Annotated in this window: 54 protein-coding genes, 2 tRNA genes and 1 pseudogene (1 of these 57 running past the window's edge); 9 read left to right on the top strand and 48 right to left on the bottom strand. The window is 36.3% G+C overall.

The genetic code is table 11. From position 1 onward, the window contains the following. From ftsE to BCR22_RS14425, 8 genes are all read right to left on the bottom strand, one after another. Positions 1 to 136, bottom strand: partial view of a cell division ATP-binding protein FtsE gene (gene ftsE, locus BCR22_RS14460; protein WP_069655586.1) — the 5' end (the start) only. The gene continues 551 nt to the left of window position 1, outside the view; the window shows 136 of its 687 coding nt (coding positions 1-136); its start codon is at positions 134 to 136; its stop codon lies beyond the left edge, outside the window. A 107-nt stretch (positions 137 to 243) separates the two neighbouring features. Beyond that, a protein-coding gene (gene prfB, locus BCR22_RS14455; RefSeq protein WP_111247351.1) for a peptide chain release factor 2 occupies positions 244 to 1,345 on the bottom strand; the annotation gives its coding sequence in 2 pieces (ribosomal slippage) (positions 244 to 1,272 and positions 1,274 to 1,345; 1,101 coding nt in all). 80 nt (positions 1,346 to 1,425) lie between these two features. Then, the gene (gene secA / locus BCR22_RS14450) at positions 1,426 to 3,957 is read right to left on the bottom strand and encodes a preprotein translocase subunit SecA (RefSeq protein WP_069655584.1); all 2,532 of its coding nucleotides are present in this window, start codon (positions 3,955 to 3,957) and stop codon (positions 1,426 to 1,428) included. Between the two features lie 260 nt (positions 3,958 to 4,217). Further along, positions 4,218 to 4,769, bottom strand: a complete 552-nt coding sequence (hpf, locus tag BCR22_RS14445; protein ID WP_010760772.1) for a ribosome hibernation-promoting factor, HPF/YfiA family — start codon at positions 4,767 to 4,769, stop codon at positions 4,218 to 4,220. A gap of 137 nt (positions 4,770 to 4,906) precedes the next feature. After that, positions 4,907 to 5,224 carry a ComF family protein gene (locus tag BCR22_RS15810; protein ID WP_240485898.1) on the bottom strand — a complete coding sequence of 106 codons (318 nt, stop codon included), beginning with the start codon at positions 5,222 to 5,224 and terminating at the stop codon, positions 4,907 to 4,909. A 358-nt stretch (positions 5,225 to 5,582) separates the two neighbouring features. Then, positions 5,583 to 6,911, bottom strand: a complete 1,329-nt coding sequence (locus tag BCR22_RS14435; RefSeq protein WP_069655582.1) for an ATP-dependent helicase ComFA — start codon at positions 6,909 to 6,911, stop codon at positions 5,583 to 5,585. A 243-nt stretch (positions 6,912 to 7,154) separates the two neighbouring features. Continuing rightward, the gene (locus BCR22_RS14430; RefSeq protein ID WP_069655581.1) at positions 7,155 to 7,478 is read right to left on the bottom strand and encodes a PTS sugar transporter subunit IIB; all 324 of its coding nucleotides are present in this window, start codon (positions 7,476 to 7,478) and stop codon (positions 7,155 to 7,157) included. Positions 7,479 to 7,599: 121 nt separating this feature from the next. Continuing rightward, a complete protein-coding gene (locus BCR22_RS14425) occupies positions 7,600 to 7,887 on the bottom strand; it encodes a DUF7662 domain-containing protein (RefSeq protein WP_069655580.1) in 288 nt (95 codons plus the stop codon). 196 nt (positions 7,888 to 8,083) lie between these two features. Between BCR22_RS14425 and BCR22_RS14420 the strand changes: the two genes are divergently transcribed. The 4 genes from BCR22_RS14420 (at position 8,084) to BCR22_RS14405 (ending at position 10,640) form a co-directional block, all read left to right on the top strand. Then, complete coding sequence (locus BCR22_RS14420; protein ID WP_069655579.1) at positions 8,084 to 8,743, top strand: YigZ family protein; 660 nt, start codon at positions 8,084 to 8,086, stop codon at positions 8,741 to 8,743. Next, a complete protein-coding gene (locus tag BCR22_RS14415) occupies positions 8,733 to 8,969 on the top strand; it encodes a DUF2829 domain-containing protein (protein ID WP_069655578.1) in 237 nt (78 codons plus the stop codon). Before BCR22_RS14420 ends, BCR22_RS14415 begins: the two co-directional genes overlap by 11 nt. A gap of 206 nt (positions 8,970 to 9,175) precedes the next feature. Further along, positions 9,176 to 9,940: a 3-oxoacyl-ACP reductase gene (locus tag BCR22_RS14410; protein ID WP_069655577.1), complete on the top strand. Its 765-nt coding sequence runs from the start codon at positions 9,176 to 9,178 to the stop codon at positions 9,938 to 9,940. 193 nt (positions 9,941 to 10,133) lie between these two features. Beyond that, positions 10,134 to 10,640 carry a QueT transporter family protein gene (locus BCR22_RS14405; RefSeq protein WP_069655576.1) on the top strand — a complete coding sequence of 169 codons (507 nt, stop codon included), beginning with the start codon at positions 10,134 to 10,136 and terminating at the stop codon, positions 10,638 to 10,640. A 68-nt stretch (positions 10,641 to 10,708) separates the two neighbouring features. On the opposite strand, the gene BCR22_RS14400 is transcribed toward BCR22_RS14405, so the two are convergent. Both BCR22_RS14400 and BCR22_RS14395 read right to left on the bottom strand, forming a co-directional pair. After that, a complete protein-coding gene (locus BCR22_RS14400; protein ID WP_069655575.1) occupies positions 10,709 to 11,416 on the bottom strand; it encodes a GntR family transcriptional regulator in 708 nt (235 codons plus the stop codon). 353 nt (positions 11,417 to 11,769) lie between these two features. Continuing rightward, on the bottom strand, positions 11,770 to 16,017 hold the full coding sequence (locus BCR22_RS14395) for a 2-hydroxyacyl-CoA dehydratase (protein WP_069655574.1): 4,248 nt from the start codon (positions 16,015 to 16,017) through the stop codon (positions 11,770 to 11,772). Positions 16,018 to 16,208: 191 nt separating this feature from the next. Here BCR22_RS14395 and BCR22_RS14390 point away from each other — a divergent pair, with 191 nt between their 5' ends. After that, positions 16,209 to 16,817, top strand: coding sequence for a TetR/AcrR family transcriptional regulator (locus BCR22_RS14390; protein WP_069655573.1), 609 nt, complete (start codon positions 16,209 to 16,211; stop codon positions 16,815 to 16,817). 76 nt (positions 16,818 to 16,893) lie between these two features. Here BCR22_RS14390 and BCR22_RS14385 read toward each other — a convergent pair whose 3' ends face one another. The 17 genes from BCR22_RS14385 to yidD all read right to left on the bottom strand — a co-directional run bounded on the left by BCR22_RS14385 (position 16,894) and on the right by yidD (position 30,762). Then, positions 16,894 to 17,079 (bottom strand): hypothetical protein, encoded by a 186-nt coding sequence (locus BCR22_RS14385; protein WP_069655572.1) that lies wholly within the window; start codon positions 17,077 to 17,079, stop codon positions 16,894 to 16,896. Between the two features lie 124 nt (positions 17,080 to 17,203). Then, positions 17,204 to 17,275 (bottom strand) — tRNA-Gln (locus tag BCR22_RS14380). Positions 17,276 to 17,285: 10 nt separating this feature from the next. Then, a tRNA-Tyr gene (locus BCR22_RS14375) sits at positions 17,286 to 17,366 on the bottom strand. 90 nt (positions 17,367 to 17,456) lie between these two features. After that, on the bottom strand, positions 17,457 to 17,690 hold the full coding sequence (locus tag BCR22_RS14370) for a DUF2969 domain-containing protein (protein WP_010760759.1): 234 nt from the start codon (positions 17,688 to 17,690) through the stop codon (positions 17,457 to 17,459). 144 nt (positions 17,691 to 17,834) lie between these two features. Beyond that, entirely contained in the window at positions 17,835 to 18,689 is an 855-nt protein-coding gene (locus tag BCR22_RS14365) for a hypothetical protein (RefSeq protein WP_069655571.1), read from the bottom strand. An 18-nt stretch (positions 18,690 to 18,707) separates the two neighbouring features. After that, complete coding sequence (locus tag BCR22_RS14360; protein WP_069655570.1) at positions 18,708 to 19,433, bottom strand: class D sortase; 726 nt, start codon at positions 19,431 to 19,433, stop codon at positions 18,708 to 18,710. A gap of 1 nt (position 19,434) precedes the next feature. Continuing rightward, the gene (locus BCR22_RS14355; RefSeq protein ID WP_069655569.1) at positions 19,435 to 20,013 is read right to left on the bottom strand and encodes a hypothetical protein; all 579 of its coding nucleotides are present in this window, start codon (positions 20,011 to 20,013) and stop codon (positions 19,435 to 19,437) included. 243 nt (positions 20,014 to 20,256) lie between these two features. Further along, on the bottom strand, positions 20,257 to 20,910 hold the full coding sequence (locus BCR22_RS14350; RefSeq protein ID WP_069655568.1) for a CBS domain-containing protein: 654 nt from the start codon (positions 20,908 to 20,910) through the stop codon (positions 20,257 to 20,259). Positions 20,911 to 20,914: 4 nt separating this feature from the next. Next, positions 20,915 to 21,616, bottom strand: coding sequence for an ABC transporter ATP-binding protein (locus tag BCR22_RS14345; protein WP_069655567.1), 702 nt, complete (start codon positions 21,614 to 21,616; stop codon positions 20,915 to 20,917). Further along, complete coding sequence (locus BCR22_RS14340) at positions 21,616 to 22,392, bottom strand: ABC transporter ATP-binding protein (protein WP_069655566.1); 777 nt, start codon at positions 22,390 to 22,392, stop codon at positions 21,616 to 21,618. Before BCR22_RS14340 ends, BCR22_RS14345 begins: the two co-directional genes overlap by 1 nt. Further along, positions 22,373 to 23,341: a branched-chain amino acid ABC transporter permease gene (locus BCR22_RS14335; RefSeq protein ID WP_069655565.1), complete on the bottom strand. Its 969-nt coding sequence runs from the start codon at positions 23,339 to 23,341 to the stop codon at positions 22,373 to 22,375. Before BCR22_RS14335 ends, BCR22_RS14340 begins: the two co-directional genes overlap by 20 nt. Before the next feature lie 9 nt (positions 23,342 to 23,350). Continuing rightward, on the bottom strand, positions 23,351 to 24,229 hold the full coding sequence (locus BCR22_RS14330) for a branched-chain amino acid ABC transporter permease (RefSeq protein ID WP_069655564.1): 879 nt from the start codon (positions 24,227 to 24,229) through the stop codon (positions 23,351 to 23,353). A gap of 116 nt (positions 24,230 to 24,345) precedes the next feature. Beyond that, a complete protein-coding gene (locus BCR22_RS14325; protein ID WP_069655563.1) occupies positions 24,346 to 25,512 on the bottom strand; it encodes an ABC transporter substrate-binding protein in 1,167 nt (388 codons plus the stop codon). 557 nt (positions 25,513 to 26,069) lie between these two features. Next, positions 26,070 to 28,904 carry a BspA family leucine-rich repeat surface protein gene (locus BCR22_RS14320; RefSeq protein ID WP_069655562.1) on the bottom strand — a complete coding sequence of 945 codons (2,835 nt, stop codon included), beginning with the start codon at positions 28,902 to 28,904 and terminating at the stop codon, positions 26,070 to 26,072. A 15-nt stretch (positions 28,905 to 28,919) separates the two neighbouring features. Further along, complete coding sequence (locus tag BCR22_RS14315; RefSeq protein WP_069655561.1) at positions 28,920 to 29,369, bottom strand: DUF1307 domain-containing protein; 450 nt, start codon at positions 29,367 to 29,369, stop codon at positions 28,920 to 28,922. Positions 29,370 to 29,555: 186 nt separating this feature from the next. Continuing rightward, positions 29,556 to 30,452, bottom strand: coding sequence for an ROK family protein (locus BCR22_RS14310; RefSeq protein ID WP_069655560.1), 897 nt, complete (start codon positions 30,450 to 30,452; stop codon positions 29,556 to 29,558). Positions 30,453 to 30,471: 19 nt separating this feature from the next. Further along, the gene (gene yidD, locus BCR22_RS14305; protein ID WP_069655559.1) at positions 30,472 to 30,762 is read right to left on the bottom strand and encodes a membrane protein insertion efficiency factor YidD; all 291 of its coding nucleotides are present in this window, start codon (positions 30,760 to 30,762) and stop codon (positions 30,472 to 30,474) included. 270 nt (positions 30,763 to 31,032) lie between these two features. Between yidD and BCR22_RS15535 the strand changes: the two genes are divergently transcribed. Next, positions 31,033 to 31,182 carry an SPJ_0845 family protein gene (locus BCR22_RS15535; protein WP_167351544.1) on the top strand — a complete coding sequence of 50 codons (150 nt, stop codon included), beginning with the start codon at positions 31,033 to 31,035 and terminating at the stop codon, positions 31,180 to 31,182. A 46-nt stretch (positions 31,183 to 31,228) separates the two neighbouring features. Here BCR22_RS15535 and yihA read toward each other — a convergent pair whose 3' ends face one another. Continuing rightward, complete coding sequence (gene yihA, locus BCR22_RS14300) at positions 31,229 to 31,810, bottom strand: ribosome biogenesis GTP-binding protein YihA/YsxC (protein WP_069655558.1); 582 nt, start codon at positions 31,808 to 31,810, stop codon at positions 31,229 to 31,231. Between the two features lie 153 nt (positions 31,811 to 31,963). Next, positions 31,964 to 33,217, bottom strand: coding sequence for an ATP-dependent Clp protease ATP-binding subunit ClpX (clpX, locus tag BCR22_RS14295; RefSeq protein ID WP_069655557.1), 1,254 nt, complete (start codon positions 33,215 to 33,217; stop codon positions 31,964 to 31,966). A gap of 191 nt (positions 33,218 to 33,408) precedes the next feature. On the opposite strand from clpX, the gene BCR22_RS14290 reads away from it, so the two are divergent. Then, positions 33,409 to 34,437, top strand: coding sequence for a lactonase family protein (locus tag BCR22_RS14290; protein ID WP_069655556.1), 1,029 nt, complete (start codon positions 33,409 to 33,411; stop codon positions 34,435 to 34,437). A gap of 412 nt (positions 34,438 to 34,849) precedes the next feature. On the opposite strand, the gene BCR22_RS14285 is transcribed toward BCR22_RS14290, so the two are convergent. Beyond that, positions 34,850 to 41,539, bottom strand: a complete 6,690-nt coding sequence (locus BCR22_RS14285) for an isopeptide-forming domain-containing fimbrial protein (RefSeq protein ID WP_069655555.1) — start codon at positions 41,537 to 41,539, stop codon at positions 34,850 to 34,852. A gap of 1,075 nt (positions 41,540 to 42,614) precedes the next feature. On the opposite strand from BCR22_RS14285, the gene BCR22_RS14280 reads away from it, so the two are divergent. Further along, positions 42,615 to 43,070 carry a hypothetical protein gene (locus BCR22_RS14280; RefSeq protein WP_240485897.1) on the top strand — a complete coding sequence of 152 codons (456 nt, stop codon included), beginning with the start codon at positions 42,615 to 42,617 and terminating at the stop codon, positions 43,068 to 43,070. 48 nt (positions 43,071 to 43,118) lie between these two features. On the opposite strand, the gene BCR22_RS14275 is transcribed toward BCR22_RS14280, so the two are convergent. The 6 genes from BCR22_RS14275 to BCR22_RS15895 all read right to left on the bottom strand — a co-directional run bounded on the left by BCR22_RS14275 (position 43,119) and on the right by BCR22_RS15895 (position 49,537). After that, positions 43,119 to 46,025 carry a DEAD/DEAH box helicase gene (locus tag BCR22_RS14275; RefSeq protein WP_069655553.1) on the bottom strand — a complete coding sequence of 969 codons (2,907 nt, stop codon included), beginning with the start codon at positions 46,023 to 46,025 and terminating at the stop codon, positions 43,119 to 43,121. A gap of 2 nt (positions 46,026 to 46,027) precedes the next feature. Next, positions 46,028 to 46,420: a (deoxy)nucleoside triphosphate pyrophosphohydrolase gene (locus tag BCR22_RS14270; protein ID WP_069655552.1), complete on the bottom strand. Its 393-nt coding sequence runs from the start codon at positions 46,418 to 46,420 to the stop codon at positions 46,028 to 46,030. A gap of 167 nt (positions 46,421 to 46,587) precedes the next feature. Continuing rightward, positions 46,588 to 46,986 (bottom strand): hypothetical protein, encoded by a 399-nt coding sequence (locus tag BCR22_RS14265; RefSeq protein ID WP_069655551.1) that lies wholly within the window; start codon positions 46,984 to 46,986, stop codon positions 46,588 to 46,590. A gap of 1 nt (position 46,987) precedes the next feature. Further along, positions 46,988 to 47,872, bottom strand: coding sequence for a ParA family protein (locus BCR22_RS14260; protein WP_069655550.1), 885 nt, complete (start codon positions 47,870 to 47,872; stop codon positions 46,988 to 46,990). Between the two features lie 1,196 nt (positions 47,873 to 49,068). Beyond that, positions 49,069 to 49,236 carry a hypothetical protein gene (locus BCR22_RS15530; RefSeq protein WP_167351543.1) on the bottom strand — a complete coding sequence of 56 codons (168 nt, stop codon included), beginning with the start codon at positions 49,234 to 49,236 and terminating at the stop codon, positions 49,069 to 49,071. 169 nt (positions 49,237 to 49,405) lie between these two features. Next, positions 49,406 to 49,537, bottom strand: a complete 132-nt coding sequence (locus tag BCR22_RS15895) for a hypothetical protein (protein ID WP_276205068.1) — start codon at positions 49,535 to 49,537, stop codon at positions 49,406 to 49,408. Positions 49,538 to 50,250: 713 nt separating this feature from the next. On the opposite strand from BCR22_RS15895, the gene BCR22_RS14255 reads away from it, so the two are divergent. Beyond that, a complete protein-coding gene (locus tag BCR22_RS14255; RefSeq protein ID WP_083241848.1) occupies positions 50,251 to 50,829 on the top strand; it encodes a hypothetical protein in 579 nt (192 codons plus the stop codon). Positions 50,830 to 51,691: 862 nt separating this feature from the next. Here BCR22_RS14255 and BCR22_RS14245 read toward each other — a convergent pair. From BCR22_RS14245 to BCR22_RS14190, 12 genes and pseudogenes are all read right to left on the bottom strand, one after another. Continuing rightward, on the bottom strand, positions 51,692 to 51,967 hold the full coding sequence (locus BCR22_RS14245) for a hypothetical protein (protein WP_069655548.1): 276 nt from the start codon (positions 51,965 to 51,967) through the stop codon (positions 51,692 to 51,694). A 13-nt stretch (positions 51,968 to 51,980) separates the two neighbouring features. Further along, the gene (locus tag BCR22_RS14240) at positions 51,981 to 52,286 is read right to left on the bottom strand and encodes a hypothetical protein (RefSeq protein WP_069655547.1); all 306 of its coding nucleotides are present in this window, start codon (positions 52,284 to 52,286) and stop codon (positions 51,981 to 51,983) included. 15 nt (positions 52,287 to 52,301) lie between these two features. Then, positions 52,302 to 53,588 carry an Mbeg1-like protein gene (locus tag BCR22_RS14235; protein ID WP_069655546.1) on the bottom strand — a complete coding sequence of 429 codons (1,287 nt, stop codon included), beginning with the start codon at positions 53,586 to 53,588 and terminating at the stop codon, positions 52,302 to 52,304. Then, positions 53,581 to 54,033 (bottom strand): DUF1310 family protein, encoded by a 453-nt coding sequence (locus BCR22_RS14230; RefSeq protein ID WP_069655545.1) that lies wholly within the window; start codon positions 54,031 to 54,033, stop codon positions 53,581 to 53,583. The genes BCR22_RS14235 and BCR22_RS14230 overlap by 8 nt, the downstream gene beginning before the upstream one ends. A gap of 23 nt (positions 54,034 to 54,056) precedes the next feature. Beyond that, entirely contained in the window at positions 54,057 to 54,440 is a 384-nt protein-coding gene (locus BCR22_RS14225) for a hypothetical protein (RefSeq protein ID WP_069655544.1), read from the bottom strand. A 10-nt stretch (positions 54,441 to 54,450) separates the two neighbouring features. Further along, positions 54,451 to 54,882 carry a DUF1310 family protein gene (locus tag BCR22_RS14220; protein ID WP_083241847.1) on the bottom strand — a complete coding sequence of 144 codons (432 nt, stop codon included), beginning with the start codon at positions 54,880 to 54,882 and terminating at the stop codon, positions 54,451 to 54,453. Between the two features lie 393 nt (positions 54,883 to 55,275). Continuing rightward, positions 55,276 to 55,593 (bottom strand): DUF1310 family protein, encoded by a 318-nt coding sequence (locus tag BCR22_RS14215; protein ID WP_240485896.1) that lies wholly within the window; start codon positions 55,591 to 55,593, stop codon positions 55,276 to 55,278. 159 nt (positions 55,594 to 55,752) lie between these two features. After that, on the bottom strand, positions 55,753 to 56,133 hold the full coding sequence (locus BCR22_RS14210) for a hypothetical protein (RefSeq protein ID WP_069655542.1): 381 nt from the start codon (positions 56,131 to 56,133) through the stop codon (positions 55,753 to 55,755). 1 nt (position 56,134) lies between these two features. After that, positions 56,135 to 56,575 (bottom strand): DUF1310 family protein, encoded by a 441-nt coding sequence (locus tag BCR22_RS14205; protein ID WP_069655541.1) that lies wholly within the window; start codon positions 56,573 to 56,575, stop codon positions 56,135 to 56,137. Positions 56,576 to 56,609: 34 nt separating this feature from the next. After that, positions 56,610 to 56,990 (bottom strand): hypothetical protein, encoded by a 381-nt coding sequence (locus BCR22_RS14200; protein ID WP_069655540.1) that lies wholly within the window; start codon positions 56,988 to 56,990, stop codon positions 56,610 to 56,612. Continuing rightward, the gene (locus tag BCR22_RS14195) at positions 56,983 to 57,435 is read right to left on the bottom strand and encodes a DUF1310 family protein (RefSeq protein WP_069655539.1); all 453 of its coding nucleotides are present in this window, start codon (positions 57,433 to 57,435) and stop codon (positions 56,983 to 56,985) included. Before BCR22_RS14195 ends, BCR22_RS14200 begins: the two co-directional genes overlap by 8 nt. A gap of 33 nt (positions 57,436 to 57,468) precedes the next feature. Then, positions 57,469 to 57,671: pseudogene (locus BCR22_RS14190) on the bottom strand (hypothetical protein); the annotation flags it as partial.

The raw sequence follows: 57,671 nt of genomic DNA, 5'->3' as shown, positions 1-57,671 counted from the left end.
TGATGAACGTTGATTTTCCGGCTCCAGAAGGGCCAACAACATAAACGAATTCACCTTGTTTTATTTCTACTGAAATATTTCGAATAGCAGTTGTACCATTCGAGTATTTCTTCATTACATCTTTCATTTCAATCATGGCGTATTCTCTCCATCTCTGTTTTCTAGACTATCAACCATTATAACATGACTTTGTTTCAAGGCTCTTTCAACAGTTTACAATTTTATTTCATTTCTGTAAATTGATCAATTTAATTTTTGTTTCAAGTAAGCATCAATGAATCCATCTAAGTCTCCATCCATTACTGCCTGTACATTTCCTGTTTCATAATTGGTACGATGATCTTTGACCATTGAATAAGGATGAAAAACATAGGAACGAATTTGCGAGCCCCATCCAATCTCCAATTGTTCACCGCGTAATGATGCTGCTTCTTGGGCTTTTTTATCCATTTCTAGTTGATAAAGTTTTGCTTTAAGCATCCCCATTGCTTGCTCACGGTTTTTAAGTTGAGAACGTTGAGCTTGGCTTGCAACAACGGTTCCAGTCGGAATATGCGTAATTCGTACCGCTGATTCGGTCTTATTGATATGCTGCCCACCAGCTCCACTCGCACGATACGTATCGACTTTTAAATCATCGGTATTGATGTCAATCTCAACATTTTCATCCAATTCAGGCATAATGTCAACCGAACAAAAAGACGTATGACGACGTTTTGCCGAATCAAATGGAGAAATACGGACTAAACGATGCACACCTTTTTCGGATTTCAGATAACCATATGCATTATATCCTTTAATAAGAAGAGTCACACTTTTAATACCTGCTTCATCTCCAGATTGGTAATCCAATGTTTCAACTTGAAACCCATGGCTTTCAGCCCAACGAGTATACATCCGAAGTAACATGCTACCCCAATCTTGTGATTCAGTTCCTCCAGCTCCTGGGTGAAGTTCCATGATAACATTATTTTTATCATATGGCTCGTTTAACAATAAAGAAAGTTCATAAATGCTTAATTTTTCCTTTAGGGTCAATAAACGTTCTTCCAGTTCCACCTGCGTATCAGCATCGTACTCTTCTTGCTGCATCTCACTCATGATTTCTAATTCTTCCAGCTCATCTGCAAATTGATGAAATTGTTGATATTTTTCTTTGTAAGAATTGGTTTCATTAATCAACTGTTGCGCGGTTTCTGAATTATCCCAAAATCCAGGTTCTGCCATTCTGTTTTCGGCTTCTGCGATATCTTCTTCTAACTGATCTAAGTCAAAGAGACCCCCTGAAGCTAGTAATTGATTGATTCATTTCATCTAAAATAGTTCGGATTTCAGCATTTTCCATGATATTTTCTTCCTTTCACTTTCAATACGCTAGTTTACAAATAAATGAAGGCGAGGCGAACGCCTCACCTTCATCGCTTGTTATTGATCTTTGCCGTGGCAATTTTTGTATTTCTTGCCACTCCCACATGGGCAAGGATCGTTACGGCCTATTTTTTCGTCAACATGAATAGGTTGCTTCTTAGCACTTGTGTTACTTTGAGGCTCATCTTCTTCTGTTGGATGAACAGCTTCACCTTGTGCAACTTGTTCACGTTGCACATTTTGACGGATTTCAGATTTCATAAATAGACGCGTTACTTCGTATTCAATGGCTCCAATCATTTCTTCAAACATATTGTAGCCTTCTGTTTGATATTCAACTAATGGATTATTTTGTCCATACGCACGTAAGCCCACAGACTGACGTAATTGATCCATCGCATCGATGTGATCTGTCCATTTTGTATCTACAACACGTAATATGACAACTTTTTGGAATTCTAGAATTTGTTCTGGCCCATTTAATTGTTCTACTTTGACATCATAGACTTCTTGAGCACGTTTCACTAAGTAATCTTTGATATCTTCTGGTGACTTCCCTTCTAAATCTGCTTTAGAAATAGAATCTTCATGAACCAATGTAGAAGAAGCAAAATCAACAATTCCATCAAGATTCCAATTTTCTTTTTCTAATTGTGTATGGCTGTCTACCACACGTGTGATCGTACGTTTCACCATATTTAGTAATGTATCAGTCAATTCTTTATCTTCCATTATAACTTCTTGGCGTTGTGCATAAATCACTTCACGTTGCTCACGCATTACATCATCATATTGCAAGACATTCTTACGTGTATCATAGTTATTCCCTTCAACACGTTTTTGCGCTGACTCTACTTGCTTGCTTAACATTCTACTTTGGATCACTGCATCTGATTCTTCAATATTCATACGATCCAAGAACGCTTTGATTCTTTCTGAACCAAAACGTTTCATCAAATCATCTTCAAGTGATAGATAGAATTGAGAAACCCCTGGATCCCCTTGACGACCTGCACGCCCACGCAATTGATTATCGATACGGCGTGATTCATGACGTTCTGTACCAATCACAGCTAAACCGCCGAGTTCAATAACGCCTAGACCAAGCTTGATATCAGTACCACGACCAGCCATGTTGGTCGCAATCGTTACCGCTCCTTTTTGACCAGCATTCATGATGATTTCAGCTTCTTTAAAGTGATTTTTCGCATTTAACACTTCATGCGGCACTTTTTCTTGATTTAATAACTCTGATAATAATTCAGACGTTTCAACAGCTACAGTACCAACTAAAACGGGTTGACCATTATGGTAACGTTCTTTGATGTCTTGAACTACTGCTTTAAATTTACTTTGTAGTGTTGGGTATAATAAATCCGCACGGTCATCACGAACGATTGGACGGTTTGTTGGAATTTGGAAAACCTGAATGTTATAAATTTCACGGAATTCTTCTTCTTCTGTTTTAGCAGTACCCGTCATCCCAGCTAATTTTTTGTACATACGGAAATAGTTTTGGAATGTAATTGTTGCCATTGTTTTTGTTTCATCTTCGATTTCTACGCCTTCTTTAGCTTCAATCGCTTGGTGTAACCCATCTGAATAACGACGACCATCCATGATACGACCAGTAAATTGGTCAACAATCAAGACTTTCCCTTCTTGAACCACATAATCGATATCACGTAACATGATAAAGTTCGCACGTAGGGCTTGATCCATATGATGTGTCAAGGCTGTATTTTCAATATCATAAAGATTTTCTAAACCAAAGTTTTCTTCTGCTTTTTCAATACCTGCTTCGGTTAAACTAATTGTTTTAGATTGAACATCGATTTTGTAGTCTTCGTCTTCTTTTAGACGTTTAACAAAATTATCCGTACGTGTATAAAGTGCTGTTGATTTTTCTGCTTGTCCAGAAATAATCAGCGGCGTACGAGCTTCATCGATCAAGATTGAATCGACCTCATCTACGATTGCATAATTCAATGGACGTTGTACCATTTGATTACGATAAACAACCATGTTATCACGTAAGTAATCAAACCCTAATTCATTATTAGTACTGTAGGTAATGTCGCAGTTGTAAGCATCACGTTTTTCTTCTGATGTTTTTGAGTTGATATTCAGTCCAACTGTTAAGCCTAAGAAATTATACAATTCGCCCATCTCGTCAGAGTCACGGGTTGCTAAATATTCATTGACTGTTACTACATGAACCCCTTCGCCAGTCAATGCATTTAAGTAAACTGGCATTGTAGCAGTCAACGTCTTCCCTTCACCCGTTCTCATTTCTGGGATGTTCCCATCATGTAAGACAATACCACCCATTAATTGAACGCGGTACGGATATAATCCTAAGACGCGTTTTGCTGCTTCACGAACTACCGCAAAAGCTTCTGGTAATAATTGATCTAGTGTTTCACCTTTTTGGTAACGAGATTTGAACTCATCTGTCTTTGACTTTAATTCTTCATCGCTCAATGCTGCAATAGCTGAAGCATGAGATTCCACTTGACCAGCAATTCCGTCCAAGCGTTTTAGTTCTTTTTTATCATTTTCAATCATCTTTTTTAAAAAATTAGCCATGTTTTTAAGTGTTCCTTTCAATAAGCTCTATTTATTTTTTGCACTAAATGCACAATCATCCTTTCTATTTTATCACTAGTTGCTAAGAAAGGAAATAACTTCTCTTAATATTAATAATATATTATATCACTTTTTATGTACTTATTCTAAAAATAAGGAAAAGAGACTTCGGCAAAACGTATGCCGTCTTGCTTCAGTCTCTTCCAAATCGAATAGTTTAAAATAATCGACCTTTGATAACCTTGTTAAATCAAAGGGACTTAATCTGTTTCAATTAAACCATATTTGCCATCTTTACGACGGTAAACAATACTGGTTCCATTTGTTTCTGAATCTTCAAAGATAAAGAAGTTGTGTCCTAACATATTCATTTGTAAAACAGCTTCTTCACTATCCATTGGTTTTAATGAAAGACGTTTTGTACGAACGATGTCTAATTCTGGCGTTTCGTCTGGTGTTTCTTCACCATTTAAGAAAATAGCTGCTTTAGCAGTATTCATCCCAGTTTCACGAGATTTACGGTTAATTTTTGTTTTAAATTTACGAATTTGTCGTTCTAATTTATCTACAACTAAATCAACACTTGCATATAAATCAGGTGATGTTTCTTCAGCACGTAAAACTAAATAAGGTAGAGGAATAGTAACCTCGACTTTTGCTGTCTTTTCAGTATAGACTTTTAAGTTAACATGAACAGTCGCTTCAGGTGAATCACTGAAATAACGTTCTAGTTTACCAACTTTTTTCTCTACATAGTCTCGGATTGCTTCAGTAACTTCGATGTTTTCTCCACGCACATTGTATCTAAACATAACGATTACCCCTTTCATCTGCCACTAAAGAAGGAATAAAAGGACCACTCTGTTATCCTTCTTCTTAATTCTATTATAACGAATTATATTCCTTTTGCCAACCAAATTGCGGTCGATTTTTTATTTTAATTGTTCTGCTATCTCGCGATAGAAAACGTATACAGTTTTGAAGGATCATTTTCCAAAATAACCTGTGCAGCATGAAAAATCGTCCGACCTGTTGTATAAATATCATCCACTAAAAGGATGTCTTTATTTAGGACAGCTTTTTGCCCTTCTAGCGTCAGTTTGAAAGGTCGTTTTAACGCCATTCGTTCTTTCCTTGTTTTTTGCACTTGCGATAAGCTATCTGCAAAACGAACAAGATAGGGCTGATAACAGATATTCGCTGCATCCAATAAGCCTTCAACTTGATTGAAGCCCCTACTCTTCATTCGTTCAGTTGAAATCGGCATCGGGATCACCAAAAAGTTCTTTTTTTGCTTGAAGTATGTCTGCAAAAATTCCCTAAAACTATATCTAAGTCCATAATTCCCTTTAAATTTGTATTCTTCAAACCATTCTTGCATCGCTGGATTGTATGAAAAAAGGGCTTCATGATGAAAATCATACTTCGGATAAAGCTGTTGCCATCTTATGCAATCATTGCAGTATGTATTGTTAGACCGACGTTGACATCCATAACAGCTTCCTTTTCTTTCCAATAATATGAATTCTTTGACACACTGGGAACACAGTTGTTCTGACACTATTTTTTGTGGCAAAAAAATTTCCTTGATTGTTAAATTTCTGGTGATCCTTTGACTACAATAATTACATCTCATCAATCAAGCCCCTCTCGATACCTAATGTATTCATTTTTTTGATCTGCTTTATCGCTTCTTTCATTGCCTTCGTACAGCCATCATGTAAGAACCAGACTTCCCCAGCAGTGTATTCTTTTCTTCGGTCGACTCTACCAGCAATTTGAACAAGAGCTGATGTTGCAAAAACATCATGATTTGCTCCTAAAACAATCACCGAAACACCATCAAACGTCACGCCTCTTTCTAATATAGTGGACGTCAATAGAATTCGATATTCCTTGTTTCTCATCTTTAGAACTTTTTCTAATCGCTCTGGGTCCTGTGAATGAACGCATGCTAATGGTACTTCTGGAAAATGCTTTTCAACAGCTTCCTTCAACTTTTCCATTAAAGAAATACTTGGACAAAAAATCAGGACATCATTTTTTGTCACTAATGTGCGAATTTTCGTTACAAGGGTTCTAGGACTGTTCCCTTTCTTTATTTTCTCATGCCACTTAGAACACCATTTCAATTTTGGGACCGGCAAGACTCTTCGATGATAGCGCGCTGGTAAAATGCTCGTTTTTAATTTATTTTGAGCTGTTTTTTTTGTTAATTCTTTGGTTGGCGTTGCAGTGAGATAAACAAGTGAACTAGTTTGCTTGATTGCTTGACCGACACCGTATTGTAAAAGTTCGTTATCGACAAAAGGAAAAGCATCTACTTCATCGATGATCAATACATCAAATGCTTGAAAAAAACGTAATAGTTGGTGGGTTGTGCATACTACAAGCTTAGTATAGCGATACTGTTCTTCCATCTTTCCATGAAGAAGAATCGTTGGCTCCTCTGGAAAAACAGCCTGTATTCTAGGGAAAAGTTCCAGACAAACATCTACTCTAGGCGAGGCAATCCCAACGCGAAAGCCGTGTTCTAAAGAATAGTGGATCGTTTCAAACAACATCTCGGTCTTTCCAGCACCGGTAACCGCCCAGATCATTCTAGATTCACCTTTCTTCACCGATTCTAAAAGATCATTGGATACTGCTTGTTGCCCTTCAGTGAGTTGCCCTTCCCAAGCAAAATTGACCGTTCTCTTAACTGGGTTTGGTTCAGGTAAATGATAAAACTCAAGACTAGTATCTACTCTGCCTAATTGAATGCACGCTGGGCAAAAATAATGATGATTCGCCAGTTGGACTGTGTTCTTATTGTGAATCTGACCACAGCGTAAACATTGAATCGTTTTTTCATTCACATCTTGCATTGTCACCAGCTTTTGGCTCTGTCGTTCAGCTTGTTCGATATGTTCAATTTCTTTTTTTAAAACTTTTCTCCCCCATAACTCTTTCATTTATCCCCTCCATCATTAACTTACGCAATTTTTACGGACTATTTTTTCTTTTTTCAACTTTTTAAGTCGTTATCTAGGACATCATGAAAAAAGCGACTCATTCTTTTTCCAAAAATAAGTCGCTTTTTATTTAGTTAAATGAGTTGGTTAGTCAGATGAAGAAAATGAAATTGACATTCAATTCGAGCAAAAAACAAAACAAGTGAGTCAAAACTTAAAACAAGTCTTGGCTCACTTAATGTACTAGTTATTTTCAATTAGATTCAATGCTTGTTGTAAAACTTTTTCTCCGTTCATCATGCCATAATCTGCCATATTGATTACTTCTAAAGGAATGCCTTTTGGTTCCAAACGTTTCTCAAAATCATTTTTCATAAAGCGAACTTGTGGGCCTAATAATAACACATCCACAGGTTTACTTTCTAGGTTGTTATCTGCATCAGAAGCAGAAACTGCAAATATATCTGCATCCAAACCTTGTGCATCTGCTGCTTTTTGCATCTTTGTTACGAGTAAGCTTGTACTCATACCAGCTGAACATACAAGCATAATTGTTTTTTTAGCCATGTTAGCCACCTCCTTATTCTAATAATAATATAACACTATTTATATTCTCTTTACCCATAGTATAGTAAAAAACTGAATTTTGTCAACGCTTCCCGCTTATGAGTTATTCTGATTTTGCAATTTAAAAAAGCCACTTAGATTTCAGTAGTTTATTAAAAACTACATATTCTTTTCCAATATTGACTTGTACAACTTGATAACTAGCATTGAGCCAACCATATGCACCTTTTTCAGGATGTTTGTGATCGTTTGCCCACCAATCGACATCTGTGCGTGCCGTTTTAGGAAGTCCTGAATGTGGGAAAAGTAACTCGTCAAACTGAGTAAACGTTAAAGTTACTTGTGACCCGCCATTGGTTGTTAAATAATGGGTAACGCTATCATATTTCTTTTGACGCTCTTTTGCCAAATCAGTCACTCCTTCTTTCTTTTTATAGCTTTATTTACCAGGAACTAGCTTTACTATATTCCCTCTCTTTTTAATGATTATCTCATAAAAGTTTAAAGAAGCAAATGATGGTCTCTTCTCTATTTTGTAGAGAATAGTTGCTTCTCTCCTTTATTTTTTTTATACTTGAAGTATTATGTAGTAAAGGACTGAGCAGATGCTTGATCGTTATTTTACCATTCGCTCTGACGGGGAAAGTGAAATCGAGATAAAAAAATCTCGTTTTATCTGCTCTCTTAAACGAGTCTATTCAGAAGCGGAAGCCAAAGAATTTATTGCTCAAAAGAAAAAAGAGCATTGGAAAGCCACTCATAATTGCAGCGCGTTTGTGATCGGTGAAAAAAGCGAGATTCAGCGTAGTAATGATGATGGTGAACCTAGTGGAACAGCCGGTGTCCCTATGCTAGAAGTTTTAAAAAAACAGGAATTGATCAATGTCGTCGCTGTTGTCACTCGTTATTTCGGTGGTACTAAACTTGGCGCTGGCGGGTTGATTCGGGCATATAGTCATGCAGTTTCTCATGCCTTGAATGCTATTGGATTGGTTGAAGGAAAATTACAGCTAGAAATTCGTTTAACAATCAGTTATCCTAACCTAGGTAGCGTTCAAAACTTTATGGAGCACAATCCATATACTCTAAAAGACACGATTTACGGAGAACATGTTGAGGTGATTTGCTTGGTAGATGAGGCAAGATCCGAGCAATTTTTGTCAGAAATCGTGGAGCTATTAAACGGACAAGTCACTTTTGAAGAAGGCGAATGTTCTTATCATGAATTACCAATTATAAAAAAGGAGCAAACAGATGACATTTGAAGAAGTATTACCTCATATAAAAAACGGGGCAAAAGCGGTAAGAGAAGGTTGGGGCGGGTTTGAATTGTACATTGAGATCAGGGATGAGATTGGCACATCGGATGGTACATTTCTTCAAGTGACTCCCTATTTTTTGATCAAAACATCCGACGAGGGATATAGTATGTTTTCACCAACGCCATGTGACGTTTTGGCAGAAGACTGGAAAATCGTCAGCGTTGATTAAAGATTCTATAAAAAAGTCTGGGACAAAAGCTTATTTTCGAAGCCTTCAAATCTTAGTGCTTTAGCACTTAGAATTTGATGTGATCGAAGCGAAGCGTAGTGATTGCTTCTACTCCCACCATTTATTCGCATATGGGGTGTGAAACAAAAGTGATTTTACTTTTGTCCCACCCCCTTTCTTATAGCATCAAGAAAAGAGGGCCATGGATGCATTTCGATGAATATAGAAAAAAAACGATTTTTATAACTGGCGCAGCTTCTGGTATAGGACAAGCACAAGCCGTTGCTTTTGCAAATCAAGGAGCCAATGTATTAGGCTTCGATCTTGACGAGATTGGCTTAGCTGCAACAATAGAAAAAACAAATGATGTTACTGGACAATTTTCTGCTTACATTGGCGATGTTTCCAAAAAAAGGGATATCGCCGCTGCAGTTAAACAAGCAAACAGCTTATTTGGTCCTATCCATATCTTACTGAATACTGCTGGTATTTTGGATGACTATACACCGACTTTGGAAACAACAGAAGCTATGTGGGATCGCGTATTATCGATCAACTTAAAAGGAACTTTTTTAGTGACCAACCAAATTTTACCGCAAATGTTAGAAGAAAAACACGGCGTAATCATCAATATGGCTTCGATTGCTGGTATAGTTGCAGGTGGTGGCGGAGCAGCCTATACTGCCTCAAAACACGCTATTATCGGCTATACTAAACAATTGGATCATGACTACGTGAAACAAGGTATTCGCGCAAATGCGATTGCTCCTGGTGCAATTCAAACCCCTATGAATGCCGCTGATTTTGCTGGTGATGGAAAAATGGCGGCTTGGGTTGCGAACGAAACGCCAGCTGGACGTTGGGCTAAACCGGAGGAAGTTGCTTCGTTATCCCTTTTTCTGGCAAGCGAGCAAGCAGATTATATTCATGGAACCGTCATGACAATCGATGGTGGTTGGTTGGAAAAATAATCTGCTGAAATGATCATAACTGCTTTACAAATGCTCTGATTTTCGATACCATAAAAAGCAGTCAAGCAGTTTTTACAAGCTAGCTTCACCAGTTTCAACACTATGACACTTCAGTTGGCAGTATTCTCTTGTCACTTCCTTTGGTCATAGTTATTACTAAAACAGAGCATCTGTTTTACAAAGGAGAACACAAATGAATAATCCAAACACCCAGACTAACGCCTGGTCTGTCATCTCTTTGACAAAAATGGCTTTGATCACGGCACTCTATGTCGTTGTCACAATTTTTTTAGCGCCTTTTAGTTTTGGTGCTATTCAACTCAGATTCTCAGAACTATTTAACTTTTTGCCGCTGTTCAACAAACGGTACATTCCAGCCGTAACATTAGGGGTAGCCATCTCAAACATTGCTTCACCTTTGGGTTTAGTTGATGTCATCATCGGCAGTGTATCAACATTTTTTGTATTGCTTTTATCTTACTATGTAACAAAACAGTTAAAAAGCCCTATCAAGAAAATGGTTTTAACAGCAATTATTTGTTCACTTTCGATGTTTACGGTTGCTGGACAATTGACCTATTTTTATCATCTTCCGTTTTTCTACACATGGCTAACAGTTGCAATCGGTGAATTACTGTCTATGACGGTTGGCGGCATTTTGATTTATTGGATCAGTAAAAATATTGATTTAACACAATAAAAAAAGGGAAATGACTGTTGACGACTCTTCACTAAAGATGAGACGACATGATTCATTTCCTTTTTTGTTTATTTTTCTAAATAAAATTCAAAACGGTTCCCTACATATTGTGTTCGTACATATTCAAACGGTGTACCGTTGTCAAAATAAGAGATTTGACGTAAACGAAGAATTGCATCACCACGTTTTATTTTTAAATAATCTGCAATTTGTTCTGAAGCTAACATCGCCGAAATGGTCTGATTCGCATGACCAATTTTATTGTTGCCTTTTTCTTCTAGCGTTTTATAAAAAGAATTTGTGATTTCCGCTTTGCTATATTGATCTACTAACGAGTATGGCACACTCGCAACCTCAAAACAAATCGGCAAATCATCCGCAAACCGAATCCGCTCCATGCGTACGATTTGTTCATTTTCTTTCAGATTTAATTTTTCCATCTCGCTAGAACTTGGTTTAGCTACATAATAGGAAACAGTCCGGCTGGAAGGGACCCGATTTTGCGAAAGCATGATATCTGTAAAACTGGTTGTTCCCGTCATTTTTTCTTGTACTTTTTTGCGGGCAACATAGGTTCCTGAACCGATTTTACGTTCCAAAATCCCCTCATCTGCAAGTGTTTGAATCGCTTGCCTCAACGTCATTCGACTGACGTTGAAATGGATCGCCAGCTCTCGTTCTGATGGAAGCCTGTCTCCAATCTTCCAAACACCATGTTCAATGTCCTCTTTAATTTTATCGTGGATTTGAATATAAACCGGTAAACTTGACACCATCTTACTTCCTCCTTTTTATTCCCTTTCATTATAACTGGTATATACCTCATATACAACCAAAAGTTCCAACTATAGCAAATGAAAGAGTCAAAGATACAATTTGGTATGCTCCAGTCGAAAAAAAATGTTCTTTCCAATAAAGAACGATTTTAGGTTCCTCTTTATTGTATACCGAAGTATGAACAAAAAGAAACAAAATTGAATACTAGTAGAAACTTCCATTTGAGGTTATCCTTACAGAAAAGGAAAATGTGAGTGGGAGATAACATTTCGCGCTATCTCTCACTCACAAAGAATTTGTCTAAATCATAGAAGCAGAATGCTTGGCAACGCTCCAATTCATTCAAATTATTTTATGAATGAACGTTTTCTTCTTCCATCATCTTATTAGCTGTTGCCATCATCAAACGAATTCGATTCAGTTGATTCACTAATGATACGCCCGGATCATAATCGATTGGTGCAATGTTGGCTTTAGGGTATTGTCGTCGCAACTCTTTCGTTACACCTTTTCCCACAACATGGTTCGGTAAGCATCCAAAAGGCTGCATACACACGATGTTATTCACGTCCGATTTTAGCAACTCTATCATTTCTCCAGTCAAGAACCACCCTTCACCAGTATGATTTCCGATTGACAGAATCTTCCCTGCTTCTGCAGCTAACTCATGAATAGAGCTCAGCCCCTCAAAACGTTTGGAATTTCTCAATGCCTTGTCCATCGGTTTTTCCACATATTCAATGATCCGAATTGCAAATTGAGCTAAGGTTTTACTTTGTTTAGACATGCCCATATTGTCGTATTTCCAAATTTGATTGTATAATGAATAATTCATAAATCCAACAATATCCGGCACAACCGCTTCTGCTCCTTCAGCTTCAAGCAAACGAACGATATCATTATTCGCTGTAGGCGAATATTTTACTAAGATTTCACCAACGATTCCCACTTTAGGTTTCTTGACTTCATTCAATGGGATTTCATCGAATTCTTTGATGATTTTTTTCATATTTCGATTGAATAAGGTCAATGAACCATTACGGACATTCTTTTCGATTTGTTTTAACCATTTAGCGTGAAGGGCGTCAACCATGCCGACTTGTGTTTCATAAGGACGTGTGCGATAAACAACTCGTTCAAATAAATCCCCGTACAAAAAGGCTACAGCTACACGTTTCAACATTGGCAATGTAAATTTAAAGCCAGGATTAGACTCAACACCTTTGTTTCCCATCGAAACAGAAACCACAGGGACTTGCGGAAAGCCTGCATCATTCAGGGCTTTTCTCAACAATGGGATATAATTCGTTGCTCGACAACCGCCGCCTGTTTGTGTCATCATAACACTGACATGATCCAAATCGTACTCCCCGCTTTCTAGCGCTTCAACTAATTGACCAATCGAAATAATTGCCGGATAGCAGGCATCGTTATTCACATATTTCAGACCGACATTTACAGCTTCTCGATCATCTGCGGGTAAACAAACAACATTATAACCAGAAGCTTGTAAAGCGACATCTACTAAACCAGATTGATGAATCGGACTGAGCATTGGTAATAATAGCGTATGCGTTTTTTTCATTTCTTTCGTAAAGATGATTTTTTCTGGTTCCTCGTGTTGAAGTTTTGGTTCGAAATTCATTTTTTCTCTCTCCCCAACAGCTGCTTTTAGGGAACGTAAACGAATACGAATCGCGCCTAAATTCGATCCTTCATCAATTTTCAAAACAGTATAGATTTTTCCATATTGATCCATGATTTCTTCTACCTGATCCGTTGTAACTGCATCTAAACCACAACCAAATGAATTTAACTGAACGAGTTCAAGATTCTTCGATTTCGCTACCACTCGAGCTGCAGCATACAAGCGTGAATGATACACCCATTGATTCACAACACGTAAATTTCCGACATCACTTAAATGAGAAACACAATCTTCGGTCAATACATGGAACCCTTCTTGTGTAATCACATCCGCAATACCATGATTGATTTCTGGATCTAGGTGATATGGGCGACCAGATAAAACAATTCCCTTTTCGCCTTTTTGATTCAGCATTATCAGTGTTTCTTCCCCTTTGTTACGGATAGCTTCTTTGAAAGAATCTAGCTCTTCATAGCCGTGACGCAATGCTTGTGTAATTTGTTCTGCTGATATTCCTAGGTCTGCAAAGGTTTCGCTCAAAACCTTTGCAACAGATTGTTCATTTGCTAAATTAATATACGGGTTACGATAATCAACTTTCCCATCGCGAATATCATCTACATTGTTACGAATAACATCAGGATAGCTTTGTACGATTGGACAGTTAAAATGATTGTCTGCTTCGGCTGATTCTTGCCGTTCAAAAACGACCCCTGGGTAAAAGATCATTGGTATGTTTGAATCGATCAAAGCTTGAATATGACCATGCGTAATTTTGGCTGGATAACAAGCTGTATCACTCGGAATCGTCTCCATTCCTTTTTCATAAAGTTCTTTATTTGAACGTGGTGATAACTCTACCCGAAATCCAAGATCTGTAAAGAACGTATGCCATAACGGATAATTTTCATACATATTTAAAACACGAGGAATGCCAATTCTGCCATGAATAGCATCTTTTTCTTTTAACGGATGATATTTAAATAGTTTACGGTATTTATAGTCAACCAAATTGACTCTACGATCTTCTCTTTTTACTTTGATTCTAGCGCCACGTTCACAACGATTTCCAGTCACAAATTGGCGTCCGTCAGAAAAAATCGTCACAGTCATCATGCAGTTATTTTCACACAAGCCACAATGCGTAAACTCTTTATCTGCGGTAAACGTATCCAACTCTTCAAGACCAAGGATCGTTGTTTCCTGTCCTAATTCGTAGTTTTCTAATGCAATCAAAGCAGCCCCATACGCGCCCATCAAACCTGCAATAGAAGGACGGACAACTTCGCGTTCGCTGATCAGTTCAAAGGCTCGCAAAACAGCTTCGTTATAAAACGTTCCACCTTGGCAAACGATTTTCTTTCCTAATTCTTCTGGACGTCGAACTTTGATTACTTTGTAAATCGCATTTTTGATTACGGAGTATGATAATCCCGCAGAAATATCCCCAACAGAAGCGCCTTCTTTTTGAACTTGTTTGACTTTTGAATTCATGAACACCGTACAACGAGAGCCTAAATCAACGGGTGCTTTAGAACTTAGCGCTTCAAGCGCAAAGTCTTTTACATCAAAGTTCAATGATTTGGCAAACGTTTCAATAAACGAACCACAACCTGAAGAACACGCTTCATTCAATTGGATCGAGGACAACACACCATCTTTAATGGTCATCGCCTTCATATCTTGACCGCCGATATCTAAAATAAAATCAACACCTGGTTGAAAATGATCTGCCGCTTTGTAATGAGCCATCGTCTCGACTTCTCCGATATCAACTTTCAACGCATTTTTAATTAAATGTTCACCGTATCCGGTCACAGCAGATTTTCCAACAAAGACATCTTTTGGTAATTGTTGGTATAATTCTTTCAATACTTTCATGGTCGTTTCTAGAGGCTGTCCTTGATTATTTCCGTAAAATGAAAATAATAAGTTTCCTTCTTCATCAATCAACGTAACTTTTGTCGTTGTAGATCCTGCATCGATTCCTAAAAAGGCAACACCATGATGATCAGCTAACGCTTTTTCTTGCGCTTTTGCTTGATCGTGACGTACTCTAAATTCTTTTAGCTCTGCTTCATCTTGAAATAATGGTTCTAATGTATCGGTTGGTTTTAATTGTTCTTGGTCTCCTTTTGTCAGACGGTGGATTAAATCTGTTAAGCTAGTTGATTTAGCCCCTTCCGAATAAATGGCGGCGCCCATCGCTACAAATAGTTGCGGATTTTCTGGAAAAATAATATTTTCTGGTTTCACATCTAAGGTTTCAATGAATCGTTTTCTAAGTTCAGACATGAAGAAGAGAGGACCACCTAAAAAGGCGATTTTCCCTTTGATTTTTCGTCCTGCTGCAAGTCCTGCAATTGTTTGATTGACTACTGCTTGAAAAATACTGGCTGAAATGTCCTCTTTAGCGGCTCCTTCGTTGATCAAAGGTTGAACATCTGTCTTGGCAAAAACACCGCATCTTGATGCGATCGGGTATATCGTTTGATAGTTTTTAGCTAGTTCATTCACGCCATTCGCATCTGTTTTTAGCAACACAGCCATTTGGTCAATAAAAGCTCCCGTTCCACCAGCACAGCTCCCATTCATCCGCTGTTCTAATGCTCCTTCAAAAAAGGTGATTTTTGCATCTTCACCACCTAGTTCAATCGCTACATCGGTTTCTGGAATGATTTCCTCTACTGTTTTCGTACAGGCGATCACTTCTTGAACAAATGAAATGTTTAAAACATCTGCCAACCCCATGCCACCAGATCCTGTAATAGTCATGGTAATCGGCGTTTCTTCACCCAATTCAGTCATCGCTTCATTCAATACTTTTTCGGTTGCTGCTTTTACATCTGAGTAATGTCGTTCATATTTAGCAAATTTGGTATGATTTTCTTCGTCAATAATTACCAATTTCACAGTTGTCGAACCGACGTCTATTCCTGCTCTTAATGTCATATGTGTTATCTCCTTAAATTTCATACCCTTTTATTCGCAACACTTTGTTGATTATCCTACAAGGTGTCTGATATAATACTTATGTATATTTTAGGAAGATTCTAATGGAATTGCAACAAGCAAAACACCCAAATTTGTGAGATAAACAACAAACTTTCAACTATTGTTGATTATTTCGAAAGGAATTTTTTATGTCAAAGAAAACCGACCTTCGGGTAATGCGAACACACAAAATGATTATTGAAGCGTTCATTCATTTAGTAGATGAAAAAGGATATGACTGTATAACGATCCAAGACATTGCAGATGAAGCCATGATCAATCGCGCGACTTTCTATGCTCATTTCAAAGACAAACAAGACCTTTATGAACAAATTTTTGATTTTGCAATCAATGCCTTCACCTCTGTTATCGATGCAGAACAGCTTATTGTCAGCAACCGGATTAAAGTCAAACAAATTGAAGCCCTACTGACAACTATTTATATTAACATTCAAAAAAATAAAACATTCTTTTTAACAATCATGGATGGTAGTTCAAATGAGTTATTACGGAAAAAGTTAGCAGATATTATTTACGAAAAATACGCAGATATTTTTTCTAAGCTAAAAATCACGGAAAATGAGATTGAAGTACCGATTGATTTCATCATTGAATATATGACGTCAATCTTTACAGGAACGCTTCATTGGTGGATCACAAGTGACACAGACATGTCTCCTAATCATTTAGCTAGACTTGTTATTAAATTAGTTGGAAACGGCCACCTGACTGTTTTAGGGCTTGAGATTGATAAATAGTTTTCAGCCAAAGTAAAATAGCCTAGAACAACACACAAACGAGGTTGTTCCAGGCTATTATTTATTCGCTACGCTATTAGCGGTTTTTCGCACGCCATTTTTTTGTATGAGCAGTGTCTCGGGCAGACACAACTTGGATACCTTTTGTTTGATCTTGCGTTTTCTTTTTAGAAAAAAGATTTATTTTGACATCATATTTGCCTTCACGTGCTAAGTCATAGACTTTTTCTGCTGTTTCAGTTATTTTCTCTTTGATATTCATTCCGTTCACTCCTCATGCTTTTTCATTCACTTTATCACATAATTCGAAAAAAGAGAACAAAAGTTACTATCTCTATTATTTAGTCAAAAAAAGAACAACTCAATATGAGTTGTTCTAACAAAAACTGGGGTAGCTGGATTCGAACCAACGCATGACAGGATCAAAACCTGTTGCCTTACCGCTTGGCTATACCCCAAAGGTTAAAATGGAGGAAAGTGGATTCGAACCACTGAACCCTAAGGAACGGATTTACAGTCCGTCGCGTTTAGCCACTTCGCTATTCCTCCAAAAGGTTTTAGTAAAAAACCTGACTTAGTTATAATACAAAACTTTTGAAGAAAAAGCAAGCCTTTTTCGAAAAAAAGTTGTTATTTATTTTAGTCGTTTAAATTCCACTGGCGAATGATGTATTCAATCGCTTCATCAAGCGTTTTCACGGTTGCTTCATTCCGTCCATCGATCACAACAGCGAATTTTTTTGTATCTTGTGCTAAGACTTGCCCAATTTCTTTTTTGCCGATTGTTAAGGTACTTACTGTGATGGTTTCACCATTTACTTTTTTTTCTGCTTCTTCTATTTTTACTTCTATATCTTTATTTTTCTTTGACATCTTCATCCCTCCAGCTATCTATGGTATCACGTTACGAGAAAAAAAGAAAGTGGGCAAAACCTGATTAGCTTTGCACCACTATTGCTTCATTTCAAAGAAACGCTATACACTTTTGTCTTGTGTTCATAAAAGTCTTTCTGCGCCTTAAGCACTAAATAATTCTTTTCTCTTGCTCTCGCTAAGTATGCCACAAACAACGCCTGCCACAATAGAAAGAATGCCAATCATAATAAACAACCATAAAAAGCTCGATAAATAGGTTTGAATAAAGTCATACATCGCTTTCGATTGGATCCCTAGCTTCTTTAAAAAGCCTTGCATTAAAATAATTGCAGGAACAACCAGCATCATTAAGCCGCTGCCCGTCCAGATATAGGACCAATACCTTAATAAACGATGGAAATAGCCTCTTAATGAAGAATAGAGAGAGAAACTTAATAGGACCCATAAAACACCGCAAACACCCATAAAAACAACTAATGTCGATTTATAGTTCATCACTTTCCGTCCATAGGAAACTAAAAAAGGCAACTCGATGTAGCCTTTGTAAATTGTTACTGCATTGTCGGAAAGTTTCGTTACCGCTTGTTCTGATTCTGGTGTTATCTGGATATTTTTTTCTTTCATATATTCTATGATGGCTTTAGATACCGTATCGTGGATTTCTTTTTCATTAGAAATAGTATACTTTGTGCCTGTATTGTACATTGCTTTGAAATAGGCATTCACATCCGTCTTCACTAACTCTTGCTTGATTGACTGATTCAAAACCCCTTCTGGAATATTACTTCCTAAAGCGCTGTTTTCGATTTGGCGATTGATTTCTTCCGTTAGTTCTGAATAATAATCTGCTTTTGCTGCTTGTTTTGCAATATAGTTTTCGCTAAACAACGTGAGTCTCAATGTCAACAGAATCAAAAACGCGAATAAAAATACAGATGATAGGAAAGCAAGAAAAAAACGAGAGATTACTTTCATTAAACGACCCCGATTTTTCATCTGACTGATTCTCCTCCTTTATGATTTTTCATCGATGATTGGTCCAGATACATAATCTGCTGAAACAAAAACACGTTCAGGTGTTAAACCAATCGCATCTAATGGATAACAAGTATAAAGGATCAGTGCTCTTTTTGAGTGGTCGCCCAATTTTGTATAAACTGCTGGATCTTTATAATCAGCAACTTTTACTTCTGTTACTTGATACGTATAATCTCCATAGTGAGTATGAATGTTCACTTCATCCCCAGGTTCTAAGTAATAAATTTTCCCAAATGAGGGTAGATTATGCCCACCGATCAATGTTGTTCCAAGATCCCCTGGAATCATACTGCCGATGTATTGCCCTGCGCCTAAACGCAAAATATCTTCACTATCTCCGTAATACAATGGTTCATTAATTTCGACTTTATCGATCACTACCTCACCAAATTGATCTCCCCCTACCGGATAGACCATATTTGAAGACGATAGCTCTTCTTTTTCAGATGCTTCCATCTTAGTTGTATTCGCTTCAGTCGATTTTTCGTCTGAGAATGCTGTTTTTGTTTTATCCTTTCTTTTTTCAAAAAGGTTCGTTCCTTGTTGATCAAAAGATGGAGCATCATTCAAAGAAATCAATTCGACTGCAGATGACGCGAAGTTAATGACAGGTGCACCAATTATGTAAATGATGAGATAGCCAAAAAACATAAAGAGAAGAGGCACGTAAATAAATGCCCCTACTCTTTTTAATTGTTTCATATTAGGCTAATTTGTTCTTTCTGCTCACAAATACTGCACCTGCTGCAGCTACGATCAATGAGCCAAAAGTAATCCCGCTTAATGCGTAGTTTGATCCAGTATTTTTGACTGGCGCGCCAGTTTTGTATACAGGAGCACCCTTCGTATCAGTGATAGTCACTGCAGAGTAAGTTCCGTTTGCTCCAAAAGTAATTTTCAAGCCTACAGCATTTCCAGCTGCAACAACATAACTTTGTAATTGAGAAATTACATTAGCTGGTAATAATCTAACCGCATCTCCAAGTGAATTAGCGCCTGATGTGTTGACAGATACTCCTTCAACTAAAGAACGAGCTGCTTGAATGTTCTTAATTGCTTCATCGGCTTGAGCTTGTGCTAAATCAACACGTTTCAAGTGATTAGAAGCTGCATTCGTCTCTGCTGCACCAAAACTGAATTTTTTACCACCAATTGTTAAACCAGCGTTTAATTCATTAAGGATAGGCTGTTCAGTTGCTGAAATAGCACCGTCTGCTGAAGCGGTTGTTGCAAAACTAACCGTTGCTACAAAAGCAATAATAAATCCAATAACTTTTTTCATTTTTCATTCCTCCTATCTTAAATATTTATAATCAATTACAGAATGTCTGTAAAAATTATACTACCAACAACCTCTAACCGATTAGAGGACATAGCGAAAGAATATTAAAGGAGTAAATCACTTTAATATTCCGACTTCGTTTTGAAAACCAGTTCTTTACTATATAAAATTATCATATGCCCCTATAATAGTCAAACTGTTTTGAGAAAAAAAACTCTTCCAATTCTTGCTATTCTTCACTTTTTATACTTTTTTTGAGATGAATGTTGCTTCAAAAACGTCGTAATTGGCTTCTTTCAAAATTCCCTCGATTTTTTGAGTCTCGCGGCTTTCTATTTGTAACTCAATAATTGTTTCTAACTCTTTCCGATTTACAACAACCGTTAAAATACTAAAATCATTATCCGCTAACAATTTGGTAATCTCTGCTAAAATCCCTTTGTGATCTTCTGGAATACGTAACTGAATTCTAGTACCGCCATCATTGTATCCAGTAATTTTTAAAAACGCATCAAAAATATCATTATTTGTTATAATACCAACGAGTGCCTCATTTCCGTCAACAACTGGCAATACTCCGATGTTATGTTGGCGCATTTGAAAAATCCCCTCTTCCAAAGAGGCTTCAGGATTGATTACACGAACATCTTTCACCATTATATCTGCAACTGTGGTCTTGTTTAAAAGATAATTTACTTCATAGACACTTAAACTTGTCGCTTTTGATGGCATCGCCGATTGAATTGTTCCTTCCGTGATCAACCCAATCACTTGCTCTCCTTTGACTACAGGCAAGCGATGGATATTATTTATTTTCATCAACTCAACCGCATCAAAAATTTTCATTTCTGGTTGAGCTACGACTAAATTTTTTGTCATAAAATCACTTACACTCATGCTATTAACCTCCTAGATATGCTTTTTTCACTTCATCACTTTCTAATAATTCTTTACCTGGTCCGCTTAAAACAACTTCACCCGTTTCCAAAACGTAGCCTCGATCGGCAATCGACAACGCCATTTTCGCATTTTGTTCAATCAATAAAACAGTCGTTCCTTGTTTGTTGATTTCTTGGATGATGTTAAAGATTTCTTGAATAAAGATTGGTGCTAATCCCATAGAAGGCTCATCTAATAATAGCAATTTTGGTTTAGACATCAGTGCTCTGCCCATTGCCAACATCTGTTGTTCTCCACCAGATAAGGTTGACGCATCTTGATTTTTACGTTCTTTTAAAATTGGAAAACGATCAAAAATCATATCGTACTCTTTTTTTAAATCACTATCTTTGCGTAAAAATGCCCCCATTTCAAGATTCTCTTGAACCGTTAAACCAGCAAAAACATGGCGACCTTCTGGTACTTGACACAGTCCAGATGCAACAATCTTTTGTGGAACCATTTTATGGATTGGTTGACCTTCAAAGGTAATACTCCCATTCGAAGGTCGATTCAACCCAGAAATCGTTCTTAAAATCGTCGTTTTACCCGCACCGTTTGCTCCGATCAAAGAGACGATTTCTCCTTGTTCTACGTTGAAACTTACATCACGTACTGCTTGAATCACACCATAATGAACAGATAAATTTTCAATGGTCAGCATTATAGTTCACCTCCAAGGTAAGCTTCGATCACACGAGGATCGTTTTTGATGGCTTCTGGTTTGCCTTCAGCAATAATCCTGCCATACTCTAACACATAAATTCGTTGACAAACCTCCATGACTAAACTCATATCATGTTCGATCAAAACAATTGTGATTTGAAATTCTTTTTGGATTTTTCTAATGAGTTCCGTTAATTCTGCCGTTTCTTGAGGATTCATCCCTGCAGCTGGTTCATCTAAAAACAATACTTTCGGTTGTGTCGCCAAAGCTCGTACGATCTCTAAACGTCTTTGTTCGCCATAAGGAAGGTTTTTAGCTAACGTCTGAACTTTTCCCTCTAAACCGAAAATCGCAAGTAATTCCAATACCTTCTTTTCCATCTCCTCTTCTTTTTTATAAAAAGTTGGTAAGCGTAAAAGACTTGAAAGGATTCCTTCTTTGTTTTTACTATTCATCGCAATTAGAACGTTATCCATTACGGTCAACTCTTTAAATAAGCGGATATTTTGGAAAGTCCTGCTTAACCCCATGTCCGCAATTTTATACGGTTTCATACCATTCAACACGTGTTCTTTCCCTAGAATATCGAGAGTTACTGTTCCTTCACTAGGTTCATAAACACCAGTTAAAAGATTAAATAATGTTGTCTTTCCAGCGCCATTAGGACCAATTAATCCAATTAATTCATTTGTTTCTAAAGAAAGATTGACATTGGAAACAGCAGCGAGTCCGCCGAAGTTTTTGGTTAAATTACTAACGTTCAATAGAGGCATTTGTTTTGTCCTCCTTTTTCTTAACTATTTTTTTGACTGAAAATTCCCAGGTTCCAAGTAAGCCACCTGGTTTAAAAATCATGATGATGATCAATGCTAATGCGTAAATGATCATTCTAAGAGCCCCTGCATCTTGCAAGAACATATTCAAAATGCCAAGTACAATCGCTGAAATAAAGGTTCCTGTGACACTACCGATACCACCAAATACTACGATGATCAAAATATCGATTGATTTCATGAAACCAAAATCTTTTGGCGCAATTGTTTGAACATAACTTGAATAAATCGCACCTGCCACACTTGCTGTAACAGCACCAATGATAAAGGCAACGACTTTATATTTCGTCGTATTCACCCCCATCGATTCTGCCGCAATTTCATCTTCTCTGATCGCCATTGTCGCGCGTCCCGGTCCACTATGAATAAAGTTAACAATGATCAACGTTACAATCACCACAAATCCGAATACCATTGACCAGTTAACCATTGGTGGAATACCAAAAATACCGGCTGGACCATTGGTTATGTCTTTCATATTGATAATAACAATACGAATAATCTCTGAAATCCCTAATGTCGCAATCGCTAAGTAATCCCCTTTTAATCTCAAGGTTGGAATCCCAACTAATAATGCCACGATCCCTGACAACACGATCCCTAACAAAATTCCGCTAAAAAAACCGCCCATCGTAGGATATTTAACAGACATAATCGCTGCACTGTATGCACCGATCGCCATAAAGCCAGCATGCCCCAATGAAAACTGACCTGAAAAACCAATAATCAAATTCAATCCTAACGCCAACATAATATTGATCCCGATAGTAATCAAGGTATATTCAGTAAAGGGTGTTATCACACCTGTTACATATAATGTGTAAATAAAAGCATAAGCGAGAGCTGCAATTAAAAGCCAAACAACATTATATTTTAAATTCTTTTTCATGCTTGCCACCTACACTTTCTCTTTGATATTCTTGCCAAGTATTCCAGCAGGACGAATCAATAAAATAATAATCAACAACGCATATACAACCGCATCTTTATAATCTGAAAAACCAAGCGCAATCGTGATTGTTTCTAGTAACCCGATCACAAAGCCACCAAGTGCCGCTCCTGGTATAATCCCAATTCCGCCTAAAACCGCCGCAACGAAAGATTTTAGCCCTGGGACAACGCCCATCATCGGATCAATCGAATTATAGTAAAGTCCAATCAGCATGCCCGCTGCCGCCGCTAAAGCAGAGCCTAAAGCAAAGGTAAATGAAATCGTACGATTCACATTGATCCCCATCAATTGGGCCGCATCTGCATCAACTGAAACTGCCCGCATTGCTTTACCCATTTTTGTCTTTTTAACAATCAATTGGAGCGCAATCATCAATACTAATGAAATAACTAAAATAAGAACTTGAATATTTGAGATTTGAATAAAACCTAATTGATAATTTTTAAATTCAATTGCTTGCGGAAATGATTTTTTTTCAGGACCTAGCCAATAAATCATCCCGTTTTGTAGTAAAAAGGAAACCCCAATCGCTGTGATCAAAGCCGCAATTCTTGTTGATTTTCTTAACGGTCTGTATGCTAAAAATTCAATGACCACACCGATTACAGCAGCACCTACCATAGATAGAATCAACGCTGGGAAAAAGCCTAAATTCAATTTGTTAATAAAGAAATACCCCATAAAACTGCCCAACATATAAATTTCACCATGCGCAAAGTTGATCAATTTAATGATCCCGTAAACCATTGTATAGCCCAATGCCAACAGAGCATAAATACTTCCTAGAAAAAGCCCATTTACTAGTTGTTGGATAACTACTTCCATGTTTATCACTTCCAATATTTTAGAATAATTACTGTTTGATTAAAGAAAAAAGAGGAGGGACAAAACGTGGAACCTTGTCTCACCCTCTTTAAGTTACATATAGATCGTTTTTCAACTTAAGGATTTACGGCATCCGCAGATGTTTCTTTTCCATCTGTTAAGCCTAATACTACAGCTGATTTTTCAGGATTATGATCTTTGTCCATCGTCATTTTTCCTGTAACACCGACAAAATCTTTTAATGAGGCTAATCCTGCTGTGATGTCTTTTGAATCAGCTGAATCTTTGTCTTCCATCGCTTGTTTTAACATATAAACAGAATCATAACCTAACGCGTTAAAAGCAGATGGTTGTTTAGAGTATTTTTTCTTAAATGATTCTACAAATGGTTTTACTTTGTCTGTAGCTGGTGCTTTTTCTGAGAAGTGACCTGTGTAATACACATCAGAAACATTTTTTGCTCCAGCGATTTCAACTAATTTTTCATCGCCAAATCCGTCAGCACCTAAAATTGGTTTATCGATGCCCATTTCACGTGCTTGCTTGATGATCAAGCCAGCTTCTGCATAATATCCTGGAATGTAGATCGCATCATAATCAAGGTCTTTGATTTTTGTTAAAATTGCTTGGAAATCTTTGTCACCAGCAGTAAATGTTTCTTCTTTGGCAATCTTGCCTTTAAACGTCTCTTTAAATGATTTCGTTAAACCAATCGCGTAATCACTTGAATTATCCCCAATGATCACTACATTTTTTGCTTTTAAATTATCTTGAGCGAAATTTGCTAAGATGACTCCTTGGAACGTATCTTGGAAACAAGCTCTGAAAATGTATTCTTGGACTTTATCGTTTACAACAGTGATGCTGTCATCTGTAGCTGAAGGTGTGATCACCGGAACTGCTGCTTTGGTCATATTTGGAATTGTCGCTTTTGTCGCACCAGATGTCGCTGGTCCAACGACTGCAACAACTTTATCTTTTGACGTTAAATTGGCTGCTACTGACGTTGCTTCGCCATTTTCAGATTTGTTGTCTTTTTCAATCAACTCTAATTTTTTACCTAACACGCCGCCTGCTTCGTTGATTTCTTCAACTGCCAATGCGATTCCTTCTTTTTCAGCATTCCCGTACGCTGAAACATCCCCAGAAAGTTCCATGTTCATCCCTATTTTGATTGTATCGCCTTCAACCTTATTTCCATCACTGCTTGCGCCCCCACCAGCTGCTGGTCCACATGCTGCTAGTAAAAATAGACTAGCAAATAAAAAACTAAATTTCTTCATTTTGTTTCCTCCTTTGATTTTAAAGCTTGTTGTGTTGGTCAGATCTAACTGGAAAATAGGAAAAATAGAATGTGATGCATGTCACCACAATCAGCTTTTTCTTTTTCTCGAAGAGCTACCACAAAAAGCTAGATGATTTTAAAGCTGAACGAATTCGTAGAGCCGGATAATTTTCTTTGTATAAATAATTATTAAAGAAGTATGTATACAAATATAATCAATAATAAAAGAAATGTCAATTAATTTTCAGAAAATTCCTATAATTCAAATTATTATGCGTTAATTCCTCTATTTTACAACTGAAGCTCTCGATATTTTTACGTTTATTTTTCTTTCATTTGAGAATCTATTTCAACTACTCATAAATTCTAGGAAAAGTAGCAATCGTTTATCACCATTCTGTATCTAAAGTAATGTATAGGAGAAAGCTTAATAAGGGATCAAACTTATCGTTCATTTTCTGTCATAACAAAACTGACAAAAGGCACGACAAGATGATCCCTATTCTACACTAAAAATTATTTACTGCCATTTCATTGCATCGTAGTCATCCATTCCTATTGGGTAATACTGACAGGCGTCCGCAATACTTCAATTCCCTGTTCGTTTAGCACTGCTACTTCCACTTTATTTGTAGGAGAAAGAATCCCTACTCCTAATAATTTAAATGTGCCGTCCTCTGCAATTTTCACTGTTTCTTGACGTCTTCGCTTGACATATAACCGAACACTACTTGCTGATTTACCAGTGACTTTCCCTGTTACGTAGGGCGTGTCCAGCTTGTAGGTATCCAGCACCATTTCCACCTTAGCGGGTTGAACTGTAACGTTTTGACGTGTGATTTCTGTACTATAACGATACCCTACAACTTCAACTTTATCACTCTCTTGTTCAATTAGCCCTTCTACATCGAATGAAAATTGACGGTTGGAGGTTAATAATTTTCGTTCAATTTCTTTTCCGTTGATGACCAATGCGACATGTGTATGGAAATAATCAGTCTTGCCTGAAACGACTGTGTCTTCTGATAAAACATAGTCATTTACCGTCAACTCATAGTCAATTTCTTCAACTTTGACCATGCCACGATTGATTTCTTCATTTTTGCTATCTAAAATAACGATTTTTACTTTATCTGTTGTCTTCGTAATGGTTTCTTCTGTATCTAGTTCAAAAATTCCATCACTAAAAATCGCTGTTGTGGAAATCAACTGATCATTGACCCATAGTTGGGCGTTTTTAGGGCTTAATGCTGGGTCGATTTCCCCTGTAATAAAGTCATCTAATCCAAGATAAAATGGATCTAAAATCAGTGAACTATTTGCAGAAACATTTACAGTAGTTGTTGCTTTGAAGCCACCGTTTTCTGTTAACGCGGTAATTTCTGTGGTACCTGATTTTAATCCAGTTACAGCGCCTTCCTGTGAGACAGAAGCAATAGAAGCGTCAGCAACAGAATACGTAACTTTTTTATTCGTTGCATTTTCTGGAAGGACTTTTGCTTGTAATTGGCTTTCTTCAGAAATCGTTAGGTTTAAAGCGGAAGGTGTTAACTCTATTCCGGTTACCTCAAAACCTGTTTTCATTTCGCGGATGTATTTTCCCGGTTTCGTTCCATCATAATTTGCCATAAGCCTTGCACTGCTGTCATAGCTATTCTCAGCTTCTGAAGAATCTAAGAGCCATCTTCCAGTGTATGGTTCTACTTTTTTCCTTGGTAAATTAGTTGATGGTGTAGGCTTAAAATTAGGACCTAGAATCAACACATCTAACGAATCTGTTTTATAAAAAATACTCTCAATTGACGATACATTACTCGTGTCCCAATTACTTATATTCAACTCATAAAGGTTACGTGCGTAGGCAAACATGTTCGTCATATTTGTCGTTTTGGTTATGTTCCAAGTATTCAAATCTAATTTGCTCAAATTCGTTACTTGACTAAACATAGACTCCATATCTATTACTTTACTCGTATCCCAATCGATCACATTTAAACCTGATATACCACTTGACTGAAACATACGGTCCATATACCGAACATTACTTACATTCCAATCACTGATATCTAAGTCAGTTAACTTTGTAGTGCCAGAAAACATTGAAGACATAGTCGTTACATTTTCTGTATTCCAACCAGATATATTCAACGTTTTCAAGCTGGAAGCATTATAAAACATTGAAAACATGCTCGTCACTTTTCCTGTAACCCACTCCAACATATCTAATTCTGTTAAGCTTGAGGCACCTGAAAACATTGAAGACATGTTCGTAACACTTCTTGTATCCCAGTCTGATATATCCAATTCTGTTAAGCTTGACGCACCTGAAAACATTGAAGACATAGTGGTCACTTTTCCTGTATCCCAGCCACTTACATCTACATTTATCAGTTTTGAACTATCAGAAAACATGGACTCCATAGTCGTCACTTTACTTGTATTCCAATTAGTTGTATTTAAGCTCGTTAAGCTTTTCGCATTAGAAAACATTAAAGACATGTTTATCACATTAATCGTATCCCATTCACTTACATCTATATTTGTCAGATTTGAAGTATAAGAAAACATGGAATTCATATTCGTCACTTTACTTGTATTCCATTGGTCTACATCTAATTTTGATAGACTTTTAGCACCAGAAAACATGCCACTCATGTTTCTCACATTTATTGTATCCCATTTGCTCACATCTATATCTGTCAAATTATAAGTATTTACAAACATGGAACTCATATCCGTCACACCACTTGTATCAATAAAACCTGCCCCTTCTATTGTTTCTAAATAAGACAAATATGAAAACATACTATTTGTCGAGGAATTAGCTGTAACTGGCTCAGTGAATTTTATGTGTTTGATTCTCGCCCCTTCTAAAATTCTAAAAGATTCTATTTTAAAATATATACTTGTCCTGTGTTCAGTATTTGGAAGTTCTCCACCTCCAAAGGTAAGTGTCTGGCTCTCTGCATCCCATTCCCAAGGCACTGTACCATATATCCCTTCCACTTTTTTGATGGTTATTACCACTTCTCCACTTAATCCACTTTCTGTTTTGGCTGTGATCGTTACAGTCCCAGCTTTGAGAGCCGTAACCACTCCTGTTTCAGAAACAGTTGCTAACGCTTCATCACTGGATGTCCAAGTAAGGTTAGCTGTACTATTTTCTGGCGTGAATACAGCTGTTAGTTGTTGTGTTTGTCCTTCTTTTAACTCTTTCTTTTCTGCGTTCACAACAAGCGCGGTTGGCTCACTGTCTTCTGCAACTTTTACTGTTTGTTCTGGAATAGCCTCTGTGCTGTTGCTTTCTTCCGCGAAAGCAGCGGTTCCATATACGCTAACTAATCCCAGAGCCCCTACGATTAATCCTTTGACAACTACTGACTTTTTCATTCTTCTTCTCCTTTTCTACTTTTCTTTTTTAAACCCTAACTTTATAAGTTGCGCTTCATTTGCCTCTTCACTTGCACTAGCAAATGATTCATTTGGCAACGAAATAAGCGAGATTTCCTTGGCATCTTTGGTTGATACTTTTTTCAAGTCCACTTCAATGGTTTCTACGGCTGCTTTTTCAGTAAAATCAATCGTATAGTGAATTCCCTTTTTATTGGCGTACAATTTTTCACTAGGCTCTAATAGCTTCTTTGCTTTTGTTTTAGTTGATATGCCCATTGTTTTGTACTGAATCGTTGTTATAATTTTTTGCTTTAATAACGCATCTTTCTTGTGAATATTTTGAACTTTTACCTGTTCGTCTTCTTGTTTTAGAACAAAGGTTGCGGTCTGTTCTTGTACTGCGCAAGCAGAAAGGGTAAATAACGCAATTATCCCGACAATCCCCAAACTATTTCGTTTCATTCTATCTCCTTCTTTCTTATCACTATACTCATTGTAACAAATAATTAATAATAAGTCTTTTATTATTAACTAAGGAAGACAAAAAAGAGCAGTAAAACCAATTTAGTTTTACTGCCTCGTGCCTGATTCACCTTTTTTCACATTCTTTTTAGCCTGATAGTCGATTTTAAATTCTAGTAGAAAACATCAGTCTGTCCCCATCGTTTCCTCTCTATTTTTTTGAATTGCTATAAAAATAGCTGCAGCTCCAATCAGATTTGCATCATTTTTGTATTGACACGTTACGATTTGCGGGATAAAATCATTTAATTCAAAATGCGCTAGTTTTTCTTTCATTCGACGATTGATTTCCTCTAGTAAGCCTTTTTTAGCTGAGACACCTCCGCCTAAAACAATCATCTCTGGATCAAGGGAAAATTGAATACTAAACAATCCTTGTGTCACATACTCATAAAAATTATTCACTTCTTCTATCGCCAATTTATCCCCAGACTCTGCCAATGCAAACACATCTTCCCCAGTGTACGTCTCTTTCTCTACACCCTTGCGTTCGCAATAACGCCAAGCCATTTGAACAGCAGTCCCTAGTTTACTAAAGGTCTCACCACCACTTAGGTACATTAATCCAAATTCACCACCATAAAGATGAGCGCCTTTTACAATTTTTCCTTTATGAAAAATCGCCCCACCAATACCCGTTCCAATCACAACAAACGCCACTTCTTGTTTCCCTTTCGCAGCACCTTCGTATATTTCTGCCATTCCTGCACAATTCGCATCGTTTTCGATTGAGACTGGCAACTCAAATAACGCTTCCAATTCTTTATAAATATTGAATCTATGAATATAAGGAATTGCCGAAATTCCGTTGATCATTTGTTTTTCAACATCTACTACACCAGGTGCACTAATAGCTACCCCTTCAATTGTCTGATTGATCTCGTTATAAACAGCGAATAATGACGCTTTCATTTCATCCCATGTTTTAGGTGTTGTAAAGTTTCCTTTATCCCTTATTTCTTGGCCGTTCCAAATCCCATATTTTACTGCTGAACCGCCAAAGTCAAATGCCAAAATTGCCATCCCGTAACCCCACCTTCATTTATTTATTCTTTTTGTCTCTTCTATAATTGTAGGGACCGTGATATTCCTGGTCCGGATTTCTTTTTAAACTAAACTTCAACGGTACATAGTCGATTCCACCTTTAGTCAGTGGATGACATCGTAAAAATCTCGCTGTCCCCATGGTAATTCCCTTAATACTGCCATGCGTCTGAATAGCATCGATCATGTATTGTGAACACGTCGGGTGATAGCGGCAACTAGCTGGAAGCCCTGGGGAAATAAAGCGCTGATAGCCACGAACCATTCCGATAAAAATATTCCCTGCCATTTCGTCCCTCTTTTCTCTATCCGAAAAAACTATACCTTGTTTTGTAATCGAATGCAAGTTTACAAATTGAAGGTAAAACTATTTTTATAAAAATTTGCAACGGTTGAAAAAGAAAACTATTCAAATTTCTAAAAGGATGCTAAACTAGAGAAAAGGCAGAGACAACAGTAACATCCAGTCTTGTTTCTTATCCTCAATAAGTATACACTGCTGGTATATATTGTTTGATTCGGCTGCATTCAATCTAAAACGAAATGGAGCAACGAAACGATGGGCTTAAAATTTGAACGTACAAATGATTTAGATAAATTATTCGATTCTTTTGCAGTAGATCCAAAAAAAGTCGAAATGCCAAAAGAAGAATTAGAAAAACAAGCAGCTAAAGCTGAACAAACAGAACAAAAGAAAAAAGAACAATAAAAAAAGCGTTGACGTCTCCCAAAATTTGGAGAGGTCAATGCTTTTTTTATAAATACTTTTCAATGGCTTGCCATGCTTCTTCTTTCCCTTCTTTTGTTTGTGAAGAAAAAAGAATGAAATCATCAGATTTATCAAAGTTTAGGGCTTTTTTGATAACACTTTCATGCTTGTTCCATTTTCCGCGAGGGATTTTATCTTTTTTAGTCGCTACAACAATTACTGGAATCTCATAGTATTTTAAAAACTCATACATTTGAATATCTTCCTGTGTCGGCGCATGACGTAAATCAACTAAAGAAACAACGGCTTTCAATTGTTCTCTTGTCGTCATATACGTTTCGATCATCTCGCCCCATTTCGCTCGTTCCGTTTTCGACACTTTCGCATACCCATATCCTGGAACATCGACAAAGTGCAACGCCTCTTCAATCAAATAAAAATTCAGCGTTTGAGTCTTCCCTGGTTTTCCAGAAGTTCTAGCTAGATTTTTTCGATTGATCAGTGTGTTGATGAAAGATGATTTACCAACATTGGAACGACCCGCTAAAGCAATTTCTGGAAGTTCTGTTTCTGGATATTGTTTTGGTGAGACGGCACTGATGATAATTTCTGCATTATGAACATTCATTTTACTAACCTCCTAAGTGTAAAAGCTGAACGAACTTTTTCCTAAGATCACTATCCAACTAGAAGCTAGTGACTAGCTCGTAAAACTAAATACCTTGTTTTATAAAATCAGTAAAAAAGTAGAGACGCATCTCTACTTTTTAGTCTTTTAAAATTAACCAGCTTTTTTGTCTTTTTTATTATAAACAATTGCTGGTTTACCAGTGCCATCAACAGCCATTTCTGTAATAATGACTTTTTCGATCGAATCATCTGATGGTACGTCAAACATGACATCCATCATGATTTCTTCGATGATCGAGCGTAAGCCACGAGCTCCTGTATTTCGTTCAATTGCTTTATTCGCGATCGCACGTAATGCTTCTGGCTCAAATTCTAATTCTGTATCATCTAACGATAATAGTTTTTGATATTGTTTGACTAATGCATTTTTTGGTTCTGTCAAAATACGAACCAAATCATCCGTTGTCAACTTCTCTAACGCAGCAGTCACTGGTAAGCGTCCAATAAACTCAGGAATCAATCCAAATTTCAAAAGATCTTCTGGAATGATTTGTTGCATAACGCTTTCGTCTTCGTTCAGTTTGCTGTTTTGAGTCCCAAAACCGATTGTTTTTTCGCCTAGGCGATTTTTGACCATATTCTCGATACCGTCAAAAGCTCCGCCGACAATAAACAGGACATTAGTGGTGTCGATTTGGATAAATTCTTGATGCGGGTGTTTGCGTCCGCCTTGCGGTGGTACGCTAGCAACTGTTCCTTCCAAGATTTTAAGCAATGCTTGTTGTACACCTTCGCCTGATACATCTCTTGTGATCGATACATTTTCGCTCTTACGGGCAATTTTGTCGATCTCATCAATGTAGATGATTCCTTTTTCAGCACGTTCTACGTTAAAATCAGCAGATTGTAATAGTTTTAAGAGAATATTCTCTACATCTTCTCCCACATATCCTGCTTCAGTTAAACTAGTCGCGTCTGCAATTGCAAATGGTACATTCAATGTTCTAGCCAATGTTTGGGCTAAAAATGTTTTCCCAGAACCCGTTGGGCCAATTAAACAAATATTGCTCTTTTGTAGTTCCACTTCTTCAGAGCTTGAATTTTCTGATTGATTTACACGTTTATAGTGATTATAGACAGCCACTGCTAGTGAGCGTTTTGCCTGATCTTGTCCAATTACATATTCGTTTAAGACTTCCAAAATTTCTTGGGGTTTTGGGACATCCGTTAGTTCACGTACGGCTTCGTCGTAAAATTCTTCATCAATAATCTCTTTACATAAGTCGATACATTCATTACAAATATAGACACCTGGTCCTGCAACGATTTTTTTCACTTCTTCTTGTGTTTTACCACAAAATGAACAGCGAACTGCACCATTGTTGCTATTTGTGTTATCGTACATGCGTGTCACCCCTCTAAAATTAAAAATGACTGTCGTTACAGTCTTAAAATATAATAGCATAAATCAAGTGAAAATGCGAACATTGGATTTATAAAGATTTGATAAATAAATGAATTCTTATGGTATACTAAAAGAAGAAAAATCAATTGCTGTTACGTTTCAATTAACAGTAAAAAACTGGAGGGAATTTCATGCTTGAACAAATTTTATTAGGGACTTATACACGTAGAGATAGTAAAGGAATTTACCAAATCACATTAGATACTGAGAAAGAAACTCTTTCAAATGCAACTTTATTAGTAGAAGAAACGAGCCCGACATACTTGGCTACAGATCAAAAAGGGGACCTATTCAATGTTACTTCTGTTGATGGTGAAGGGGGCATGGCAGCGTACAAAAACAACGACGGACACTTTGAGTTGCTAAATAAAGTAACCGAAGCTGGCGCTCCTCCATGTTATGTAGCGATTGATGAAGAAAAACAACTTGTTTTTGGTGCAAATTATCATCAAGGTATTGTTCATGTTTATCGCATTTTAGCAGATGGACAATTAGAGGATACAGATAAAATCGTACATGATGAAGCGACTGGTCCCCATGAAAACCAAGACAATGCTCATGTTCATTATACGGATTTAACTCCTGATCGCCGTTTGGCTGTTTGTGATCTTGGTACGGATCGTGTGTATACGTATGATGTTAGTGAGGAAGGTACATTATCTGAGGTAGCTCAATATGTTGCAGAACCTGGAACAGGCCCCCGTCATTTGGTTTTCCATCCGAATAATCAAGTCGCTTATTTGTTTGGTGAATTAGATAGTACGGTGACTGTTTTGGCTTATAATGCTGCAGACGGTTCCTTTGAACAAATTCAAAAAGTGTCGACTTTACCTGATGGTTTTAATGAATTTAACGGCGGTGCTGCGATTCGTATTTCAGAAGATGGTCGTTTTGTCTATGCCTCAAATCGTGGACACGATTCAATTGCCGTTTTTGCTACTTCTGAAGAGGGACGCAAGGTAGAGCGTGCGCAATTGATTTCCACCGAAGGCGAAATTCCAAGGGACTTTGATTTAGATCCTACAGAAAAATTTGTGGTTGCAGCGAATCAAAATACAGATAACGTAACGCTTTATCGCCGTGATGAAGAAACTGGTCTTTTAGAAATGATCCAAAAAGATGTTTATGCACCTGAGTGTGTGTGTGTTTATTTTAAATAGAAATATAAAAAAGTAGCGTAAAACTTCATCGTTTTATGCTACTTTTTTTATGCTCGTATTTTCTACCTTCTACTTTTGACTCCTGAATAGTTTCGCTGCTCATTTTACTCACTATATAGTGTCAGTAGTTGAGACACAGATAATAGGCTCTCAACCACTGGTTTAATAAATTGAACATAAAACGATTAAAGTATTTTTTGTTCAGACTATTAAGAAAAATAAAATTATAAATAAAGAATTAGGATTGAAATTTAGTTTCTATAAATTGTACTAAAAAGAGTTTCATTCCGCAGATTCATCCTCATCTAGAATAGTTGATTACGATCTAAAACTACTACTCTTTCAAAGAAAAAAGCAGGAAAAACTTAATTATACGTTTTTCCTGCTTTCTATTCTTATTTTATTCGTACTGTCATTTTCTATCCTTTTTCTTCTGCTCCACATTTGCCAAGATTACCGTTGCTAACATTGCCAACCCAATAAATACCGCGGCATTCGATAATGCTTCTCCTGCCTTTGGAAGATCTGGTTTTTTCGGAACTTCTTTTTCTGGCACGACTGGTACTTCGGGTTTATCTGGTGGATTGATGTGGTCGTCAACGATTGCTATGTTTTTGATTTGTTTTCCTATAGCGGCTTCTTTATTGATTTTGACTCTAAACACTATAGAACGGGGTTTCGTGTCGCTGATTGTTGGGTATTCAGCGATTACTTTTCCATCTTTTACCGTTAAGCTTGTTGGTTTTGGTTCGTCCCCTTCACTTTTCACGCTGTTTTCTACATAGGTCAACCCTTTTGGTAGGTCGTCTGTGACTGTGACTTGATTCAATAGGCTATTTTCTACCGTATTGCGGAAACTGATGCGGTATTCGATTTCTTCACCGATTTTAACGGTCTTTTTATTGACTGTTTTCACGCTTTCTAGTTTTCCTACAGATTGTTCTGGTGTCACGGGTACTTCGGGTTCATCAGGTGGATTCGTGTGATCATCGATTTTCGCTTTATTGATGATGGGTTGACCAACTACTGCTTCTTCGTTGACCGTCACTTTGAACACGATGGAACGGGTTTTTGTATCACTGATTGTTGGGTATTCAGCGGTTAGTTTGCCGTCTTTTACCGTTAAGCTTGTCGGTTTTGGCTCATCGCCCTCACTTTTCACACTGTTTTCTACATAGGTCACGCCTTTTGGTAGGGTATCCGTGACGGTGACTTGGTTTAAAATACCATTAGTGATTTTGTTACGGAACGTGATACGGTATTCGATTTCTTCACCGATTTTTGGTGCTTGGTTATTGACTGTTTTCGTACTTTCTAATTCCCCTGGTATTTCCGCTGGTGTCACGGGAACTTCTGGCTCATCGGGTGGATTTGTGTGGTCATCGATTTTCGCTTTGTTGATGATTGGCTGTCCAACTACGGCTTCTTCGTTGACCGTCACTTTGAACACGATGGAGCGTGTTTTGGTATCGCTGATTGTTGGGTATTCTGCGACTAGTTTGCCATTTGTCATGGTTAAGCTTGTCGGTTTTGGCTCATCGCCCTCACTGGTTAAACTACCTTCCACATACGTTAAGCCTTTTGGTAACACATCGGTGACGGTGACTTGGTTTAAAACACCTTTCGCTATTTTGTTATTGAAATTGATTCGATATTCGATTTCTTCCCCAATTTTCGGTGCTTGGTTATTAACTGTTTTCGTACTTTCTAATTCGCCAGGGGTTTCTACTGGTGTCACTGGGACTTCTGGTTCATCTGGCGGATTTGTGTGGTCATCGATTTTGGCTTTATTGATGATCGGCTGTCCGATAACGGCTTCTTCGTTGATGGTCACTTTGAATACGATCGAACGAATGTTAGTGTCGGTGATTTTCGGGTATTCTGCGACCAACTGGCCATTTGTTATGGTTAAGCTTGTTGGTTTGGGATCATCGCCTTCACTGGTCAAGCTGCCTTCTACATATGTTACTCCTTTTGGTAGAGTATCTGTGACCGTAACTTGGTTTAAAACACCATTAGGGATTTTATTGTTGAAATGAATTCGATATTCGATTTCATCTCCGATTTTTGGTGATTGATTATTCACCGTTTTCGTACTTTCTAGTTCTCCTGGTGTTTCGACTGGTGTTACAGGTACTTCTGGTTCGTTCGGTGGATTGGTGTGATCGTCGATTTTGGCTTTGTTTACGATTGATTCGCCGACTTCTGCCTCTTCGTTGACTTTGACTTTAAAGACAATCGAACGGATTTTGTTATCACTGATTTTCGGATATTCAGCAACTAGTTTGCCATTTTCCAGCGTTAAACTTGTTGGTTTTGGCTCATCACCTTCGCTTGTCACACTGCCTTCTACGTATGTTACGCCTTTTGGTAGCGTGTCGGTCACGGTGACTTGGTTTAAGACACCATTTGTGACGTTGTTGCGGAAGGTAATGCGGTATTCGATTTCATCCCCGATTTTTGGTGCTTGATCATTTACTGATTTTGTCACGTCCAATTGTCCAGGTGTTTCGACTGGGACAACTGGGATTTCAGGCTCATCGGGCGGATTGACATGATCGTCAACGGTGATCTTATTCACGATTTTTTGCCCAACAATGGCTTCTTCGTTGACTTTGACTTTAAAGACAATCGTACGTACTGTTGTGTCTTGGATTTTTGGGTATTCCGCAATGACTTTACCATTCGTCATCGTTAAACTTGTGGGCTGTGGGTCGGCACCTTCGCTAGTTAAGCTGCCTTCTACATAGGTCATTCCTTTTGGTAAATTGTCGGTGACCGTCACTTGGTTTAAGACGCCATTGGTGATTTTATTACGGAAAGACAAACGGTATTCAACTTCGTCACCGATTTTTGGTGATTGGTTATTCACTGATTTAGTACTTTCTAATTCACCAGGCGTTTCGACTGGTGTGACTGGGACTTCTGGTTCATCTGGTGGATTGGTATGATCGTCGATGATCGCTTTATTGACGATTGGCTGTCCGACTACCGCTTCTTCGTTCACACGGACTTTGAACACAACAGAGCGGACGGTATTGTCGTCGATTTTTGGGTATTCAGCAGTCATTTTTCCATTTTCCATGATCAAGCTCGTTGGTTTCGGGTCAGCTCCTTCACTGGTTAGACTACCTTCCACATAGGTCAGCCCTTTTGGCAAGGTGTCGGTCACAGTGACTTGATCGATTACACCATTTGTGACTTTATTACGGAAACTAATACGGTATTCGATTTCATCTCCGATTTTTGGTGCTTGATGATTGACCGATTTCGTTACGTCTAATTGTCCCGGTGTCACAACAGGTGTGACTGGGACTTCTGGTTCATCGGGCGGATTGGTATGATCATCGATTTTCGCTTTATTGACGATTGGTTGTCCGACTACCGCTTCCGCATTTACGGTGACTTTGAAACTAATCGTTCGTATGGTTGTATCCTTGATTTCAGGATATTCAGCGACTAATTTGCCATTTTCCATAGTTAAACTTTTAGGTTGTGGATCAGCGCCTTCACTCGTTAAACTTCCGTCTACATACGTCAAGCCTTTTGGTAAGGTATCAGTCACGGTGACTTGGTTTAGGACACCATTCGGGATTTTATTGTTGAAATGAATTCGATATTCGATCTCATCCCCGATTTTTGGTGATTGATTATTCACTGATTTGCTACTTTCCAATTCGCCTGGTGTGATGACTGGCACGATCGGCACTTCGGGTTCATCGGGCGGATTGGTGTGATCATCAATTTTGGCTTTATTGACGATTGCTTCGCCAATTTTTGCTTCATCGTTGACCTTGACTTTGAAAACGATCGAACGGACTTTAGTGTCATTGATCATACCGTATTCAGCAGTCAATTGACCATTTTCCATGGTTAAGCTTGTTGGCTTTGGATCGTCTCCTTCACTGGTTAAGCTGCCTTCAACGTAGGTTACCCCTTTTGGCAAAGTATCCGTTACGGTAACTTGGTTTAAAACACCGTTCGTGATTTTATTTCGGAATGTGATACGGTATTCGACTTCGTCCCCAATTTTTGGTGCTTGATCATTGACGGATTTGGTGACATCTAATCGTCCAGGTGTTTCAACAGGTGTGACTGGAATTTCTGGTTCATCTGGCGGGTTGACATGATCATCCACAGTTATCTTGTTTACGATTTTTTGTCCAACAATAGCTTCTTCATTGACTTTGACTTTAAAGACAATGGTTCGTACTGTTGTATCTTGAATTTTTGGGTACTCTGCAACGACTTTTCCGTCAGTCATGGTTAGACTTGTCGGTTGCGGATCAGCGCCTTCGCTGGTTAAGCTGCCTTCTACATAGGTCATCCCTTTTGGTAAATTATCTGTCACTGTGACTTGGTTTAAAACACCATTTGTGATTTTGTTACGGAAAGATAAACGATATTCGACTTCATCCCCAATTTTCGGCGATTGATTGTTGACGGATTTGGTACTTTCTAATTCTCCCGGTGTTTCTATTGGTGTCACTGGGACTTCTGGTTCATCTGGCGGATTCGTGTGATCATCGATCGTTGCTTTATTGATGATCCGTTGTCCGACTACTGCTTCTTCATTGACACGAACTTTAAAGGAAATGGTACGGGTTTCGGTATCGGCGATTTTTGGGTATTCAGCGGTTACTTGGCCATTGACAACCGTTAATGCGGTTGGTTTAGGATCAGGCCCTGTGCTTGTGACACTGTTTTCGATATAAGTTAGCCCTTTTGGTAAAGTATCGGTCACGGTCACTTGATTTAAAATACCCTTTGGTACGGTGTTTTTAAATTGAATCGTGTATTCTATTTCGTCGCCGATTTTTGGCGATTGATTGTTGACGGATTTTGAGCTTTCTAGTTTGCCGACCAGTTCTTCTGGGGCGATTTTTACCTCTACGATATTGGATGTGTTCTCGATCATCGTATTTGTGGCAGAATCTACGCCTTGGAATGTGGCACTATTTGGAATCAGTTCTTCTCCTTTGGCTGTATCATTGATTTTTGCTTGAAATTCGTAGACTGTTTTCGCGGTCGTTCCTTTGTAGCTACCGCCTTGTGTAGCGTTGGCGCCCTCTCCTACACGAAACGTGATTGCACGATCGGCTGCTGTGTATTCCCCTTGGTCATCGCCTGTGGCATCTGTTTTATTGCCAGCATTTGGACCACTTACGATGGATAAGCTGTCGGGTACATAATCTAAACGGCTATCTAATTGGTCTTTAGAAAGACTGTTGACCGCTTCTGTGTTTTCTTTGGTATTTTTGAGATGGACACGATAGGTTACGGTATCCCCGATTTTATACGTTTCTTTTGGATTTATAATTTCTTTGGTGACTTCAAGTTCGGGTGTTTCCGCATTGATTGAAAATCCAATCGCATTGGTTGAGTAATCATCTCCGCTACTGGTTGTTTTAAAGTTAATTTGTTTCTGACTGTTAGTGATGATCCCTTCTGGTAAGGTCAAACGATCGACATCGATATCTAAAAAGTTGGGAAAACCAGGATTAAATTTGCCCGGATATTTATCCACCATGTGTTGATCGTTATCTGAAACGGTTCCGTTCATGACATTACCGACTGGGTTGATTGTATTGCTGATATTGACCCAAGTTCCTGCACTATTTTGGATTTGAGCATTGTCACCTGTGAAAAATTTGTCTCCTTGAACGGTAAACCACGTCACGATTGGGTTTAATTTTCCTTGTTTAGAGGTTAAAAAGTCTTTCATGACAAATTCATTGTTGGTTCCAGCTTTGTTCCCTCTAGCGCCATAATAGACATTGAAGGCACGGGATCTTTTGGCTTGGTCTTTTGTCACGATAAATAAACTCCAACCACTGAAGTTGAAACTTTGAAATTTGCCTTGTAGGAAATCGGTCATCGGAATATCTGCTAATGTGTATGCACCAGTCGCACTTTTATCTCCTTGAAGGATCGAGGTCACATCCGCAAAGTTAGAAAAGCCCGTATTATTAAACCCAAAACCTTGCCCAGGATTGGTAGCGTCTTGATCAATTCGATGATATCTTTGTGGGGCAACACGGGTTACTGTTCCATTGGGTGTGGTTAATTGAACAGGGGCGCTGATTTCATCATCGGTCATATTCGTCGCTGTAGCTGGGCCTTTAAAACGGGACGCACTCCAAAATAAGCCTGCCCATGCGATTTCTTTGGCACCATCTAAATCGATGTAGGCTTTACTTGAGTTATAGGTCGTTGGATCGCCATCGACATCCGCAAATTTCAACTGAAAATTATTGATTGCTTGACCACTAAGTGGCGCTCTAGTATTCAAAAAAGCGCTCGCTGTCGCTTCGTTTACAGGGGTTAAGTTGGTATTTCCTGTAGAGAATAATTCCCCTTTGTGGATGCTTTTATAAATTGGTTTATCAAAGCCACGGCCTGGCGTTGGCGCAATTCTTGGTCCGATGGCTTGGGCTCTCGGTGCGGCTTGATTGTTTTCTTTTGAGGTCGTTGCTGCTGAGTCTTCTGGTGCAGCAGTTGTTAGCTCTTCTGATTGAGATTCTGCTACTTCTGTGTCAGCTTCTTTTTCTTGTAATGATGTACTGCTCGTTTCTTGTTCGTTCTTTGGCAGTGTTAGGGTGATGTCCCCTACTTTTTCGTCTGCCTGATTTATTTCAACGGCAAGCTGATGGATTGATTCATCTGTTTGCTCGGCACTGATTGTCAGATGTTTCGTGGTATGAGGTTGGATCGTGGTGATGGTTAGTTCTGTCCCCTCATCTTGATTTTCTGCTTGATCAAACTGAATCATTTGATCGTCAGGCGCCACCAGTTGGTCGTCGCTTTTTAGGGTTGTTGCGTCGAATTTTACTGGTGTATCCTTTTGGTTCTTTTGTTTTAGAACTACGTGATCGATTGGTTGATCGCTTTTGTTCGTTACTTCGTAGTTTACGTCGATTAATTTGTTGTTCGTTTCATTTTTCTTGGTGTCGGCTTTGATATATAAGGATTCTGAGTCGAAGATATTCTCTTCTGGTTTGGTCAGTCCTTCTGCAAACACACTGGCGGCGGGTAACAAGTTGGCAATCACCAACATCAAAACGGCTAAATAATTCAGGGAAATTCTGTGCACTTTATTCATTTATATCTTACCTCCTATACTTTTACTATAGTATGGCTAAATAAATAATTCAAAAATATCGGGATGAACTATTAGTTTTTTCTCATAGCTGGAGTTCGGGCTTTTTTGGGTGAATATTGGTTGAAGAGGAAAAAAATTTTTTGTTATTTTATCTTATATATAAGGGAGCTGTTTTTGGTGTTATTTAATGGGTGGAAATGCCGAATTTCGTTGCGGTGGGTGGTGTCTTTCGGTATAATAAAATGTGTAGGATAGAAATAAGGATCGAGATTGGAATAAACGGTGGTACAAAAACAGCTCCTTCGGAAATAAGCTGAAATTCACAAAAAATTGAAGAACATTTTTCGTGAATTCCCTCTTATTGCTGTAAAACACAACGAAAAATAAGTTGATGTTGCACAGTACCTACTTGGTTCTCGGAGCTAGACGTTTTCTTCCCAACCTCTGTTCAAGACATATAAATAAAAATTGGCACTTCAATCGTTCGGCGGCAACCTTACGATCGAAGCCTTGTTAAGACACCGTTAACTGTCCAAACAAGTTGCCAATAGTGCTAGCAACATGTACTAGCTTCTTTATTGTACCTAAAATGAGGTGAGATTTCTAGGAAATCTTTGCTTTTTCTGGGTGTGATTAGTTGTTGTGTATATGGTATTAGACTATTGTCAACGGTATTGGGCATCTGCTCAATGCCGTTTTTTTCTGTCCTATAACTAATTTTGAAGGGAGGTACATTTTTAAGAATCGATGAAAAACTGGATAAAACAAAAAGGCACTTCACCGTTTGGCGGCAACCGAACGATGAAGCCTTGTATAGAAATCCGTTACACCTCTATACAAGTTGCCAATTTGCTAGCACCGAAGCACTAGCTTCTTTATTGTACCTAATTTTCTTTTGAAATTCTAGTTTGTTTTGTTAATTTCTTGGGATTAAGGGTTGTTTAGGAGTGAATTGTGGGTTTGGTTTGGCTGATTGATGACGGTATTGACAGGTTCGGTATCGTTTTTTGTTTTACTCTGGAAGAAGGCGTTATGAATACAGCAAGGCTTTGAAAGTCGTTTGTAGCGCTGGGTTATGGGTTTGCCTCGTCAATGTGCAGATAGAAAGGTCACTGAATCCAGAAATTCAGTGAAAAAACAGGTGGGAGAAGTTGGATTTGGGCTTGGTTTTCGTTTGGCGCTTATCGGCTTTTCTCCGCCTTATTTGAAGGAGATCAGGAGAATGGATAAACAAGGACAGAATTTAAAGGCGGTTACGTATCAGGATATTATTGAGTTGCGGGATTTTATGGAGAAGATGGCTTCTTGGCAGGAACCTTTGGCGATTTTGGATCATTTTTTTCAGTTTCGGTCTGGGCCGATTAATAAGAAACGGATTGTGAAGGAGTATTATGCGCGGGCGCAGATGTTTCATGCTTTTTATGAGGATTATAATCGGTTGATTGAGTTGGGGGATGAATTGGTGATGGAGATGGTTAGGGCTGAGAAGGTTGAGACTGGGTTTGAGGGGAAGAAAATGAATTTAGAATAGATTACGTATGTTATAAAAGAGGATGGAGATGATCCATCCTCTGAAAAGTTATTTCTGTTTTATGAAATCGTATGTTTCTAACGGAACAGCTTTTTCTAACGTCATTTCCATACTTACGATGTTGGTGTCTTTTCCTTTCTTATCTTGTTTGATTAATTCCTTTGCTGTTTCGAGCTTCGGAAAAGCTCTTCCTAGATAAATAAATTCAGGGTCACCACCAGATTCTTTTTGAACGAAAACATGAATTGCTAAGTTTGTTTCTTTGTAATTCATTATTTCCACAACTTCTCCACTAGATAAAGTTAATTTCGGACGTGTATACCATAATAACGTATGTTGATCGATTAACTCGTCTTCATATTTTACATCGTTTGAGATCGTGTCACCTTTATGGTAGTTTACGAAAATTGGACAAGTATCATATTTGATTCGATAACCATACATTGTGCTAGTTTCGTTATTTTCCCAGTTTAGTAAACGGCAAACATCTTTACGCCCATATACTTCATTATACGTTAATGGTTCACTTAATACATAACGCTTACTACGCTCAAAAGATGTCTTAATGATGTCTTCTACGCACTCAGCAAACCATTTATTTTGCTGAAGATTCTTTTGAAATGATTTTTCTAGAGAAAATATACCATTAGAATAAATTGCAATTGGAGTATTGCCATATTTTTCTCTTTCATTTTGAGTAAAGAAATCTAAGGACAGAATACGTACTACAGATTTTATTGTTTGTTCATCGCAAATATAACCTTGCTCTTTTAAATATGACTGATAATTTTCAGCTGATACTTTTTTCTTATCGATTAACATTACTAAAAGAAGTAACTCATGATTTCTTTTGCCATTCAAAAGTTCATTAGATAAAAAAGTTAAAACTTTTGTTTCTTGGCTATTTAATGCTGGGGTCTCTTCATTTAGCCAGTTTAAAAACGCAGGATAATTTTCTTTATATTTCGTAATAATGACTGGATCAACTGATTGTTGTTCAATAAAATCAACTAATTTCGGCATACGACCCAATCGATTTTTCAAATTTTGATAGGCTTCTCGATAATTTTTTGCATTGTTCAACTTAGATGATTCAATTGATTGGAAAATTCTATTTTTAGTAATTTCGTCAAACATGATTGTCGACATTCCTTGAAGGTATTTTGTTGCCATCGTTTTTTTACGTAGATTATTTTTGTTCAAGGAATTATCTTCTGTTAAAGCGATTGGAATCAAATAGTTATTGTCATAGTTCCCAATAAAATCGATGATTGTCACAAAATCTTTATTCTTAGCTTTTCTTAATCCACGACCTAATTGTTGCGTGAAAATGATACTAGATTCTGTTTTGCGTAACATTACAACTTGATTGACGCTTGGAATATCAATTCCTTCATTAAAAATATCAACTGTGATAATGTAGTCAAGTTTTCCAGCTTCTAATTGAGCAATTACTCGATCACGTTCGTCAATCTTATGATCACCAGTTAATGCTTTAGTGTGGAATCCACGGTTATTAAATAGTTGTTCTAGTTCATGCGCTTCTTTTTTCGTTCCACAAAAGATAAGTCCACGAACTTTATCACCACAATGTCCGTAATAATCGATTTTTTCTATTATATAATTGATTCGTTTGTCACTAACTAGTTGATTAAAAGAGGATTTATCATCAATTGTTTTTCCATCAACTTGTATATCCGTAATACCAAAATAGTGAAACGGGCACAGCATGTTTTCTTTTAACGCTTCTTGTAATCTAATTTCATATGCTACATTGTAATCGAACATTTCGTAGATATTATATCCGTCTGTTCTTTCTGGTGTCGCCGTCATGCCTAGAAGAAAATTGGGTTCAAAATAGTCGATTACTTTTTGATAGGTTTTCGCCCCTGCATGATGAACTTCGTCGATTAGAATATAATCGAATGTATCTTTAGCAAATTTTTGTAGGGTTTCATCTTTCGATAATGTTTGGATTGTCGCGAATACATATTTTTCATCGGTGACTTTACTGTTACCAGATAAGATAGCAAATTTTTCTTCATCTTCTCCTAGTATTTTGATGAACTGATCTTTCGCTTTTTTTAAGATTTGTTCTTGATGAACAATAAAAAGAAATTTCTCTGGTTGATATACCTTAACATCGAACGCTGATAGATACGTTTTCCCTGTTCCTGTTGCAGAAACCACCATTGCTTTTGTTTTTTCTAAGTCACGCATTTTTTGAATTTCTATTAGGGCTTTCTTTTGCATGTCGTTTGGTGTAATCTGTTTCGTTGCGTACTCAACTTCATCTACTATGGACTTTGGATCTATCTGCGTTGATGGGTCTTCCATTGTATCAACTTTTTGCACGTTTAAAATTGGTTTGTAGCCCATTTGATATTTAGTAATCCAAGAATTAGATAAGGGCTTTGAAGCTTCCCACATATGCTCAAAATTCTGTTTCATCGCTTGAATTAGGTCACCATTTGAAAGTGAATTTAGCTTTAAATTCCATTCACAATTTACTTTTAATGCTTTGATGGTTAGATTGGAACTTCCCAAAATCATGGTTTCATAGTCATCATGCTTAAATGAATAGCCTTTTGCATGAAAACCATCCATTTCTGTAATTCGAACATCTACGTTTTTTAGCTTTAAAAGTTCTTTGAACATTTTTGGCGAATTAAAATAGAGATAATTTGAGGTGATGATTCTTCCACGAATATTTTTTTTAGCTAAATCAGAAAGAACTGTTTTAATTGCGAGCAATCCACTTTCAGTGATAAACGCTACTGCAAAGAAAAATTCTGTACATGTAGCTAGTTCGTCTACTAAATCATTTAGAACCATTCTGCCCATTTCATCTGGGTTTACAAGTAATTTTGCTTTGTAAAGCTCGTTAGTCTCTTTTGATTGATCAATAAAGCTATGTTCAAGTGCTGATTTAAAATTCTCTAGAAGAGGATTCATGTTTATGCTCCTTTTACTAGGGCATCAATTGTTGGGATATCAGCTGGTGCCCACTCTAAAGTGCTTAATTCGGAAATTGGTAACCATTTAATACTTTCATGTTCTGTTAGCTTTGGTTCGCCTTCTATTAATTCACAGAAGAATGTTGTTAGTTCGACGATGCCAAAATCATATTCGTAACTTGCTGTGATGATTTTATTTTTGATTGAAACCTCGCATAGAAGTTCTTCTTTGATTTCGCGTTCTAACGCTTGTTGAGGAGTTTCATTTTGTTCGATTTTTCCTCCTGGGAATTCCCATAAGTCTGCTAGGGATTTCCCTTGACCTCTTTGGGCGCAGAGGATTTTTTCGTTTTTTTCTATTACGGCTCCGACTACTTTTATTTGTTTTTTCACATTATCTCAATCCTTATTAGTAATTAATAAACTTTATTATATCCGAAATTGAAAGAAAATACATTTACAAATTAGAATATTAAATATTTTGTCATATCTTATATACTTAATATCAATCGCCTAAAAAATAAAAACCCTCAATAATCTTGAAGGTTTTAAAAATTGTCTTATGATTTTTTCAGATCAGTATTTAATAATGCATCAAATTTTATTTTTGAACCTACAACATTTTCTATTATTTTCTCTATTATCACAGTATTTGAATCTTTACCATTTAATGAAATATTATATTTTTTTGAAATCAATTTTAACATTTGTTTATTGATGGTTCTATTATTCAATATTGATTCTGCCTTATCTCTGGAATCTACTTGTTCTAACTCATTTGAAATCTCATTAACTATCTTATCAATTTCATTATTTGATATCTCATTTTTTACCTTCTTCTCTTCTGGATATATTAATTTAAGTTGTGCTTTCTTAGCTAATAAATCATCCAATTGAGTAGTCGATAGTTTATTGAGTGTATCAAAAACTAATTTCATTAATTGTATTTGCTCTTTCACATTATATACCTACTTTCCCAATAAACTCAGAAGTTAAATTTTCTAATTCTTGTACTACTTCTTGATAAGTCCCACTACTATGACTTTGAAAAACTACTGGAGTACCATATTCTGGAGCAGATGCATATATTGTTTTATTTTCCCTGATCATACTATCAAATATATTAATATTACTTCTCTCTAAAGTACTAATATAGTTTCTTTGAGCTGAAATTGGTTCCCCATTTCTAACCGCTATCATTGTAGCAACTACCCCTAGAAATTCAGGATTAATTATTTCTGAATCAGTAGAACAATATTTATTGTACTGTTTTACTAGATTGTCAACATTATTTCTTAACTGGTTTATTCCCAATGTTGATAAATAGTCCATTTTAGCAGGTACCAAATAATAATCACTAGCAACTAATGCATTTTTGGTGACAATACTAAAATTAGGTGGACAATCAAACAATACAACGTCATATTGATCTTTAATATTTTCTAATTCTTTCTTGATTAAAGAGTACGTTTTCAAAAAATTATTTTTATGTTGTCTTTCAGTTCCAGATGATAGACCTGCTGCTAGTTCAATGTCTACATCAATTAAACCTAAATGAGAACATAATATGTTTATTCCATTTTTTTCAATAATTAGATCTTCAAATGAAGGTACTGGACTTACTCCATCAATAATAGAATCAAACCAATATTTAATTGTTCTTTCTTTTTGATACTTATTTGTCCATTCATCAACTTTTACAAAAGAAAAAGTCAGATTAGTTTGAGGATCTAAATCAATCACAAGTACTCTTTTACCGCGAAAAACAAGCTCAGCTGCTAAGTTTGCGGTTATTGTTGTTTTACCAACGCCACCTTTATAATTTATTATAGATACAACTTCCATTCTATTCCCTCCATTTATAAATATATAACAATTTTATTATATACTTATAAATTCTTTTTGTAAACTTTTACAACCCTAAAGAAATGCAATACAAACTAACACTTAGTATAAAATATAGTTATTATTTCAAAGTCGTTATAAAGATCTCGACATTTTAAAAATCACCCAATTATTCACTAACTACTCCTACATTATGTAAAATTTCTTATGTAATTTTAGATTCAAATTCAGATTTTTTTCCCTTATACAGTTAAATTTGTCTTTACTTTAGAGCTTTTCTTATTTATATTTCTCTATCTCTACATATTTTTTATTGTATCATCTTTGCTCTCTTTAATTGCTTAACACTGAATACTATTATCTCAATAAATATCCCACAAATTTTTTCTTTATTCTATATCATAAAATATCTTATATAGTTTAACACATTTATTATCAATTCATAAATTCAACTAAGCTTATCTGAACTAAGATTAGCACTATTAAAACAAAAGAACTCAAAGAAAAGTTAAAAAGTACATGTCCAAATACATAGTAAATAGTCACTCCTGAAAATCCTGACAATATCGTTGATCTATAAGAAGTCATCTCAATTTCAACTACTACTAATTTTTTGTTACTGTATCTAAAAATATACTCTTTTCCCCTGCTTTACCATTATATACAGCAACATATCGTTTCCACATTTTAGCTCCTCACCCCTTAACTCGAAAACATTCTCTAAATACGACAAATATGTCCATCAATGACTATTGAACGGTTATCTCTTTTGATATATTTTGTATTTCCCTGTATTTATTGATAGATGATTGGTCAATAGAAATAATAAAAACAACATCATAAAACATAAAGAAATAATCCAATAGCCTTTGGGGTTTGATTATTTTTTGCCATTCCTGAAGAGCTACTTCTTATCTTACGAAATTTTAATCAGATTTAGAAATACGAAGATAGGCTAAATGCAAAACAATCAAACTCCTTGTTAAATTCTATTTAATCCTCCTATCTAAGAACGCACTCATTATGCAAAAAAACGCTGTTTTGTCAGCGTTTATCCAAATGGTCTCTTTGTTTCCTAAGCGTCTACTTCTGAGAACTGTTATCGTACAAAAAAAATTAAGTAGTACTGTCAATCACTCTATAAGTATTAAGTTAGCAAATTATAGTATTTTCTCTAAAAAGTAATATTTTTGTGATTACTTACATCCTTTTTTTTCACAAGTAACAGATTGTGTTGTTGTTACCCAATCTTGTGGGTTGTCATCTATCCGAGCACCACATTCTGTATGATTTCCGTTTCTAGTATGGATCTTTCCTTTTTCTGATTTCTTAGTATCATTTCCAATATATTTCACATTTGCCATAATCGTTCCTCCAACAAAATTTTTTATTTTACTAACCATTTGCATTAAAGAGTATATTGACAATACTACCTAATTTTTTTTACATAATAATCATTTAAGTTTATTGTTGACACAATAAACTATTATGCCATGTACCAGTAACCCATATGATTTCATCAGCTGCGCATTATTATTGCCTGCAACGATCGTTTTGGGTATCTTTTGTGATTGTTGTCCCTTGATTTAAAGAACTCACCGATGATGCTATAGAAGTAACGACAGCTTGTGCTACTGCGGAATTACTGTTTATATCCTTTGGCATCGTTTTTTCCTCCTATAATTAAAAAGTAAACGTCCAACGACTTAGTTTTTATAATAGTATATATACTTAATTGTAATTCTTAAGCAACTCAATGTAAATATATGATTTTCAAATGTTTAGTTTGATTACTTGAAAGGAAATTATAAAATACATTGATCAATCTAGTACAAGTTACATTTTTAGTTTTAAATCGTATATAAAAAATAAGTAATCTTGAAACTTTATTTTCCAAACTTCCTATTTTAACGATTGCTTCTTATTTTTTTCTATTCATTAATCAACCCCAACACATCTCTAAAATTCCTTAAATTTTCATTTTTTTAAGGTATTCTAGTCTCTTTGTTGGGAAGTTCTTTTTGCTATATCTTCATCTAAAAATTTATTGAATATTTTTTTGGATTCTCTACTCGATCGGCGTGTTGTGTGACATTTTTAAAGATAAAATCAATGGCTTTCTTCCATTCGCCTTTTAGCTCTTCTAAGCTGAAAAAGCATTTATTTTTTTCTTTTTTTCTTATCCAGAGTTACCTTTCTGTTATCAACATATCTAACATATTTCTTAATTATAAACAGTTTAACCTATTTAATTATTGTCCATTTATCAATTTAGCTAAACCTACATTAAATAAAAATGAAAAATAGTAAGAAAAAAAATTGAAAACAAAAAAACCTTATGGTATTATAATTTTAACAAAAAGAAAGGAAATGATATTATGGAAAGTAAAAAGTTGGTTTGTTTATTTTCTACGTTGGTTATGGCTAGCGCCCCTTTAATGATTGGTGGTTCTTCTGTTTATGCGTCCCAGATTCAAGAAGAAAAAACTACTAGTGAAGTGAATGAAATTGTGCTTGAAAAGTTAAATGATAGCGAATTCATTACAGAAGCATTGGCCTATGCAGATAGTATCGGAATCAAAAAAGTTAATGACACAATCTATGTTAATGATAATCAAATGGCTAATTTTTTAGAGTATCTTGGATATGATTTAAGTCCATATAAAATTGACAATCCCATGTTACGAGCAAATGGTGTTACAAAGATTGTTACAAAAAAAGGGTCTGGATCATGGGATGTTTATCTTAGCGGTACTTTTTTAAGAGGGTATTACGGAGGTGCAACTATTTTAGGCGGTGCACTAACTGTAGCAATTGGCATACTTTCAGGAGGATTATTACTTGCTGTATCTGCAAGTATAGCAACAGGTATTGCAAATCATATTAAAGGTGAAATCAAGCATGGAGTTATTGTGAGAGTTAGAAATTGGCGTATTTCTTCCATTTCAAATCAATAAAAATAATGGATGGGTGCTATAGCACCCATCCATTCAATATTTCTAAGATGGCTATGATTATTAAAACAAATTTATAATACTTTAGTAACTCACTACTATTTTTTTGAGGAAAAAATCTATCTAAAAAAAGTGATAGAAGGGCTATTACAAGTACAATCGTTGACATAATAATCTTCCTCTCTGCGAGATAATTATTCTATAAATATATACTAACAAAAAGATATAAATATGTACATGTCTTTTTACAAACTTTACTTGAATTTTACTCTATACATTCTTCATTGCTATCCTTTATAGACGAAGAGTCAAAAACCATAAAGTTATTGACCCTTATTTCTTTTAATCTCCTAGTCTTTTATCCGAAAACGATTACCATATGGAAATAAATAACTTCTATTCATAAATATAAAAATAAGTACACTTAAAATAAAAACTAAAATGAAATCAAACAGATAAACAATCGTTATATAGATTATCCCTACTGCAATCATGACTATCAAAATCAATCGAATCATACTATGCTTCTTGTAATACTCTCTTTCTCAATTCCAATTGTTACTTTGCAACCTACTACAGATAATACTTTTCTAAGTTTATGCTTATTGTAGAACATAATGATAGATCTAAAAATAAGCAAACAGCCAAACGTTATCAGTAAATAAATTGCACGTTTATCTATTTCAGAAGTAACATCAAGCTCTTGAAAAAAAATAGTCGATAGTTTGTAAACTGGTCTTCCAATCAACATCGATAGAACAACACTAGCCATAATACCTTATTTTTTTTGAGCATTGGATACCAGTTTATTCAATATTCTTTTATCTATCTCAACTGTTCTAAAAAGATAAAACGATTCCTCTTTTTAAAAATGATCCATTGTTTGTTTTTGTTGCTCAAATACTTCTGTCACTTTTTTACCGAATTGTCCTTTTACCGACTCTTGAAATGAGCTTCCTGTCGTCCCTATCATCGCAGCTGCGTCTTTTAGTTCGGTTTCTCCTTTTGTTTTTATTGATTCTTTATCTTTGTTTTTTTGTTCATTCGTGCTTTTCCCAAGCCCTTTTATTGCGAGTCGTTGACTCTCTTTTCGGAATGCTTTTTCTCGTTCTTTTCGTTCTTTTTCATCTTTTACCAACAACTTTTTCCTCCTATTATGTTAATTCTTGACGTTTCTTTCGATAAAATTGTTCGACTTCTTCTTGTTGCAGTATAAGCTCTTTGCGCTCCTGTACTAATTCTTCTATATAATGGTCTTCATTTCGCTGTAATTCTCGTTGAGTTTCCATTATCGACTCCATAGAAGTGCTTCTTTTCCCTAGTATCTGACGTACTTGAAAAAAGATTTCCTGGGTGTAATCCTGTCCTTTTCGCATATATCGTTTCACTGTATCTTCTTGTTCTTCTAATTCTGCCCTATTTCTTTGATAATCTCTTAGTAATTCTTCTTCTGCTTTCATTTTTTCTCCTATTATTTACGACACAAGTCCTTTTAATTGTTTTGCTAATTCTTGGTCTCGTTGTACTAATTCGGTCATCTTAGCTCTTATTTCTTTTGCTAATTGATTGAATTTTTCATCCATTTTTTTGGCTTTATTTATTTTTTCTTTGTACTCATTCACGGGTTCTGTCACAATACTTTGTTCTGTACAACCACCTTCTGCTAGGGCAGATTTGATTTCTCCTTCAGATAAATCAGTCCCAATCGATCGAGCATCTGTTAACGTTTCTGTCCATAATTTTTCTGCGTTTTGTATGCCTTTTTGATACACCATCACAACTGATAACATCGCGGTTTTAAATTCTGAGGAAGCATGGCTCACAACCGCTAAGGCTTGACTATCATCTAAATAAATTTGTTCACCAGACGACAGCCCCCCACCACTTGCCGTGAATTTCTTCTTTAATTGTTCTAAGTTCTTCACTTGCTCACGCATAATCAACAGATTATACGCATGTTTGGCTTGTTGGAATTGTACTAACGATTCCTTTGTTACTTGTAGGTTTCCGTTCTTAAACTGATATCCACCCCACATATGTTGGTCAATCATTCCTTTTTTCTTTGAATCAATAAAAATAAGCATTCCTACATGGCGCAATTTAATGTTCCAATCTGTATGTCTATAGCCAATAGGCACAATATCTTTTTCATCTACGAAATTAAAGATACGGTCTTTTAACTGAGCTACTCGTTTTCGTTGCTTTTCTGTCATCATACAATACGCATTCGGCCCTTGATAAAGAAAGGCACCATTCACTCGGTCTAACTTCTCTTGTGAATCCAATGCGCCTAAAGCATATTGGGCATTTGAAGAAGCTTGAGAATGACCATATACATCAAAGCGAGCATTGGAATATTTGTCCATCGCATTATTTAGCGTTTTAGCAGAAGATTTCATTTGTTTGGTCGGATCGAATATAGTATTCGGTTTTTTATAACTTTTCTCGATATTATTTAAGATTTGCTTGTTGTTGTCCCACCAATCCCGCTTCACTTCTCCAGCTTGACTGCCTATTTGCTCTGGACTTGTAGAGCCTTGATACAGCACCGTTACGTTATTCACTTCAGACGGTTTTTGTATTTTGGGATTGCCGTCAGTGATAATAAAAGCTTGTTCTCCTGTTTTTTTATCGTTCACTACTTTTGATACGTAGCCTATTTTTGTATTTCTATCATCAATGTATACAGGTTCGCCTTCTTTATAGTCATCATATTCATTTTTAGCAATATCAACTCGTTGCTTATCTGAGTAATTAGTCATTATTCATATTCCCTTTCTCTAACATATCTTCCAAGGGCAGTGACCCTCCACCAGAACTGTTAGTTAATCTCCCATTTTCTTCTTGATCTAAAGTCACTCGAATATACAATTGATTATCATCATTGATAATCAATTTAAGCATTATTCCTCCCATAGGATTATGTTCCACACTATCATAATCCACTTTATATGATTTAATTATTCCTTCTGAAGTTAAAGCTTTTGAATCTGCATTTTTTAATGTTTTTTCATAAACTTGTTTTGCCTGACCACTATTTACCACATTTAACATCTCATCTTTAAATCGTTTGTTATCCATGTAGACTTTTCCTCCTATTCCTATCATAATCACTAAACATATTCCTAAAATAGAATAAAACGTCCTTATTTTGATTTTTTTCACCTCAGAGAGAGCTCGTTCCTTCTCTTTTTTATCATTTTTCATCTAAGACACCTCAAAATCATTTTTCATAAGTAAACTATAACATACTTGTCATTTGTTTGGTCGGATCGAATATAGTATTCGGTTTTTTTATAACTTTTCTCGATATTATTTAAGATTTGTTTGTTGTTCCCCCAATCACGCTTCACTTCTCCAGCTTGACTGCCTATTTTCTCTGGGCTTGTAGAACCTTGATACAGCACCGTTACGTTATTCACTTCAGACGGTTTTTGTACTTTCGGATTGCCGTCAGTGATGATAAAAGCCTGTTCCCTTGTTTTTTTATCATTCACTACTTTTGATACATAGCCTATTGTTCCACCATTAATTTTTACTTTTTTATTAGTTTTCAAATCATTATATTCAGCCTTTGAAATTTCTACTCTTTGTTCATCTGTAAAATTCGTCATATTATCCTCCTCAATTATCGAAATCGTCACTTAATTTTTCTGATAAAATCACTACTCCACTTTTTAATTTGCCAGAAGATTTACCTATATTTAAACCTAATGTTAACTCTTCATCTTTATTAATAATTATTTCAAACATTATTCCACCCATAAGATTATGCTCAATACTTTTATAATTAATTTCATAGACTTTAATTTTTCCTTCAGGTGTTAATGCTCTCGGATCTAATCCTTTTAACTCATCTTCAATTATTTGTTTTGCTTGAGTACTCTTCACCACATTCACCATTTCATCATGAAACCTCTTGTTATCCATATACACTTTTCCTCCTATTCCTATCACAATCACTAAACATATTCCTAAAATAGAATAAAACGTCCTTGTTTTGATTTTTTTTACCTCAGAGAGCGCGTGTTCATTCTCTTTTTTATCCTTTTTCATCTAAAACACCTCAAAATTATTTTATTAAGTAATCTATAACATACTTGTCATTTGTTTGGCAGATCAAGTATAGTATTGGGCTCTTAAAACTTTTCTCAATATTATTTAAAATTTGTTTGTTGTTGTCCCACCAATCACTCTTTACTTCCCCAGTTTGATTGCCTATTTTCCCTGGACTTTTAGAGCCTTGATACAGTATTCACTTCAGACGGTTTTTGTATTTTGAGATTGCCGTCTGTAATGATAAAAGCTTGTTCCCCTGTTTTTTTATCATTCACTACTTTTGATACATAGCCTATAGATTTTTTCCCTTTATTAATCGTTACTTCATCATTAACCGTCCAATTTTTTTATTCTTGTTCTGCAATGAGTTTACGTTCTTCATCTGTAAAATTAGTCATATTCTACTCCTTTAACTAAATCTGATAAATTTTCTGACAAACCAATACCGCCAACCTCCACAATATTTGAATGATTATTTAAATCGAATTTAGCAACAAGCTTATCATCTTTATTAATAATCACATCAAACATAATAGCACCCATAGGATTATGTTCAATACTTTCATAATCTATTTCGTACGACCTGATTACTCCTTTTGGCGTTAAAGCTTTTGAATCTAAGTTCTTTAACCCTATTTCTATTTCCTTTTTTGCTTGTCCACTTTTTACCACATTTACCATTTCATCATTGAATCGTTTGTTATCCATATAGACTTTTCCTCCTATTCCTATAATAATCAATAACAATATTCCTAAAATAGAATAAAACGTCCTTGTTTTGATTTTTTTACCTCAGAGAGTGCTCGTTCCTTCTCTTTTTTATCCTTTTTCATCTAAGACACCTCAAAATTATTTATATTAAGTAATCTATAACATACTTGCAATTTGTTTGGTCGGATCGAATATAGTATTAGGATTCTTGTAACTTTTCTCAATATTATTTAAGATTTGCTTGTTGTTGTCCCACCAATCCCGCTTCACTTCTCCAGCTTGACTGCCTATTTGCTCTGGACTTGTAGAGGCTTGATACAGCACCGTTACGTTATTCACTTCAGACGGTTTTTGTATTTTGGGATTGCCGTCAGTGATAATAAAAGCTTGTTCTCCTGTTTTTTTATCGTTCACTACTTTTGATACATAGCCTATTGTTGTTTTTCCATCATCGATAGTTACTTTCGTATTAACTTTTAAATCTTTATACTCTCGTTCTGCAATTTCTACTCTTTGTTCATCTGTAAAATTAGGCATATTATTCCTCCTTATTTTCCAAAAGATCACTCAATTTTTCTGAAATTACTGCACCACCATTTTTTAAGCCATCTGAGTCTTTACTTATATCAAATTCTATTGTTAAATCCTTATCCTGATTAACAACAACCTCATACATAATCCCACCCATAGGATTGTGTTCTATACTCTCATAATCTATTTCATAAGATTTGATAATTCCCTCTGGCGTTAAAGCTTTTGAATCCAAGTTTTTTAACCCTATTTCTATCTCTCTTTTTGCTTGCCCGCTTTTTACCACATTCACCATTTCATCATTGAATCGTTTATTGTCCATATACACTTTTCCTCCTATGCCTATAACCATCAATAAAAATATTCCTAAAATAGAATAAAACGTCCTTATTTTGATTTTTTTCGCCTCAGAGAGAGCTCGTTCCTTCTCTTTTTTATCCTTTTTCATCTAAGACACCTCAAAATCATTTTTCATAAGTAAACTATAATATACTTGCAATTTGTTTGGTCGGATCGAACATAGTATTCGGTTTCTTATAACTTTTCTCAATATTATTTAATATTTGTTTGTTGTTGTCCCACCAATCCCGCTTCACTTCTCCAGCTTGACTGCCTATTTGCTCTGGACTTGTAGAGGCTTGATACAGCACCGTTACGTTATTCACTTCAGACGGTTTTTGTATTTTGGGATTGCCGTCAGTGATAATAAAAGCTTGTTCTCCTGTTTTTTTATCATTTACTACTTTTGATACATAGCCTATTTTTTCTCCGTTATTAATGGTAACTGGATCATTCTCATTCAAATTATCATACTCTTTTTTTGTTATTTGAACACGTTCATCATCTGTATATGCTTTACCCATTATTTTTCTCCTTTAACATATTATCTAATTCAGATGAATAACTTGAAATTCCATGATTTCTATTTAAATTACCTTCAGAATCAACATCTAAAATGAACGTAGCATATAAATTTTTTGTATTATTTATATACAATTTACCATTAATTCCCCCCATAGGATTATGTTCAATACTTTCATAATCTATATCGTATGACTTTATAACTCCCTCTGGTGTCAACGCATTAGAATCTATATTTTTCAATCCTTCTTCAATTATATGTTTTGCTTGACCACTCTTTACTACACTCACCATTTCACCATTGAATCGTTTGTTATCCATATATACTTTTCCTCCTATTCCTATCACAATCACTAAACATATTCCTAAAATAGAATAAAACGTCCTTATTTTGATTTTTTTCGCCTCAGAGAGAGCTCGTTCCTTCTCTTTTTTATCCTTTTTCATCTAAGACACCTCAAAATTATTTTATTAAGTAATTTATAACATACTTGCAATTTGTTTTGCCGGATCAAATATAGTATTAAGTTTCTTAAAACTTTTCTCAATATTATTTAATATTTGTTTGTTGTTGTCCCACCAATCCCGCTTCACTTCTCCAGCTTGACTGCCTATTTTCTCTGGACTTGTAGAGGCTTGATACAGCACCGTTACGTTATTCACTTCAGATGGTTTTTGGACTT

This window comes from Enterococcus plantarum (assembly GCF_001730295.1).
GTDB classification, from domain to species: domain Bacteria; phylum Bacillota; class Bacilli; order Lactobacillales; family Enterococcaceae; genus Enterococcus_L; species Enterococcus_L plantarum.
Note: the sequence above shows the minus strand (reverse complement) of the source record. Positions and strands in the feature narration are given on the sequence as shown.

Coding starts and splice junctions, on each gene's coding strand:
- secA (WP_069655584.1), bottom strand. CDS start 3,957: ATGGCTAATTTTTTAAAAAAGATGATTGAAAATGATAAAAAAGAACTA.
- hpf (WP_010760772.1), bottom strand. CDS start 4,769: ATGTTTAGATACAATGTGCGTGGAGAAAACATCGAAGTTACTGAAGCA.
- BCR22_RS15810 (WP_240485898.1), bottom strand. CDS start 5,224: ATGCCGATTTCAACTGAACGAATGAAGAGTAGGGGCTTCAATCAAGTT.
- BCR22_RS14435 (WP_069655582.1), bottom strand. CDS start 6,911: ATGAAAGAGTTATGGGGGAGAAAAGTTTTAAAAAAAGAAATTGAACAT.
- BCR22_RS14430 (WP_069655581.1), bottom strand. CDS start 7,478: ATGGCTAAAAAAACAATTATGCTTGTATGTTCAGCTGGTATGAGTACA.
- BCR22_RS14420 (WP_069655579.1), top strand. CDS start 8,084: ATGCTTGATCGTTATTTTACCATTCGCTCTGACGGGGAAAGTGAAATC.
- BCR22_RS14415 (WP_069655578.1), top strand. CDS start 8,733: ATGACATTTGAAGAAGTATTACCTCATATAAAAAACGGGGCAAAAGCG.
- BCR22_RS14410 (WP_069655577.1), top strand. CDS start 9,176: ATGCATTTCGATGAATATAGAAAAAAAACGATTTTTATAACTGGCGCA.
- BCR22_RS14405 (WP_069655576.1), top strand. CDS start 10,134: ATGAATAATCCAAACACCCAGACTAACGCCTGGTCTGTCATCTCTTTG.
- BCR22_RS14400 (WP_069655575.1), bottom strand. CDS start 11,416: ATGGTGTCAAGTTTACCGGTTTATATTCAAATCCACGATAAAATTAAA.
- BCR22_RS14395 (WP_069655574.1), bottom strand. CDS start 16,017: ATGACATTAAGAGCAGGAATAGACGTCGGTTCGACAACTGTGAAATTG.
- BCR22_RS14390 (WP_069655573.1), top strand. CDS start 16,209: ATGTCAAAGAAAACCGACCTTCGGGTAATGCGAACACACAAAATGATT.
- BCR22_RS14385 (WP_069655572.1), bottom strand. CDS start 17,079: ATGAATATCAAAGAGAAAATAACTGAAACAGCAGAAAAAGTCTATGAC.
- BCR22_RS14370 (WP_010760759.1), bottom strand. CDS start 17,690: ATGTCAAAGAAAAATAAAGATATAGAAGTAAAAATAGAAGAAGCAGAA.
- BCR22_RS14365 (WP_069655571.1), bottom strand. CDS start 18,689: ATGAAAAATCGGGGTCGTTTAATGAAAGTAATCTCTCGTTTTTTTCTT.
- BCR22_RS14360 (WP_069655570.1), bottom strand. CDS start 19,433: ATGAAACAATTAAAAAGAGTAGGGGCATTTATTTACGTGCCTCTTCTC.
- BCR22_RS14355 (WP_069655569.1), bottom strand. CDS start 20,013: ATGAAAAAAGTTATTGGATTTATTATTGCTTTTGTAGCAACGGTTAGT.
- BCR22_RS14350 (WP_069655568.1), bottom strand. CDS start 20,910: ATGAGTGTAAGTGATTTTATGACAAAAAATTTAGTCGTAGCTCAACCA.
- BCR22_RS14345 (WP_069655567.1), bottom strand. CDS start 21,616: ATGCTGACCATTGAAAATTTATCTGTTCATTATGGTGTGATTCAAGCA.
- BCR22_RS14340 (WP_069655566.1), bottom strand. CDS start 22,392: ATGCCTCTATTGAACGTTAGTAATTTAACCAAAAACTTCGGCGGACTC.
- BCR22_RS14335 (WP_069655565.1), bottom strand. CDS start 23,341: ATGAAAAAGAATTTAAAATATAATGTTGTTTGGCTTTTAATTGCAGCT.
- BCR22_RS14330 (WP_069655564.1), bottom strand. CDS start 24,229: ATGGAAGTAGTTATCCAACAACTAGTAAATGGGCTTTTTCTAGGAAGT.
- BCR22_RS14325 (WP_069655563.1), bottom strand. CDS start 25,512: ATGAAGAAATTTAGTTTTTTATTTGCTAGTCTATTTTTACTAGCAGCA.
- BCR22_RS14320 (WP_069655562.1), bottom strand. CDS start 28,904: ATGAAAAAGTCAGTAGTTGTCAAAGGATTAATCGTAGGGGCTCTGGGA.
- BCR22_RS14315 (WP_069655561.1), bottom strand. CDS start 29,369: ATGAAACGAAATAGTTTGGGGATTGTCGGGATAATTGCGTTATTTACC.
- BCR22_RS14310 (WP_069655560.1), bottom strand. CDS start 30,452: ATGGCAATTTTGGCATTTGACTTTGGCGGTTCAGCAGTAAAATATGGG.
- yidD (WP_069655559.1), bottom strand. CDS start 30,762: ATGGCAGGGAATATTTTTATCGGAATGGTTCGTGGCTATCAGCGCTTT.
- BCR22_RS15535 (WP_167351544.1), top strand. CDS start 31,033: ATGGGCTTAAAATTTGAACGTACAAATGATTTAGATAAATTATTCGAT.
- yihA (WP_069655558.1), bottom strand. CDS start 31,810: ATGAATGTTCATAATGCAGAAATTATCATCAGTGCCGTCTCACCAAAA.
- clpX (WP_069655557.1), bottom strand. CDS start 33,217: ATGTACGATAACACAAATAGCAACAATGGTGCAGTTCGCTGTTCATTT.
- BCR22_RS14290 (WP_069655556.1), top strand. CDS start 33,409: ATGCTTGAACAAATTTTATTAGGGACTTATACACGTAGAGATAGTAAA.
- BCR22_RS14285 (WP_069655555.1), bottom strand. CDS start 41,539: ATGAATAAAGTGCACAGAATTTCCCTGAATTATTTAGCCGTTTTGATG.
- BCR22_RS14280 (WP_240485897.1), top strand. CDS start 42,615: ATGGGTTTGCCTCGTCAATGTGCAGATAGAAAGGTCACTGAATCCAGA.
- BCR22_RS14275 (WP_069655553.1), bottom strand. CDS start 46,025: ATGAATCCTCTTCTAGAGAATTTTAAATCAGCACTTGAACATAGCTTT.
- BCR22_RS14260 (WP_069655550.1), bottom strand. CDS start 47,872: ATGGAAGTTGTATCTATAATAAATTATAAAGGTGGCGTTGGTAAAACA.
- BCR22_RS15530 (WP_167351543.1), bottom strand. CDS start 49,236: ATGGCAAATGTGAAATATATTGGAAATGATACTAAGAAATCAGAAAAA.
- BCR22_RS15895 (WP_276205068.1), bottom strand. CDS start 49,537: ATGCCAAAGGATATAAACAGTAATTCCGCAGTAGCACAAGCTGTCGTT.
- BCR22_RS14255 (WP_083241848.1), top strand. CDS start 50,251: ATGGAAAGTAAAAAGTTGGTTTGTTTATTTTCTACGTTGGTTATGGCT.
- BCR22_RS14240 (WP_069655547.1), bottom strand. CDS start 52,286: ATGAAAGCAGAAGAAGAATTACTAAGAGATTATCAAAGAAATAGGGCA.
- BCR22_RS14235 (WP_069655546.1), bottom strand. CDS start 53,588: ATGACTAATTACTCAGATAAGCAACGAGTTGATATTGCTAAAAATGAA.
- BCR22_RS14230 (WP_069655545.1), bottom strand. CDS start 54,033: ATGAAAAATGATAAAAAAGAGAAGGAACGAGCTCTCTCTGAGGTGAAA.
- BCR22_RS14225 (WP_069655544.1), bottom strand. CDS start 54,440: ATGACGAATTTTACAGATGAACAAAGAGTAGAAATTTCAAAGGCTGAA.
- BCR22_RS14220 (WP_083241847.1), bottom strand. CDS start 54,882: ATGAAAAAGGATAAAAAAGAGAATGAACACGCGCTCTCTGAGGTAAAA.
- BCR22_RS14215 (WP_240485896.1), bottom strand. CDS start 55,593: ATGGATAACAAACGATTCAATGATGAAATGGTAAATGTGGTAAAAAGT.
- BCR22_RS14210 (WP_069655542.1), bottom strand. CDS start 56,133: ATGCCTAATTTTACAGATGAACAAAGAGTAGAAATTGCAGAACGAGAG.
- BCR22_RS14205 (WP_069655541.1), bottom strand. CDS start 56,575: ATGAAAAAGGATAAAAAAGAGAAGGAACGAGCTCTCTCTGAGGCGAAA.
- BCR22_RS14200 (WP_069655540.1), bottom strand. CDS start 56,990: ATGGGTAAAGCATATACAGATGATGAACGTGTTCAAATAACAAAAAAA.
- BCR22_RS14195 (WP_069655539.1), bottom strand. CDS start 57,435: ATGAAAAAGGATAAAAAAGAGAAGGAACGAGCTCTCTCTGAGGCGAAA.